Below are 56,381 nucleotides of genomic sequence, written 5' to 3'. Positions count from 1 at the left end.
GCGACCGGCGTCATCGGCTTCAACAGCCACGTCAGCGAGCGCCGCGCGCTGCGCGACGCGCCCACGTGCGCGGGCCGCCAGATGGTGGAGTGGTACGGGAGAGACACGCTGACGGCTTCCCAGGAGCGGCTCGGCGCCGCGATCCCGGTGGCCCTGCACGGTCTGGACGGGCGGGACGAGCCGCGGTTCACTGAGCTGGCCGCGTCGTTCCGCCATCACAAGGCGCCGCCGGTGTCGAGCGGCGCCGCATGCGGCTCCCACGTCGACTCCGGCGGCGGGGACGGCGGCGGGTCGGGCTGCGGAGGAGGTGGCTGCGGTGGCGGCGGCTGAGCTGCCCAGGCTCGGACTGGGGATCGGCTGGCGGGCCGAGATCGACCTGACCGTCGAGCGGCTGTCCGGGGTGGAGTTCGTCGAGGTGGTCGCCGAGCACATCCGGCCGGCCCGGCTGCCCGAGTCGCTGCGGGTGCTGCGCGGGCGCGGCGTGCCCGTGGTGCCCCACGGCGTCGGACTCGGCGTCGGAGGCGCCGAACCGCCTTCCCCCGCCCGGCTGGCCCACCTGGCGGAGTGCGCCCTGGCGCTGGACTCGCCGCTGGTCAGCGAGCATCTGGCGTTCGTCAGGGCGGGCGGTGTCGAGGCCGGCCACCTGCTGCCGGTGCCGCGCACCCGGGAGGCGCTCGACGTCGTCACAGAGAACGTGCGCCGCGCCCAGGACGCCCTTCCGGTGCCGCTCGCCCTGGAGAACGTGGCGGCCCTGTTCGGCTGGCCCGACGACGAGCTGACCGACGCCGAGTTCCTGGCCGAGCTGGTCGAGCGCACCGGCGTGCTGCTGCTCGTCGACGTGGCCAACCTCTACACCAACCAGGTCAACCTCGGCCTGTCCGCCGTCGAGGCGCTGGACCGGCTGCCGCTCTCGCGGCTCGCCTACGTCCACGTCGCGGGCGGCGAGGAGCACGGCGGGCTCTGGCACGACACCCACACCGCCACGGTGCCCGAGGCGATCCTGGACGTCCTGGCCGAACTCTGCGCCCGCGCCGCCCCGCCGGGCGTCCTGCTGGAATGGGACGACGCCTACCCGAGCGACGCCGCGCTCGCGGCCGAGCTGTCCCGCGTCGCCGCCGCCATGACGAGGATCCCCTCGTGAACGAGGAGCCGCGGCGGAGGCTGGCGGAGCGGCAGGGGCGGGTGGTGGCCGCCCTGGTGGCCGGGGGCGAGGTGCCGGAAGGGTTCGACGCCGAACGGATGCGGGTGCAGGCCTGGAGCCTGGTCGCCAAGCGGAGGAGCGTGGTGGCGAGGCTGCGTCCGGACGCCGCGGCGGCGGCCGGGGAGGACCTGGTGGCGCTGTTCGCCGCCTACGCGGCGGAGCGGGCCGAGCCGCCGTCCGGCTACCGGGCGGACGCCGACGACTTCGCCGCCTGGCTCCGGCGGCGGGCGAGGACACGGCCCGCCGGTAGCAGACTCTGGTGGTCACGGCTGCTGTGTCGCTGACTTCCCGGCGCGACCATGGCATCGGGGGATTTTCTCGGTGGAGGCCGTCATGGCGTTCATGATCGCGTTGACTCTCGCCGTGGTCGTCGGCGCCCTGCTCGGCATGTCCGTCTCGGGCATCGCGTCGGAGGCGGAGGCGGCGTACCGGAGCATGCGCGGCGGCGCGCGGGACAGGCGGGGGGACGCACTCGGCACGTACGAGCTGGCCTATCTGGCGGGCGGGCCGTTGCGGGTGGTGAACACTGGGCTGGCCGCGCTGCTCGGCACCGGGCGGCTGCGCCTGTCCAGGGGCGGGGTGCTGCACCGGGTGGCCGGGGCTGATCCGGGGGAGTACGACGTCGAACGGGCCCTGCTCGACGCCGTCGACCGGCACGGCGGGCGGCTCGGGGTGCCCGAGGCGCGGCGCGAGGTCTCCGCGGGCCGGGAGGTGGAGGCGGTGCGGCACCGGCTCCAGGGGATGGCGCTGCTGGCCGGGGACGACCAGTTGGCCCAGGTACGCACGCTGCTCCGTCGGCTGCGCCGCTGGTCGTGGGTGACGATGGGGGTGGCGGTCGCCTCGGCGCTCGCGGGCGTGCCGGTCGCCCAGCTGTCGGGCGAGGTGGCCTTCGTGCTGTTCGGCGCGGCGGGTGTCTTCGTCGTGATGGGGGCGCGGGGGGTGCGGCTGCACCGGCGCAAGCGGGCGGTGATGGACAATCTGCTCACCTACGCGGGACGTGAGCGGCTCCTGGAGGCGCGGGACGCCTACGCGGTACGTGAAGGGCGGCTGGAGGCGCGGGACGCCTACGCGGAGGGCGGTGGCCGGATCCTCGCCTTCGCGCCCGTCGCGGTGTTCGGGCTGGAGCACCTGGACGACGCGCGCGTCGTGGCGGAGCTCAAGCGGGTGCAGGACGGGTCCGCGGGTTGCGGGGCGGGCGCCTGCGGCGGTGGCACCGGCGAGGACAGGACCGTGTTCGGCCTCGGCACCGACCCGGCGGGCGACGGCGGCGGCGACTTCGGGTCGGGAGGCGACGGCGGAGGCTCCGGTTGCGGAGGCGGCGGGTGCGGGGGATGCGGCGGGTGACTCTTGCCGGGGGCGGTGCAGACATCCTAGGTTTTCCCTGTGATCGTGGACGCGCACCAGCACTTCTGGAACCTGGAGACCGTCGAGTACCCCTGGCTGACCCCCGCCTCCGGCGTGCTCTACCGCACCTACGCTCCCGAGGACCTGATCCCTGAGCTGCGTGCCACCGGGGTGGATCGGACGGTGCTCGTGCAGGCCGCCGACTCCTTCGCCGAGACGGACGCGATGCTCGCGCACGCCGACGCGCACCCGTTCATCGCCGGAGTCGTCGGATGGATCGACCTGACCGACCCGGGCGAGGCGGCGAAGGCCCTCGACCGCTACCGGCCGCACCCCAAGTTCGTCGGCGTCCGCCACCTGATCCACGACGAGCCCGACCCCGACTGGCTGGTGCGCGACGGGGTGCTGGAGTCGCTGGGGCTGCTGGCCGCGGCCGGGCTCGCGTTCGACGTGGTGTCGCTGCTGCCCAGGCACCTGGATCACGTGGTCACGGTGGCCGGGCGCCATCCTGGGCTGAAGCTGGTCGTCGACCACCTGTCGAAGCCGCGGATCAGGGACCGCGCGTGGGAGCCGTGGGCCACGAAGATCGCCGCCGCGGCCGCGTACCCGAATGTCTTCGCCAAGGTGTCGGGCCTGGTCACCGAGGCCGACCACGAGCGGTGGTCGGTGGAGGACCTGCGGCCGTACGTGGAGCACGCGGTCGCGTGTTTCGGGCCTGAGCGGCTGATGTTCGGCAGCGACTGGCCGGTCGCCCTGCTGGCGGCCGACTACCGGACGGTCCTGGAGGCGGCCCGCGCGCTGCTCGGCGGCGCCGGCGCCGAGCAGGTCTTCGGCGCGACCGCCGCCCGCGTCTATGGCCTTGACCAGGAGATTCACCCGCCTTCGTGAGGGAAGGGAACCGGCGTGGTGGGACTACGCTGCGCCGACGGCTCCTTTCTCTCCGTGACACCGGTGCTCTGCAACGACAGCGCGGGCATGCCGTACGAGGTCACGCTGGAGCTGTGTCACGACGGCGTCCCGTACGGGACCGTCGGCGAGCGGTGCGCGTGGCGGCTCGCGCGCCTGGCGCGCGGCGTGGAGGCGGCCCGGCGCGACCACGGGCAGGCCGGTCGGTGGCCGGATCCCGACGACCGCTTCCCGCCGGAAGAGGGCGGGGCCGAACTCTTCTCGTTCCGGTACCGCAGCAGGTGGGGCGGCGTCGCCGGCGGCGAGCTGCGCTGTCAGCTGCGCACGATCCCCCTCTGGACACCCCGGCCTGAGCAGCGCGGCGAGTGGCGGCTGACCCGCAGGGCCTTCGTGGAGGCGTGGGGCGTGGGCGGCCTGGGCACGCGGGCGATCCTCACCTCCGGTGAGCTGGCGGGGTTCGTGCGTGCTCTGGTGGACGAGGCCGAGGGCTGCCTGGGCAATACGGACCCGGGCAAGGTCCGCGTTCAGGGCACGGGCACGGGCGAAACACGGTGATAATGGCCTGTCGGGTCTTCCGACCTGTACATGGCAGCGCTGGGGAGGGACTCCGTGAGCCTGCGCGACCTGGTCTACCGGCTGTACGAGCGCCGGCTGGAGGCCAAGCTGTCCAAGGACAGCATCCCCCGGCACGTCGGGGTGATCATCGATGGCAACCGCCGCTGGGCGCGTGCCATGGGCATGACCGATGTCGCCAAAGGGCATCGCAAGGGCGCCGACAAGATCTCCGAGCTGCTCACGTGGTGCCGCGAGACCGGGGTCGAGGTCGTCACCGTCTGGATGCTGTCCAACGACAATCTCAACCGGCCGCCCAACGAGCTGGAGCCGCTGCTGCGCATCATCGAGGACGTCGTCCAGGAGCTGGTCGGCCAGGGCTGGCGGATCAGCCCTGTGGGGGCGCTGGACCTGCTGCCGGACCGCACGGCCAATGTCCTGAAGAACGCAAAAGAAGTGACATCGCACCGTCCCGGCCTGATTGTGAACGTTGCAGTTGGGTATGGAGGAAGGCGTGAGATTGCCGATGCGGTGCGCTCACTCCTGCAGGAGCAAGCGAGCAGGGGCGCGAGCATCGAGGACCTCGTGGAGGGTCTCGATGTCGAACACATCGCTGAGCATCTCTACACTCGCGGCCAGCCCGACCCGGACCTCCTCATCCGGACCTCGGGCGAGCAGCGCCTGTCGGGCTTCATGTTGTGGCAGAGCGCTCACTCTGAGTTCTACTTCCACGAGGCCTACTGGCCGGATTTCCGCAGGGTGGACTTCCTGCGAGCCCTGCGGGATTACGCCGCGAGACACCGGCGTTACGGTTCATAACGGGACATCCCGGCACTTGGGACGTAACGTTGGAAGTGTCCGGTCAAAGGCCGGACATTCCGGAAAGGGCCCGCCTTTGCGCCGATTCGAGCCGAGGGGGCCGGAATCCGGCGCCGGCGGCACGTCGCGGTCGGGGGCACGGGTCCGGTCCGAATCCCGCCTCGTCTGCAGGGTGCCCGTCCGCACGGGCGCCCGGGGGAGAACGTGTGGCAGTGTCCTCGAGCAACCCTACGACCAGTCCCGCCAAGCGCACCTACGTGCTGGACACCTCGGTCCTGCTGGCCGACCCGGCGGCGATGACCCGCTTCGCGGAGCACGATGTCGTCCTGCCGATCGTCGTCATCACGGAGCTTGAGGGGAAGCGGCATCACCCGGAGCTGGGCTACTTCGCGAGAAAGGCCCTGCGTTACCTGGATGAGCTGCGGGTCGAGCACGGCCGGCTGGACGAGCCGATGCCCACAGGGGAAGGCACGATCAGGGTCGAGCTCAACCACAGCGATCCGTCCATCCTGCCCGTCGGCTTCCGCCTGGGCGACAACGACACCCGCATCCTCACCGTGGCCCGCTCGCTGGCCGCCGAGGGCCAGGACGTCGTGCTCGTCTCCAAGGACCTGCCGATGCGGGTCAAGGCGGCCTCGATCGGCCTGGCGGCCGAGGAGTACCGCGCCGGGCTGGTCATCGAGTCCGGCTGGACGGGGATGGCCGAGATGCAGGTGACGGCGGAGGACGTCGAGTCGCTCTTCGACTCCGGCACCGCCGACCTTGAGGAGGCCAGAGAACTGCCGACCCACACCGGCCTGCGGCTGCTGTCGGCCAACGGCTCGGCGCTCGGCAGGGTCCAGCCCGACAAGTCGGTGCGGCTGGTGCGCGGCGACCGCGAGGTGTTCGGCCTGCACGGCCGCTCCGCCGAGCAGCGCATCGCGCTGGAGCTGCTGATGGACCCGGAGATCGGCATCGTGTCGCTCGGCGGCCGGGCCGGCACCGGCAAGTCGGCGCTCGCCCTCTGCGCTGGCCTGGAGGCCGTCCTGGAGCGCCGCCAGCACCGCAAGGTGGTCGTCTTCCGCCCGCTGTACGCGGTCGGCGGCCAGGAGCTGGGCTACCTGCCGGGCACCGAGGGCGAGAAGATGGGCCCCTGGGCGCAGGCGGTCTTCGACACGCTGAGCGCCGTCACCTCGCCCGAGGTGATCGAGGAGGTGCTCGACCGCGGCATGCTGGAGGTGCTGCCGCTCACGCACATCCGCGGGCGTTCGCTGCACGACGCGTTCGTGATCGTGGACGAGGCCCAGTCGCTGGAGCGCGGGGTGCTGCTGACCGTGCTCAGCCGCATCGGCGCCAACTCCCGTGTGGTGCTCACGCACGACATCGCCCAGCGCGACAACCTGCGCGTCGGGCGGCACGACGGCGTGGTGGCGGTGGTGGAGAAGCTCAAGGGCCACCCGCTGTTCGCGCACGTCACGCTGACCAGGTCGGAGCGCTCGCCGATCGCGGCGCTGGTGACGGAGATGCTGGAGGACATCACCATCTAGTCGTCCGGCGGGCTCACCGGAGCTCGCCGCACGTGAGACCGCTCTCCGTCACCGGAGGGCGGTCTCCGAACTTCTGCACGATCTTCACGCCCTCGATGGCCGTGTCCTGCTGGGCCGTGCAGACGATCTGGGCCATCGCCGTCTTGCTCAGCGTGCCGTCGCCCCTCACGTACACGGTCAGGGTGGAGGTCCTGGGCAGCTTGACCTCGTCGCGCTGGATGGGGTTGAGGGAGTCCTCGATGCCGTCGAAGACGAACCCGTGCAGGGCGGTGTCCAGCTTGCCCAGCGGCTGCGTGGAGGCGGCGAACAGCGCGCGCAGGAGGCTCTCCACCGAGGCCGAGCTCACGTCGGCGGGCTCCATGGTCAGCTCGCCGTCCTTGAGCAGGTAGATGGTCTTGGACGGGGGCGGGACCTCTATGACGGGCGCCGCGGCCCGCTCGATCACGTCGGTGGGCGGGATGCCGCAGGCGGCGACGCCGACCACCAGCGCCGCCGCGCCCAGGAGCTCGCGTGCCGCCCTCATGCGTGCGGGAGCCAGACCGTGAACAGGGTGCCGGGGTTCTGCGCGCGTACGGAGATCGTGCCGCCGTGCAGGTGCACGTTGGCGCGCGCGATGGACAGGCCCAGGCCGCTGCCCTGGCTGCGGCTGCGGCCCGCGCCCGCCTTGAAGAAGCGGTCGAAGACGTGCGGCATCGCCTCGGGAGGGATGCCCTTGCCGTGGTCGCGCACCTTCACCTCCAGGCCGTTCTCCGTGCCCCTGGCGTTGACCAGCACCGGCGGGGCGCCGTGCTTGAGCGCGTTGCCGACCAGGTTGGCCACGATGACGTCGAACCTGCTCGGATCCAGGTTGACGACGAGGCTGCGGGAGGCGTTGACCCGCACCTGCTCGGTCCAGCCGCGCACCTCCAGGCAGTCCTGGATCGTGTCGGCCACGTTCACCGGCTCCAGGCTGAGCGTCGCGGTGCCGGCGTCGAAGCGGCTCACCTCGATGAGGTGCTCGACCAGCTCGCGCAGCCGCTCGATCTCGTGCAGCACCAGCCGTACGGCCTCCGCCGGGGCGTCGGGCAGCCGGTTCGCCTCCTCGTACAGCATGTCGGCCACGGCGGTCATCGCGGTGAGCGGGGTGCGCAGCTCGTGCGAGACGTCGGCGACGAACCGGCGCGACATGGCCTCCAGCGAGCGCAGCTCCGACACGCTGAGCTCCAGCGCGGCGGCGGCGTCGTTGAACCGGGCGGTCAGCTCGGCCAGCTCGTCCTGGCCGTGCACGGGCAGGCGGGTGTCCAGGCGGCCCTGGCCGAGCGCCTGCGCGGCCGCGCTGAGCCGCCCGACGGGCCGCAGCACCTGCCGCGCCGACGCCAGCGCCACCACCAGGGCGATGAGCACGATGGCCCCGCCGCCCTGGGCCATCGTGGTGCGCAGGGTGACGAGCTGGCTCTGCTCGTCGCGCATCGGGAAGAAGACGAACGCGCGCAGGCCGGTGGCCTCGGGCTCCTGGCCGTTGTCGCGGTAGACGGCGGAGCCGACGATGAGCCACAGCTCGTTGCGCACCACCTTGCGCTGGGTGACGACGAACCGCTTGGCCCGGCCGTGCAGCTCGTTGGGCACGTCGTTCAGCGTCATCGGGCCGTCGGAGTGGAGCAGGTCGCCGTACTCGATGACGACGCTGCGCCCCGGCCCGTCGAGCGCGTCCGCGAGGTCGGCCAGCTCGCTCATGCCGGGCGCGGCCTCGCCCTGCCTGAGCCTGCCGATGGGGAACGTTATCCGGTTGAGCTCCCTGGTGACGAGGTCGATGGCGGTGTCCTCGGCGCGCTTCACCAGCGCGGACTTGGCCAGCTCGAACCCGATGGTGGCCACCAGGACGGAGGCGGTGATGGCGACCAGGGTGAAGGTGAAGACGAGCCGGGCGCGGAACCCGGTGGGGAACCTGATCACGAGCCGGTCACGGAGGGCTGAACCGGTAGCCGAAGCCGCGCACGGTGTGGATGAACACCGGCTCGGCGGGCCTCGGCTCGATCTTGGCCCGGACCCGCTGCACGCACGCGTCGACCAGCCGGGAGTCGGCGACGTGCGTGTGGTCCCAGACCGAGCGCAGCAGGTAGCGCCGGTTGAGCACCTGCCCGGGGTGGCGCACCAGCTCCAGCAGCAGGCGCAGCTCGGTGGGCGTCAGGTGGATCTCCTTGCCGGCCAGCGTCACCTTGAGCGCGCCCCGGTCGATGACCAGGTCGCCGAAGGTGATGCGGTCGGAGGCGGCGGACTCGGCCCTGCGCAGGATGGCCCTGATGCGGGCGTCCAGGACGCGCGGCTCGACCGGCTTGACCACGTAGTCGTCGGCGCCCGCCTCCAGGCCGACCACGATGTCCAGGTCGTCGCCGCGCGCGGTGAGCAGGATCACGGGGAGCTGGTCGAGTTTGCGGATGCGCCGGCACACCTCGACGCCGTCGATCCCGGGCAGCATGACGTCCAGGATGGCGATCTCGGGACGGCGCGCCCTGATGTGGTCGAGAGCCTCCTCGCCCGTGGTGTACGAGGTGACGGAGTGCCCTTGGCGGGACAGCGCGAGTTCGAGCGCCGTGCGCACCGAGGGATCGTCTTCGACGAGGAGAATGCCAGCCACGGCCACATTATTGTGCTATGTCGGGTATGCCCGCGTTCTGTAACTAAACTGTGACGTGCCGCGCATGCCATGAACAACTGGCTGACCGACCCTGAATACCGGCCTTCCCTCCGGAATCGGGTGCCCGGAGGGCAGGCCGCCCTGTGTGACCAAAATCACACAGGGGAGAAAGTCGGGCCTACCTGCTGGTTGGCCAAGGGAGTGCCAAGCGAATTGACCGATTCGGTTGCGGAGCACCCCCCAAGTCAGGGCAAGCTCATGGACCGTGAGTCCAGGTCCGACTTTGAGCGAACGTCCCACGCGCCAGGCCGCCCGGGCGGCGCGCAAGCGTTCGCGGCTGAGCCCCAAGCGGGTGATGATCATCGGCCTGTCCGCCGTGGTCGTGTTCGGCGGCGGCGGTTTCGTCGTCCACCGCGCCATCGAGAACGCCAACAGGCCACCGGTCGAGGGGCCCACGCTGGAGGAGTTCGCCCGCATCGCCAGCGGCGACCTGTCGGGCGCCGACCCCAAGACCGACCAGCTCAAGGCCGCCGCCGTGCAGGCGCACAAGGCCGACAGGCTGAAGCAGTCGCGCCAGGGCAACGACCCGCTCGACACCGTCATCATCAAGAAGAAGGCGCCCGGCGGCGACGGCTTCCCGCCCGCCAACTTCCCGCCCGGCAGCACCCCCTCGCCCGGCTCCAACAAGGCCGTCGCCAAGGAGATGCTCGGCTCGTTCGGCTTCGGCACCGACCAGTGGGGCTGCCTGGAGAGCCTCTGGCAGAAGGAGAGCGGCTGGAACGAGCGGGCGATGAACCGCTACTCCGGCGCCTACGGCATCCCGCAGTCGCTGCCCGGCACCAAGATGGCCAGCGCCGGCGCCGACTGGCAGACCAACCCCGCCACCCAGATCAAGTGGGGTCTCGGTTACATCAAGGGCCGCTACGGCACTCCCTGTGGAGCCTGGGGGCACTCCCAGGCCAGGGGATGGTATTAACAAGGCATCTTTCCCCCTGTAATCGGCAAGCCGTCACGCCCGTCCGGGAAGGACCCCGCACGCTGGCCGCATGGGTGTGAAGGTCAGTGTGATCGTCAATGTCCACAATCCGGGTGACTCAGCCGATCCGTGCATCCGGTCGACGCTGGAACAGACCCTCCCAGCGGACGCGTACGAAGTGATCTTCGTGGACGACGGGTCCACGGACGGGATAGCCGAGCGGCTCGACACCATCGCCGCGGTCCGCAGGAACGTGCGCGTGCTGCACCTGCCGCACACGGGCTCCCCCATGCGCGGCCGGAACGTCGGCGTGGCCGCCGCCAAGGGCGACTACGTCTTCATGCTCGGCCAGCAGGACCGGCTGGCGCGCGACGGCCTGGAACGCATGCACGAGCGGGCCGTGGAGGCCGACGCCGACGTGCTCGTGGGGCGTCTGGTGCGCGACGGCGGGCCGCCCATGACCGCCTTCGACCGCAACAAGCCCCGCGCCGACATCCTCCGCGACCGCCTGCTCACCCTGCTCACCCCGCACAAGCTCTACCGCCGCGCCTTCCTGGAGGAGCACGAACTCGGCTTCGCCGTGCCCGGCGGGGTCATCGCCGAGCAGGCGTTCGTGGTCCGCGCCTACCTGCGCGCCAAGATCATCGCGGTGCTCGCCGACCAGGTCTGCTGCCACCTGGGCGCGCGCGAGGTCGCCGCCGAGGAGCCGCGCACCGCCGTGCGCGAGCTCCGGTCCCTGCTCGGCGACATCGACGGGTACGTGGGCGAGGGCCGCCAGCGTGACCGGATGTACGCGTACTGGTTCCGCTCGGCGGTGCTGCGGCCGTTCCTGACGACCGCGTTCGCCGGTTCCTCGATCGACCGGGGCGCCTACTTCCGCATGGTCCAGGAGCTCGTCGAAGAGCGCTTCCCCGAGCGGCTCGACCGCTACCTGCCCGTCCAGCTCAGGGCCGTGGCCGCGCTCATCAGGGCCGGACGGCTGGACCAGCTCGTCCTGCTGGCCAACTCCGGGCGGCGGGCCGGGCTGCGCGCCGACCTGACCGAGGTCCGCTGGGACGCGCACGTGCTGGCGCTCGGGCTGAGCGTGGAGGTGCTGAGCGGCGAGGGCAGGCCCGAGCGGTTCCTGACGGACGGCGACCGGCTGTTCTGGAAGCCGCCGCGCGCCGTCGACGCGAGGCTGCTGCCGGAGAGCGTCACCGACGTCACCGGCGCCGTCGAGCGCGCCCGCATCGAGGTGTACGTGCGCCACGCCGAGACCGGTGACGTGCACTTCCTGCCCGTCGCGTACCAGGTGGACAAGGTCCAGGACGGGCGCAGGCACGCCCGCGTGCGCATCCTCGGCGAGGCCAGGGTGGACGTGACGACGGCCGCGCACGGCGAACCGCTCAGGCCCGGCCAGTGGGAGGTGCACGTGCGCATGTTCGGCGGCGCCCACCAGGCCAGGAGCCGGGTGCGGCGGCCGGACGGGCCGCTCAACTGCCTCGGCGTGCTCGCCCAGCGGCCCAGGACGCGGCTGGTGGTGCCGTGCTGGACGGACACGGGGGAGCTGGGGCTGGCCGTCGAGCCGCGCTCGTTCACCGAGTCGATCGCGCTGGTCTCGCCCGGCGTGAACGTCAAGCTGCTCGGCGAGCACCTGTGGGTGGTGCTGCCCGTGCCGTACGTGCCGCCGAGCGGCGGGCCGCCGCTGGAGCTGGTGCTGCGCACGGGCGGGCGGCGCGAGCGGGAGCTGTCGGCTCCCGCGCTGGTGGAGGCGGGCGTGCCCGGCAGGCTGGCCGGCCAGCTCGTGGCCAAGGTGCCGATCAAGCGGCGGATGCCCGGCAGGGACAACCTGGGGCCCGGCGTCTGGCTGGCGTCGCTGCGCGGCGCCGAGGAGGAGCTCGGGCTGCGGTTCGCGGTGGAGCTGCGGCACGGCAGGGCGGTGGTGCGGCCGGCCACGGCCGTCACCCCGGAACGGCGCTTCCCGCTGGCCCGCGACACCGCCTGGCTGCGGCTGGCCCGCCGCCTGCCCGGCGCGCGCCGGCTCATCCGGCTGGCGCGCGCGGGCAAGCACCGTTACCTCAGGGACTGAGAGCGGTCAGGATCGGGCCTCCCTCAGGTGTCCGGCCAGCAGGCGGACGAACGCCTCCGGGTGCTCCAGATGCGGGCTGTGGCCGCAGTCGGCCAGCACCTCCTCCCGGTAACGGCCGTAGCGGTCCAGGACGGCCCTGGTCTGCGTGACCATCGGCTGGGCCGGGGTGCCGGTCGAGCCGGGCACCAGGCCCAGCGCGCCCAGGTGGGCGAGGTCGTACATCGAGGTGTCGGAGACGATCTGGTCGTCGGCGCCCCTGATCCACAGGATCGGCGGCTTCGGGTCGATCTCGTGCAGGTCGTCCAGCCGGAAGCGGGTCGGGGCCATCGCGTTGAGCACGCCCGTCTTGCCGGGCGCGACGTGCGGCCAGGCTTCCGAGGTGGCCGCGTCGCCGGGGTAGTTGCCCTCGCCGGTGCGGGTGGTGAGCATGGCGCGGACGTAGAAGTCCTCATCGGGGACCGGGTTCTTGACGTACGTGGCGCGGAAGACCGAGCGCGGCGAGGTCATCGCCTCGTCCGACAGGTCACCCGCCGCCAGCCTGGCCACGAAGTCGGGGTTCACGCCGCCCGCCCCCGAGCCGGCGCCGTCGGGGTGGGTGAGCCGGCCGCCGGCGCCCTCGGTGCCGCCGAACCCGTACGGCGAGACCGGGTTGACCAGGGTGACGCTCCGGACGGCGGCCGGGCGGTCGCGCAGCAGGCTGAGCACCACGCCGCCGCCCATGCTCCAGCCCACCAGGTGCACCGGGGCCAGGTCCAGCGCCTCGACCAGCTCGGCCAGGTCGTCGGAGAAGTCGCGCGCGCCGCGGGTGGCGTCGACCGGGAGGGAGTCGGTCTCGCCGAACCCGCGCAGATCCACCGCGAGCGGCCGGAAGCCGCCGGGCAGCGCGGCCATGGTGTCGCGCCAGAACGCGCCGGAGGAGACGTTGCCGTGCACGAACAGCACCGGCTCGCCGGTCCTGCCGTCGACGGTCCTGACGTGCTGGGTGAGCCTCGGCGTGGTGACCTTCACGCGCGTATCCTCTCGGCCAGGTCGCGTCCCTGCGTCTCCTTGGCGGCGTAGACCGCGACCAGCGTGATGACCGCCGCGGCCGCCAGATAGATGGAGATCGGCAGGCTGCTGCCGAAGTCGCGGAGCAGCGCCACCGCGATCACCGGCGCCAGCGCACCGGCCACGATCGCCGACAGCTGGGCGCCGATCGAGACTCCTGTGTACCTCATCCTGGTCCCGAACAGCTCGGAGAAGAAGGCCGCCTGCGGGCCGTACATCATGCCGTGGAACAGCAGCCCCACCGTGACCGCGAGCGTGATCGCCAGGAAGTTGCCGGTGTCGATCAGCGGGAAGAACGCGAAGATCCACACCCCGACGCCGGCCGCCCCGGCGAGGTAGGTCGGGCGGCGGCCGATCCGGTCCGACAGCGCGCCCCACATCGGGATCGTGACGAAGTGGATGGCCGAGGCGAGCAGCACCGCGTTGAGCACGGTCGAGTTCGACACCCCGGTGCTCTTCGCGTAGGTGATGACGAAGACGGTGAGCAGGTAGAAGGAGATGTTCTCCGCCATCCGCGCGCCGATCGCGATGACGACGTCCTTGGAGTGGTGCCGCAGCACGCCGACGATCGGCGGCGCCTTCTCCGGCTCGGCCTGCTGGAAGACCGGCGACTCGGTGATCGTCAGCCGGATCCAGAGCCCGACCAGCACCAGCACGCCCGACAGCAGGAACGGGATCCGCCAGCCCCAGGCGAGGAACTGCTCCTCCGGCTGCCAGGCGGCGAGCGCGGCCAGCACGCCGGTCGCCAGCAGGTTTCCGCCGGGCGCGCCCGCCTGGGGCCAGGACGCCCAGAAGCCGCGGCGCCTGGCGTCCCCGTGCTCGGAGACGATCAGCACCGCGCCGCCCCACTCGCCGCCCAGCGCGAAGCCCTGCACCAGGCGGAGCGTCGTGAGCAGCAGCGGCGCCGCCGCGCCGATCGCGGCGTGCGTGGGCAGGAGGCCCATGAGGAACGTCGCGCCGCCCATCATCAGCAGGCTGACGACGAGCAGCGTCTTGCGGCCGAACCGGTCGCCGTAGTGGCCGAACACCAGCCCGCCGAGCGGGCGGGCGACGAAGCCGACGGCGTAGGTGAGGAACGCCAGCAGCGTCCCGGTGAGCGGATCGGACTCGGGGAAGAACAGCTTGTTGAACACGAGTGCGGCTGCCGAGCCGTACAGGAAGAAGTCGTACCACTCGATGGTGGTGCCGATCAGACTCGCGCCGACGATCTTCTTGATGGATGTGGTGGCCATGCCGTCACGCTAGGGAGTGACCGGCGTCACTCATATGGGCTGAGAACCCACACTGTCGCCGGTGCCTGTGTGGCCGAGCCGGTGCAGGCGGAGGGCGAGCTGGATCTCCAGCGCCCGGTCCGGCTCCTGCCAGCCGTCGCCGAGCAGCTTGCCGATGCGGTCCAGCCGCTGGGTGACGGTGTTCACGTGGATGTGCATGGTCTCGGCCGTGCGCGAGGGGGAGCCTCCGGCGGCGAAGTACGCCGCGAGCGTGGCGGCCAGCGCGGTGCCGCGGCGCGTGTCGTACTCGATCACCGGGCCGAGCGCGGACATGACGAAGCCGGGCACGTCGCGGCCCTCGCCGATGAGCAGCCCGACGAACCCCAGCTCGGCAGTGCTCGCGCCGTCGCCCGCCCGGCCGAGCGCGACCAGCGCGTCCGCGCAGCGCCGCGCCTCGCGGTAGGCGCCCGCGACGTCTCCGGCCCGGGCGGCGCCGGCCGTCGCGGGGGCGTGCAGCGAGACGCTCAGCTCCGCGGCCACGCGCCGGGCGAGCGGGCCCGCGTCCGTGCCGGGCAGCAGCAGCACCACCTCGTCGCCGCGCCCCGCGGCCAGCCCGTGCCGGAGCGCCGCCTCCGCCGACGCCCAGAACGCGGCCCGCTCCCGCTGCCCGTCGTGCCGGGCCACGACCACGACGTGCGGCGCCGACAGGTCGACGCCCAGCCGCAGGGCGCGGTCGCGCAGGCCGGGCGAGCCGGGCCGGGAGATCAAATCGTCCAGCAGCTCGCCCCGTACGCGCCCCTCGGCCTCCGCCACGCTCCTGCGGAACAGCAGCAGCAGCGCGCACACCAGCGCGGCCCGCTCCAGGATGCGCTCGTCGGCGTCGTCGCTGCGCAGCACCAGCGTGCAGAGCGGCGCGCCGCCGACGTCCACCGACGCGATGCGCAGGTCGCCCCTGCGCACGGTACGGCCGAGCGCGCGCGAGGCCTGGGCCGCCTCGAACACGCCGGCGTCGAGCCCGGCCGCGTCGCCCGCGAGCGGCCTGCCCAGGTCGTCCAGCACGGCCAGCTCGCCGCCGAGCACGTCCGTCACCACGGCGGCCACGTCCTCGATGCCGCCGCCGCGCAGCACCAGCGAGGTCATCCGGTCGTGCGCCGTCGCCGCCCGCTCCACCGCCTCGGCGTGCTCCCTGGCGACGCGGTGCGCCTGCGACAGCTCCTCCAGCGCGTTCCTGGTCTCCTGCAGCAGCCGGGCGTTGTCGATCGCCACCGCGGCGTGCGCCGCCAGGCTGCCCAGCAGCGAGACCTCCTCCTGGTGGAACGGCCGGGCGCTGCGGTTGGCCGCGAACAGCACGCCGATCACCCGCTGGCCCAGCCGCAGCGGCACCCCCAGGATCGCGACCAGGCCCTCCTCGGTGACGGCCTCGTCGATGTCGTGCTTGTGGCGGAATCTGGCGTCGGCGAAGTAGTCGGCGGTCGCGTACGGGACCGCGGTCTGCGCCACCAGCCCGCCCAGCCCCGACCCCATGGCCAGCCGCAGCGATCGGAACTTGGCCGAGATCGAGCCGTCGGTAACCCGCATGTAGGTGTCGCCGCGGGCCGGGTCGTGCAGCGTCAGGTAGGCGGTGTCGGTCGCCAGGAGCTGCCTGGCGCGGTGCACGATCGCCTCCAGCACCGCGTCCAGGTCGCGCAGCGCCGACAGGTCGCCCGCCGTGTCGTACAGCGCCGACAGCTCGGCCTCGCGCCTGGCCCTGCGCCGCAGCAGCGCCCGCACCTTGAGCGCCTCGACCTTGGCCCGCTCCAGCTCCTCGACGGCGGCCGGGTCGGCGCCCGCGGCCCTGGCCTCGATCACCGGCCCCTCGAACTCGACCGCCGACGCCTCCCTGGCCAGGAGCTCCAGGAAACGCTTGGTCATCGCCGCCGCCCCGGCCGTCGTGAGGGCACTACCGCGCCGTCCAGCCGCCGTCGACCGGCAGGGACACGCCGGTGATGAACGAACCGGCCGGCCCGCAGAGGTAGGCGGCCAGCTCGGCCACCTCCTCGGGCTCGATCAGCCGCTTGATCGCGGCGGGCCGCAGCATGATCTCCTCCACCACCTGGTCGGGGCCGACGCCGTGGACCCTGGCCTGGCCGGCGATCTGGCCCTCGACCAGCGGGGTGCGCACGTAAGCGGGGCAGACGCAGGTGGAGGTCACGCCGTGCGGCGCCCCTTCGAGCGCCAGCGTCTTGGAGAACCCCTCCAGCGCGTGCTTCGCCGTCGTGTAAGCCGACTTGTACGGTGAGGCGCGCAGTCCGTGCACCGAGGAGATGTTGACGAAACGTCCCCACCCTCTCTCGTACATGCCCGGCAGCACCCGCCGCGCGATCAGGAACGGCGCCTCGACCATCACCTTGAGTATCGCCGAGAACACCTCGGGAGGGAACTCCTCGATCGCGGCCACGTGCTGGAAGCCGGCGTTGTTCACCACGATGTCGACCGGCTCGTCCGGCAGCGCGGCGACGAACCCCGGGTCTGTCAGGTCGGCCACCACCGCCACGCCGCCGACCTCCGCGGCGACCTCGGCGGCCGGCTCGGCCAGCCGGTCCACGACCAGCACCCGCGCCCCGTCGATGGCCAGCCGCCTGGCGCACGCCGCGCCGATCCCGCTCCCGGCTCCCGTCACCAGCGCAGTCCGCCCAGTCAGCTCCTTCGCCATGGATCCGACCCTAAGCGTCGCCCCTCGGGCCACGGCATGGGTGCTCACGACATAGATCGGTGCAGCCCTATGTGTGGGCGCTCTCCTGATACTCTTGCGCTCATGACCGCGTACCCGATGCTGTGGTGGCCCGCCCTCTAGGCGGTCCTGCAGCGCGCGTACGCACCCCGGCCGCCTCGACGAGGCGGCCACCCGGCAAGGGGCGCCCCCCGTCGAGCATTCGAGACGAGAAAGGGCGTCATCCATGACCGGCACCACCACCTGGCCCGCACTGCTCACCACGCTCCTCGACGGTGAGCCGCTCAGCTCGGCCCAGACCTCCTGGGCCATGTCGGAGATCATGTCGGGCGGGGCCACGGACGCCCAGATCGCCGCCTTCGCCGTCGCGCTGCGCGCCAAGGGCGAGACCGTCGCGGAGCTCTCCGGCCTGGCCGACGGCCTGCTCGCCGGGACGTCCGCGATCAGGATCCCCGGTGAGACCGTCGACCTGGTCGGCACGGGCGGCGACCGGGCCAACACGGTCAACGTCTCCACCATGGCCGCCGTGGTCGCCGCCGCCGCGGGGGCCAAGGTGGTCAAGCACGGCGGCCGGGCCGCCTCCTCCAGCACCGGCGCCGCCGACGTCCTGGAGGAGCTGGGCGTCGTCGTCGACCTGCCGCCTGCCGCCGTCGTGGAGGTGGCCGAGGAGGTGGGCATCACGTTCTGCTTCGCCCCCGTCTTCCACCCCGCGCTCAAGCACGCCTCACGCCCGCGCCGCGAGCTGGGGGTCCCCACGGTCTTCAACTTCCTCGCCCCGCTCACCAACCCGGCCCTGCCCACCGCCTCCGCCATCGGCGTCTACCACCCCACGATGGCCGAGACCATCGCTGGCGTGCTGGCCGAGCGCGGCGCCTCCAGCCTGGTCTTCCGCGGCGACGACGGCCTGGACGAGCTCACCACCTCAGGCCCCTCCACCATCTACGTGGTACGCAAGGGCACCGTCAGCCGCACCCGCTTCGACCCCGCCGACCTCGGCATCCCGCGCTGCGATCCCGGCGACCTGCGCGGCGGCCCGCCGGCCCGCAACGCCGAGGTGGCCCGCGACACGCTGTCGGGCGTGCGCGGGCCCGTCCGCGACATCGTGCTGCTGAACGCCGCCGCCGCCCTGGTCGCCGCCGAGGGCACGCCGGGCGCCGACGACCTCACGCCCGCGCTGGAGAAGGCGTACGAGCGAGCCAGGACCGCGGTCGACAGCGGAGCCGCCACCGACCTCCTCGAACGGTGGGCCGCCGCCACCCAGCGGCAGACCGCCCGTTAGGACGGGCGGGTCATCGACAGCACGTCGAGGGCGGCGTCCAGCTGGGCTTCCGTCAAGGTGCCGTCAGCGACGTGACCGCGCTCGATGACCACCTCGCGGATCGTCCTGCGCTCCGCGAGGGCCTGCTTGGCGATCTTGGCGGCTTCCTCGTAACCCACGTACCGGTTGAGCGGGGTGACGATCGACGGGGAGGACTCGGCGTACTCGCGCATGCGGTCGACGTTGGCCGTGATGCCGGCCACGCAGCGGTCGGCCAGCAGGCGGGAGATGCCGGCCAGCAGGCGCACGGACTCCAGGATGTTGCGGGCGATGACCGGGAGCTGGACGTTCAGCTCGAAGGAACCGGAGGCGCCCGCGAAGGTGATGGCGGCGTCGTTGCCGATGACCTGGGCGGCGACCATGGCCGTGGCCTCGGGGATGACGGGGTTGACCTTGCCCGGCATGATGGACGAGCCCGGCTGCAGGTCGGGCAGGTTGATCTCGCCGAGGCCCGCGCGGGGGCCGGAGCCCATCCACCGCAGGTCGTTGGCGATCTTGTTGAGCGAGACGGCCACGACCTTGAGCTGGCCCGACAGCTCCACGATGGAGTCCTGCGTGCTCTGGGCCTCGAAGCGGTCGGCCGCCTCGCGGAAGTCGATGCCCGTGGCCTCGCGGAGCTTGGCGATCGCCTTCTCTGCGAAGCCCGGCGGGGTGTTGATGCCGGTGCCGACCGCGGTGCCGCCCAGCGGGAGCTCCAGCACGTGGCCGAGAGCCCGCCGCACCCGGACCACGCCGTGCTCGATCTGGGTGGCGTAGCCGCCGAACTCCTGGCCCAGCGTCACCGGCGTGGCGTCCATCAGGTGGGTCCGCCCGGCCTTCACCACGTCGCCGAACTGCAGCTCCTTGGTCCGCAGCGCGACCGCCAGATGCTCCAGCGAGGGCAGCAGGTGGAACGAGACCTCCGTCGCCGCCGCCACGTGGATCGACGTCGGGAACACGTCGTTGGACGACTGCGAGGCGTTGACGTGGTCGTTCGGGTGGACCGGACGGCCCAGCCGCTCCTCGGCCAGCGTCGCGACGACCTCGTTGACGTTCATGTTGGAGGAGGTGCCGGAGCCGGTCTGGAAGACGTCGACGGGGAAGTGGGCGTCATGCTCGTTCTCCGCCACGTCGGCGGCCGCCTGGGCGATCGCCTCGGCCAGATCCTTGTCGATCACCCCGAGCTCGCCGTTGACCTCGGCGGCCACCGCCTTGATCAGGCCGAGGGCGGCGATGTGGGACGGCTCCAGGGCACGACCGGAAACGGGGAAGTTCTCCACCGCCCGCTGGGTCTGCGCGCGCCACTTGGCGCTGACGGGGACGTGCACCTCGCCCATCGAGTCGTGTTCAACGCGATACTCGGTCATGCCTCCCAGTCTTACCCACAGCGGGCGAATCAGTTCGTCAGCAGTGCCACGACGAGGATGGCGATCACCACGGCGGCCGCGGCGGCCACCCCCATGAGCACCAGCATGCCGGTGCGGTTGCTGGGGCGTTGCTCGGGGCCGACGATCGAGAACAGGTCGGTGCCGAGACCGGGCGCGTCGTCCGGCTCCGGCGGCAGGGCCGGCGGGAACTGCTGCTGCTGCCGACGCGGCGGCATCTGCTGAGCGCCCGACGGGTGCGGCATCTGCTGCGGGCCCTGGCCGGGCGGCTGCTGCGGGGCGGGCGGGTAGACCTGGAGGCCGGGGGAGTTCGGCTGGGGGCGGGGGAGACGGGTCGTGGTGAAGGCGCCCTCGTCGGAGTGCGGCCCGCGCTGCGGGGGCGGGCCCTGCGGGCTCGGCGTCTGGGGGAGCGGGGTCTTCGGGCGCATCATGCTCACGGTGCGCTCCGAGTCCTGCGGACGCTCCTGCGCGGGCGGGCGGCTGAACGCGTCACGTCCGGCGCCGTACGGGTTCCCCCCACCCGATCCCGCGCCGTACGGGTCGGAACCGCTGGGTCCCGTGCCGTACGGGTCGGAACCGCTGGGTCCCGCGCCGTGGGGGTCGGAACCGCTGGGTCCCGCGCCGTGGGGGTCGGACCTGCTCGGTCCTGGGCGGCCGTGCGGGTCGGTACCGGCGTAGGGGTTGGCTCCGGCGGAGCGGGGGGCGCCCGCACTGGGGGAAGGGGGCGTCTGCGCGGCCGGAGCCTGCGGGTACGGGCGGTCGCCAGGAGCGGGACCGGGGCCGAAGTGGCTGGGCCCACCCGCCGGGCCGGGGAAACCGGCGGGTACGGGGCCGGCGCCCGGAGGGACCGGGCCGGCCTGCGGCGAGGCGCCGGGACGGGGGGCTTGGGGCAAGGAGGGCTCCTGGTCGGCGAGTGACTCGGCCGTGATCACCGGCATCTCGCTGGTCGGCGTGTCTGCGACCATCCGCAGCATGGTCTCCGCCTGGGCGGCGTTCAGCCGGCGCTGGTGGTCCTTGTTGAGCAGACCGTCGAGCACGGGCCGCAGCGGGCCCGCCTGGGTGGGCGGGTCGGCGCTCTCACTGAGCAGCGCCGCCAGCGTCTCGGCGATCGTCGCCCGCTCGTACGCGGGACGGCCCTCGACGGCGAAGTAGAGCGTCGCCCCGAGCGACCAGAGGTCGGACTCGGGGCCGGTGTAGTCGCCTCTGGCACGTTCCGGCGCGGTGTAGCCGGGCGAGCCGATGACCATGCCGGTCCTGGTCAGCTTGGAGTCGCCCTCGGCCTTGGCGATGCCGAAGTCGGTGAGCACCACGCGCCCGGTCTCGGTGATGAGCACGTTGCCGGGCTTGACGTCGCGGTGGGTGATGCCCTGGGCGTGCGCGGCGCGCAGCGCGCCCAGCAGGTCGACGCCGATCTCCGCCACCAGCCGGGGCGGCAGCGGCCCCTCCTCGTCGATCACCTGTTCCATGGAGCGGCCCTCGACGAGCTCCATGATGATCCACGGCCGGTTGGCGTGCACGATGACGTCGTGGATGGCCGCGACCGCCGGATGGCTGATGCGGGCGGCGAGGCGCCCTTCGCGGACCATGCGTTCGCGCAGCTCGGCGCGCTGCTCCTCGGTCAGCCCCGAGTCCTGGCGGATCTCCTTGACCGCGACCTCGCGGCCGAGCGCGCGGTCACGGGCCCGCCACACGGTGCCCATGGTGCCGCGGCCGAGCGGCGCGAGGAGCTCGTAGCGCTCCGCGAGCAGGTGCGTCTGCTGTTCCGGCATGAGAAGAAGATATCGATTCTCGCTTGGGAAGTGCTTTACCCTCGCTTGCGAAGTTCTCTAGGCCAGAACCGCCGAGGAAGGAACAACTTTATCACCGTAGCCATGAAACGGGCATAAGTGGATGGCATTGGACGGGATTCGACCCGCCTGCGGTGGACACCCTCACCCGGCCGGCGTTCCTGACGCTGCGGGGGAACACTCAACGGGGGTGTGGTGACGTCGGCCCGGTGGAGGCCGCGGTGGGTGGGCCGGCGTGCGAAAGCGGGCGCGCTCGGCACCATTGCGGGACGCGGGAGCCTGCGCGGGGTCAGCGGCTCCTCGGCCGAGCCGCCCCCCGCGACGCGGGTCAGCATCAGCGAGGCGCGCACGGAGTCGAGGCGGGTGTGGGGGTCGATGCGGAGCAGCGCGTCCAGGACCGGCGCGAGCGGCCCCGCCTTGCTCATCGGGATCGGCTCGCCACTGGTCAGCGCCGCGAGCGCGGCGGCCGCCGTACGCCGTCCGTGGAGGCCGCGGCCCTCGACGGCGGTGTAGAGGGTCGCGCCGAGCGACCACAGGTCGGCGGCGGGGCTGGCCTTGGAGCCGAGCACGCGCTCCGGCGCGATGTAGCCGGCCGAGCCGAGGACGATGCCCGCCTGGGTGATGGAGACGTCGCCTTCGAGCGCGGCCAGGCCGAAGTCGGTGAGCACCGCGCGGTCCTCGGTCACCAGCACGTTGCTGGGCTTCACGTCGCGGTGGAGGATGCCCTTGGCGTGGACGGCCCGGAGCGCGCCGAGGATCTGGCGGCCGATCTCGGCCACCCGGCGCGGCTCCAGCGGCCCCCGCTCCTGGATGAGCTGCTCAAGGGACCTGGCGCGGAGCAGCTCCATGACGATCCACGGCCGGTCGTCCTCGGTGACCACGTCGAAGACCGTGATCACGGACGGGTGCGCCACCATCGCGGTCGCCCGGCCCTCGCGCTCGGTGCGCGCGCACAACTCGGCACGCAACTCCTCGTCGAGGACTTTGGGCAGGCGGACCTCCTTGACCGCCACTTCACGATTGAGCAGCTCGTCATGTGCCCGCCACACGGTGCCCATGCCGCCGCGTCCGACCGGCTCCACGAGCCGGTAGCGCGCGGCGAGGAGGTAACCGGAGGGCGCACGCATGCCTGGCAGCTTACCTATTCGTGTAAACCGACCAGTAGAGGCCGGGCCGATTATTTGTTGCGAATCCAAGTCAACTCGCCTGACTGGTCGGGTCAGTGACATGTCATGGCGCTTTCCCCCGCGAGTGGTCCGCAGCCCTTCTGAAAGGCGCGCACACGACACCGTCAGCAGGTTGTAAGGCTGTGGTAAGGGCGCGGGGGCATCGTGGGCGCAACGGGCAGGGATCCTCAGAGGAGGCCGGAAACTGTCGGTGCCGGTCGTCAGAATGAAGGCATCCGCCCGAAGGTCGACCGACGAAGACCAGAGGACGTGAGGAAGATGCGCCAGATCCGGGTTCGGCGCCGGCCCCGCAGGCCGAGCGCGACCTCGCTGGACCTCCGCACGCCGTCGGGGCGCAAGCTGCCCTACTGAGACCAGGACAACCAGGAGCGCCACCTGAGAGGTGCGAGATGTGCAGTCACTTCCCCGAATGTCCCAGCGCCGGCTCATTGAACCGTGAGGCCGCTCACGTGCTCAAGGCCCACCCCGACCAGGGCTGGAGCCTGCTCTGCAACGGTGTGGTGCTGTTCGAGGACACCGGCCTGCTGCTCCCCGACGGCTCGGTCGTCGCCCCCCACCGCACGCTGCTCGCCGCCTGAGCGGCCGGTGCCGGGCGTCACCCGGCACCGGCCACGGGTCAGCGCCGCCGGCCGATCGACAGCACCGGCCCGGTGGTGTCGGTGAAGAAGTCGTTGCCCTTGTCGTCGACCACGACGAAGGCCGGGAAGTCGACCACCTCGATCTTCCAGATCGCCTCCATCCCCAGCTCCGGATACTCCAGCACCTCGACCTTCTTGATGCAGTCCTGCGCCAGCCGGGCGGCGGGGCCGCCGATGGAGCCCAGGTAGAAGCCGCCGTACTGCCCGCAGGCCTCGGTCACCTGCCGTGACCTGTTGCCCTTGGCCAGCATCACCATCGAGCCGCCGGCCGCCTGGAAGCGCTCCACGTACGAGTCCATCCGGCCCGCGGTGGTCGGCCCGAACGAGCCGGACGCGTACCCTTCCGGGGTCTTGGCCGGGCCCGCGTAGTAGACCGCGTGGTCCTTCAGGTACTGCGGCATCTCGCCGCCCCCGTCGAGCAGCTCCGCGATCTTGGCGTGCGCGATGTCGCGGGCCACGACGAGCGGCCCGGTGAGCGACAGCCGGGTCTTGACCGGATACTTCGACAGCTCGGCCAGGATCTCCGGCATCGGCCGGTTGAGGTCGATCGAGACGACGTCGCCGGACAGGTGTTCGTCGGTGGTGTCGGGCAGGAACCGCGCCGGGTCCGTCTCCAGCCGCTCCAGGAACACGCCCTCGGGAGTGATCTTGGCGAGCGCCTGCCGGTCGGCCGAGCAGGAGACGGCGATGGCCACCGGGCAGGAGGCGCCGTGGCGCGGCAGCCGGATCACCCGCACGTCGTGGCAGAAGTACTTGCCGCCGAACTGCGCGCCGATGCCGAGCTTCTGCGTCAGCTCGAAGACCTTGGCCTCCATCTCCAGGTCGCGGAAGCCGTGGCCGGACTCGGAGCCCTCGGTGGGGATCGAGTCGAGGTAGCGGGCGCTGGCGTACTTGGCGGTCTTGAGCGCGTACTCGGCGGACGTGCCGCCCACCACCACGGCCAGGTGGTAGGGCGGGCAGGCGGCGGTGCCGAGGGAGCGGATCTTCTCCTCCAGGAAGGCCATCATCCGCTTCTCGTTGAGCACGGCCTTGGTCTCCTGGTAGAGGAACGACTTGTTGGCCGATCCGCCGCCCTTGGCCATGAACAGCAGTTTGTACTCGTCGGGGTGGCCGTGCGGGTCCTCGGCGTAGAGCTCGATCTGGGCGGGCAGGTTGCTGCCGGTGTTCTTCTCGTCCCACATGGACAGCGGGGTCATCTGGGAGTAGCGGAGGTTGAGCTTGGTGTACGCGTCGTACACGCCGCGGGAGATGGCCTCGGCGTCGCGGCCGTCGGTGAGGACGTGGCGGCCGCGCTTGCCCATGACGATCGCGGTGCCGGTGTCCTGGCACATGGGGAGCACGCCGCCGGCCGAGATGGAGGCGTTCTTCAGCAGGTCGAGCGCCACGAACCGGTCGTTGCCGCTGGACTCGGGGTCATCGACGATCTTGCGGAGCTGGGCCAGGTGGGACGGGCGCAGGAAGTGGGAGATGTCGTGGATGGCGGCCTCGGTGAGCTGCCGCAGCGCCTCGGGGTCCACTTCGAGGAACGTGCGCCCCGCCGCCTCGACCGTCCGCACCCCTTCCGATGTGATCAGCCGGTATTCGGTGTCGTCGGCACCCAGCGGGAGAAGGTCGGTGTAGTCGAAGTCGGCCATGTCCATCCTTTCGATCCGCTAGAAGGGTACGCCTTTGCCGGTCACCGTCCGTCCCTTGGGTGGCGCGGGGGTCGCCTCGGAGGTGCGGGAGCGCGCCCCGCTCAGCCCGACCAGGATGCCCGCGATCACCAGCCCCGCCCCGGCCAGGTCGTAGGCGGACGGCGTGGCGACGCCGAGCACCAGCCCGGTGACGATCGCGCCGACCGGGATGAGCCCGGCGAACAGCCCCGCCCTGCCCGGCCCCAGCCTGGGCAGCGAGCTGTACCAGAGCAGGAACGCCACCACGGTCACCACCACGGCCAGGTAGCCGAAGCCCAGCGCCTCGGCCGTGGTCGGCACCCGGAGCATGCCCGGCCCCTCGCGCACCACCCCGATCGCCGCCAGCATCGGCACGGCCAGCACCGTGGAGTACGTCGACACCCGGATCGCGCCGAGCTTCGGCAGCAGCGGCAGCGCCAGCACGGAGAAGCACACCTCGCCCGCCAGCGCGCCCAGCGCCCACAGCAGGCCGGGCAGGTTGCCGCTGCCGAGCCCGGTGGCGAGCGTCGCGCCCGCCACGACCACGGTGGCCCCGGCGAGCAGGCGCGGCGCCGGTCGGCCGCCGGCGAACGCCAGCCAGAGCGGCACGGTGCCGAGGACGGTGCCGACGAGCGCGGGCCCGGCGGCGCGGGCGGACTCGACCACGAACACGTTGAACAGCGCGAGCCCGGTCAGGGCCAGCGCGCCGAGCAGCAGCCACTCCCGGGGCGTCAGGCGGACGAACCGCAGCCCCATCACCCGGGTGATCGCCACCAGGATGACGGCCGCGACCAGGTAGCGCACGGCCTGCCCGCCGTACACGGGATAGTCCCCGACCAGGTCGGACACTCCGGCCAGGGTGCCAACACAGAACATGGCCGCGGTGGCACCGGCGACTCCGCTTCTCATGGCTGCCAGGCTAGGGACACAATGGTCCGCGTAAACAGTCCAATCCAGCGCTGCGACAGAGGACCAATATGGCCGACCTCCATGTGCCGATAAATCGGGAAAAAGGGGGGATCGCCGGGCAGATCGCCTCCCATCTGCGCGACTCCGTCCGTCATGGCCGCCTCGCCCCCGGCACCCGCCTGCCCGCCACCCGCGACCTCGCCGCCGACCTGAGCGTCTCCCGCGGCGTCGTGGTCGAGGCGTACGAGCAGCTCGTCGCCGAGGGGTTCCTCGTCTCCCGGGTCGGCGCCGGCACCCAGGTCGCCGCGACCGCCGCGCACCGCGCCGAGCCCTCGCCGGTCCAGGAGGGCGCCCCCTACTACGGGCACCGCCCGACCTCGCCCGACCTCGGCTTCTTCCCGAGGGAACGCTGGCTGGCCGCGATCCGCCACGTCCTCGCCACCATGCCCGGCGACGCGCTCGACTACGGCGACCCCGGCGGCGTCCCCGAGCTGCGCGAGGAGCTGGCCGGCTATCTGAGGCGGGTGCGGGCCGCCGACGTGCGCCCGGACAACCTGGTCGTGGTCGGCGGCGTGGCCCAGGGGCTGAGCCTGATCCTGCGCGTCCTCGCGGGGGCCGGCCGGCTCCGGCTCGCGGTGGAGGACCCGGGCAGCCACCGCCAGCTCCCGCTGCTGCGCCGCGCGGGCGCGGACCCGGTGCCGGTCCCGGTCGACGGTGAGGGGCTGGACGTGACGGCGCTGCGGGACCGGGCGGACGCGGCGCTGGTCACGCCGGCGCACCAGTTCCCCACGGGCGTGGTGCTCTCGCCCGCGCGCCGGGCCGCGCTCATGGAGTGGGCCCGCGACGGCGACCGGGTCATCCTGGAGGACGACTACGACGCCGAGTTCCGCTTCGACCGCGACCCGGTCGGCTGCCTCCAAGGGCTCGCGCCCGACCGGGTGATCCTGTCCGGCAGCGTGAGCAAGGCGCTGGCGCCCGGCCTGCGGCTGGGCTGGGTCGTCGCCCCGGCCCGCCTGGCCGAGGCGGTCCGCCGCGCCCGGGGCGAGCTGGACCTGGGCTCCCCGGTGATCGAGCAGTACGCGCTGGCCCACTTCCTGCGCACCGGCGGCTACGACAGGCACCTGCGGCGGATGCGCAGGGAGTACCGCCGCCGCCGGGACGCCCTGGTCGAGTCGCTGGCCCGCGAGCTGCCCGAGGTCCGGGTGCTGGGCATCGAGGCGGGCCTGCACGTCTACCTGGAGCTGCCGCGGGGCTGGGACGAGGACCGGATGGCCGCGGCGGCCCGGAAGCTGGGCCTGGTCGCCGAGCCGGTCGGCGGGATGCGCTTCGGCGCCGGCCCGCCGGCGGTGGTGGCCGGGTTCGCCCGGTTGCCCGCGCGCCGCGCCGCGGAGACGATACAAGGGCTTAAAGTCCTTATGTCTGGACAAATAGAGATCTGAGGGTTACAAAGAAGGCCGATCCCAACGGGAGGTGCCATGCGCGTGGGTTTGCTGGGGCTGGGACGGATCGGCGCGTTCCACGCCGCGACGCTGGCCGCGCACCCGCTGGTCGACGACCTGATCGTGGCCGACCCCGTACGGACGTCGCCGCACGGCAGGCCCGGAGACCCGTTCGAGGCCGACGCGGTGGTCATCGCCACCCCCACGAGCACCCACGCCGAGCTGCTGCTGGAGGCGTGCCGCCGGGGCGTCCCGGCCTTCTGCGAGAAGCCGGTGGCCGGCGACGTCAAGGGCACGCTGGAGGTGCTGGAGGCGGCCGGGGGCAACCGGGTGGTGATCGGGTTCCAGCGCCGGTTCGACGCCGGGTACGCGGCCGCGGCGGCCGCGCTGCGCCGGGGCGACCTCGGCGACCTGCACCGGGTGCACCTGATCACCGCGGACCCCGCGCCGCCGCCCGCCGGGTACATCCCGCTGTCCGGCGGCATCTACCGCGACTGCCACATCCACGACTTCGACATCCTGCGCTGGGTGACCGGCCGCGAGGTCGTCTCGGTGTACGCGACGGGGGCGAACCGGGGGGCCGCCTTCTTCGCCGAGGCGGGTGACGTCGACACCAGCGCCGCGCTCCTCACCCTGGACGACGGCACGCTCGCCACCGTCCAGGGCTCGCGTTACAACGGCGCGGGGTACGACGTCCGCATGGAACTGGCCGGCACCAGGGGCACGAGGGCCGTCGGCCTGAGCCCGCGCGCCCCGCTCACCTCGACCGAGGGGCTGACGCCGGAGGGTGAGCCGTGGCCCGACTTCGTCGCCCGGTTCGCCGACGCCTACCGGGCCGAGCTCGACGGGTTCCTGCGCGGCGCGGACGGCCTGTGCACGGTCGAGGACGCGGTGGCGGCGCTCTTCGTGGCGGAGGCGGCCGAGCTGTCCCGGCGCGAGCGCAGGCCGGTCGAGGTGGCCGAGGTCAGGCCGAGCTCACCGCGGTGAGGTGACCGCCTTCGGCTCGAACCCCCTGGCCAGGACCACGATCGCGGCGGCCAGCACCAGCGGCGCGGCGAAGCCTGCGCGCATGCCGGCCGCGTCCGCGAGCCCGCCCACCAGGGCCGAGCCCACGATGAAGCCGACGTAGTTGAACAGGTTGACCCGGGCGATCGCCACCCCGGTGCCCGACGGGTCCAGCCGTCCGGCGGCCGAGAACGACTGCGGCGCCACCACCGAGAGCCCCACCCCGGTCAGCCCGAAGGCCACGATCGCCAGCGGCTGGCCGGGCGCGAACACGATCCCCAGGAAGCCCAGCGTGGCGATCGCCCCGCCCAGCCTGACGACGGCTGCGGGACCGTACCTCCTGACCACCACGTCCCCGGCCAGCCGCACCAGCAGCGTGGTCGCCTGGTAGGCGGCGTAGGCCAGCGGGATCACCCGGGCGTCGGCGGACAACTCGTCCTGCATGAAGACCGTGCTGAAGTTCGAGACCGCCGCGTCGCCCACGTACAGGAAGCCCATGGCCAGGCAGAGCGGGATGATCGGCCCCCACGGGAACCGGGTCCCGGCGGCGCGCTCCACGGTGCCGGCCCGCTCCTCGTCCGGCGCGTACAGCCGGGGGCCGGCGTAGAGCGACCCCGCGACGGCGAGCACCATGGGGATCGCCATGACGGCCTCCAGCGGCAGCCCGTCGCCCGCCGCCGACACCCACAGCGCGCCCGCCAGGCTGAACACGCTCCACAGGCAGTGGAAGCCGTTCAGCACCGCCCGCCCGTACCTGCGCTCGACCGCGACGCCCTGCATGTTCATGCCCGCGTCCACCGCGCCGACCGCCACGCCGAACAGCAGCAGCACCGGCACGAGCAGCGTCACGCTGGGAGCCAGGCCGGCGAGCACGACGGCCACCGCGACCGCGGGCTGGGCCAGGCGCAGCAGGAGCCGGCTGCCCAGGCGGGCGGCGAACGCGCCCGCCGCCACGCTGCCCACCCCCGCGAACACCGGCACGATGAGCAGCAGCGCGGTCAGCGCCCCGGTGCTCAGCCCGTGTTTGTCCTGGAGGTGCGCGACCTGGGTGAGCAGGGTGGCGAAGGACAGGCCCTGCACCGCGTACACGGCGAAGGTGGCGAAGCGGGCCTGGCGATCACGCGGAGACGGCACGGCGGCCTCCTGAGTGGGGGGAAATCAAACGTGAGGCTGGGTCAGGTTAATCGCTGGGAACGCCGCTCCACCAGCACTCAGGCAAGGTTCTTCGGCCGGCTTTCCACCGCGCCCGCCACGGCGTGCTCCGCCGACAGCTTCCTCCCCGCCGCCCAGAAGCCGAGCGCCGCCACCGCCGCCACCTCCACGGCCGCCAGCCCGCGCTCCACCAGGCCGAGCGGCACGACCTGCCACCACCGCAGCCCGTCCTGCGCACCGAGCAGCACCAGCACACCAAGCCCCGACACGTACAGCAGCGAGCACACCCCGAGCCCGAACGCCACCAGCGACGCGGGGCGCCGCACGCCGCGCCGCCACGGCCTGGCGATGATCAGCGCGGCCAGGGGCAGGCACAGGAAGGCCACCAGGCTGCCCGCCCGGTGGATGCTGCCGCTCAGGCTCGGCCCCACCGACCAGTCGTGCTTGGGGAAGTAGGCCGCCACCAGCAGCCCGGCGCTCCACGCCAGCAGCGCGAGGGTGCCGACCGCCCCCGCCAGCCTGGCCCGCGCCAGCGACACCCCGATGGCCGCCGACCCCACGGCCAGCAGCGTCACGCCGAGCCCGAACAGCCAGCCCAGCTCGGTCAGGCCGTGCTCGCTGATCGTGCGCCGCAGCGGGTCGATCTCGCCGAGGGCGGCCACGTCGAGCCCGAGGACGACCACGACCCCGGCGCCCACCGCGCCCAGTCCCCAGCGTGCCGGCCGTCGCACGGCGCCCTCCCATGTCGATCTCTCCGGGTCCAACGGCTCGCGGACGCCGGGGATTCCGATCGGGCAAAGCTCGTGTTCGCCGGATATCGTGTTAGGCGTGAACGAACGCCCCGGATCCTGGCTCCCCCGCCTGCAGGAGGCCGGTGAACGGCTGGCCGAGGAGTGGGTGTCGGCCCGCCGCCCACCCAAGGACAAGCTCCCGCAGCCCGCCGAGCTGCGCGCGTCCGACGCCGACCGCGAGCGCATCGCCCAGGTGCTGCAGGACGCGCACGCCGACGGGCGGATCACGCTGGAGGAGCTGGAGGAGCGGCTCGGCGTCCTCTACTCGGCCCGCACGCTCGGCGAGCTGGCCAAGCTGACCGAGGACCTGCTGCCCGCCGACGAGCAGCCGCTCAACCTCGACGGCAGGCCGGTCTCCGCGTTCTTCCGCCAGCAGCAGCGGGGCGGGCGCTGGGTGGTGCCGGCGGAGCTGGACGTCACCGCCATGTTCGGCACCACCAAGCTCGACTTCCGCGACGCGATCCTGCAGAACAGCCGCGTCGTCATCAACGCCACCCTGGTCTTCGGCGGGCTGGAGATCCAGGTGCCGGAAGGGCTGGAGGTCATCCGGGTCACCAAGGACAAGACCGCACGGCTCACCAAGGGCCCCGAGGAGCCGGGCGCGCCCGTCGTCGAGGTGCGCACCACCAACTTCGTGGGTGACGTCTCGGTCAAGCAGCCCAAGCGCAGGCGCCGCCGCTGATCAGCCCGCGGTGTCGAAGTTGATCGCGCTGTAGGCGCGCAGCTTCCACAGTTGGTGCTCGCTCTCGATCTTGCGGATCGTGCCGGAACGCCCGCGCATCACCAGCGACTGGGTCATCGCCACGCCGCCGCGGTAGCGTACGCCGTCCATCAGCTCGCCCTGGGTGATGCCCGACGCCGCGAAGAACACGTCGTCGGACTTGACCAGGTCGTTCGTGGTCAGCACCTGGCCGAGGTCGAGCCCGGCGTCCAGCGCCTTGCGGCGCTCCGCCTCGTCGCGCGGCCACAGCTTGCCCTGGATGACGCCGCCCAGGCACTTGAGCGCGCACGCGGCCACGATGCCCTCCGGCGTGCCGCCGATGCCCAGCATCAGGTCGATGGCGGAGCCGCCGCGGGCCGCCATGATCGCGCCCGCCACGTCGCCGTCGGTGATGAACTTGATCCGCGCCCCGGTCTCCCTGATCTCCTTGACGAGCTGCTCGTGCCGGGGCCGGTCGAGCACCACCACGGTGACGTCGGCGGGCGAGCAGTGCTTGGCCCTGGCCACCGCCCTGATGTTGTCGCCCACCGGCCGTTCGATGTCGACCACGTCGGCCGCCTCCGGGCCGGTCACCAGCTTCTCCATGTAGAACACGGCCGACGGGTCGTACATCGAGCCGCGCTCGCTCACCGCGATCACCGAGACCGCGTCCGGCATGCCCAGGGCGGTCAGCCGGGTGCCGTCGATCGGGTCGACGGCCACGTCGCACTCTGGACCGCTGCCGTCACCCACCTGTTCGCCGTTGAACAGCATCGGGGCATGATCCTTCTCGCCCTCGCCGATGACCACCACACCGTTCATCGACACCGTGTTGATCAACTGGCGCATGGCGTTCACCGCGGCGCCGTCGGCGCCGTTCTTGTCACCCCTGCCCACCCAGCGGGCCGCGGCCATCGCCGCCGCCTCTGTAACGCGGACGAGCTCCAGAGCGAGGTTACGATCGGGGGCATGCTCGCCCGTGGCCAACGGCTCGGGCACCGAGGTCTGATCCGACATGATGTGTGAGGCCTCCTCGTGACGACTATCCCGATGGTAGTTGTCCCTGTATCCCCGGTCAGCGGAGGATAATGTGCCAACCATGAGCAGCGAAGCGCAACCGCCTGTGACAGGCCGCACATCCGAGCGTGGTGCGGCCACGCGCTCCGCGCTGCTGCGCGCCGCCAGAGACGTCTTCGTCTCCAAGGGCTTCGCCGAGGCGGGCGTGACCGACGTGGTGGCCAAGGCCGAGGCCAGCGTCGGCAGCCTCTACCACCACTTCGCCGGCAAGGCCGACCTCTACCTCACGCTGTTCGAGGAGTTCCAGACCCGGCAGGCGCAGCGCACCAAGCAGGCCGCGCGCGCCGCCCGCGAGGCCGGCGAGACCGACCCGATGCGGGTGTTCGTCAGCGCCGCCCGCGCCTATCTCGACGGCTGCCTGGCCGAGCGCGAGCTGGCCGCGCTGTTCCTGCGCGGCGACGGGCCGCCCGGCTTCGAGGTCGTCATGCGCGACCGGCTCCGCACGTGGGCCCGCCGCAACGCCGCGCTCTTCGACGACGACGAGAACGCGCTGGTGGTGGTCCTGACCGGCGCGCTGGCCGGCGCCGTCAGCGAGATCGTCCAGTCGGGCGACAGGAAGCTGGCCGAGAACGTCCTGGAGATCATCGGCCGGCTCCGACCCGCCGGGTCCGCGACCGGCCCCGCCCGCGGGTAACCTCGCTAACTGTGCGACGGTTCACCGAAGGTCTCCACGGCTACGTCGTGGCCGTGCTCGTCTGCCTGGCGGCGGTCGGGCTGTTCCTGCTGGTCACACCGAGAGGCCAGGCGGAGCACATCCCCAAGCGCGACTACTCCATCACGGTCGCCAACTTCTCCCGTACGGTCCCGTACACGGTGTGGGAGCCCGCCTCGGATCCCGAGGGGTGGATCTCCAACAGCAACCGGATCGCCGAGGGCGAGAACGGCGCCCAGGTCCTCCACATCGGCTACGCCACGGCCGCGCGCGAGCACGCGATGTTCATCCAGAGCGACGAGAAGCCCGCGGCGGAGTTCGCCAACCGCATGGCCAACTCCGACAAGGCCGTCGGCACCCAGCAGGTCGGCGGCGAGACGTGGGAGCGGCGCTTCCGCGAGGACAAGAAACAGCGCTCCCTGATCCGCGTGCTGCCCGACGTGACGCTGGTCGTGACTGGCACCGCCGACTGGCCGGAGCTGGGCCAGCTCGCGTCCGCGCTGCGAGAACGTCCCAAATCGGCCACCTGACCCGCCCCGGACGCTGCTAGCATCAGCGTCCGCGTGGAAGGACGCGCCTTGACGGGTGCCGGTTCTGCTGTCAACCACGTGCGAAGGCCCCCGCCCGAGGCGGGGGCCTTCCCTTTGGCGCGGCATTAAGGTGGGGAGCGTGGCTGACGAGAAGACGCCCTCGTACGAGCAGGCGCGCGAGGAGCTGACCGACGTGGTGCGCCGCCTGGAGGCCGGCGGGCTCACGCTGGAGCAGTCGATCGAGCTCTGGGAGCGCGGCGAGAAGCTGGCCGCCGTCTGCGAGGAGTGGCTGCAGGGCGCCCGGGTCAAGCTGGCCGCCGCCATGGCCCGCCGGGCCGAGCCGGGCACCCAGGACGACACCCCCTTCTAACGCGGGCCCCGTCGGGGATGACCGGCCCGCCGCACTCCCCTTCCCGGCCCGCGGTCAGCTGAGCCGGGCGCGTAGGATGACCCGCCCAGCCGAGCCGGTCTGACAGGGCTGGCCCGCTCCCCGCACCTTCCAGACCGGCCCGCGGTCAGCTGAGCCGGTCTGACGGGGGTGGTTCGCTCCCCGCACTCTCCTTTTCGGCCCGTGGTCAGCTGAGCCGGTCTGACGGGGGTGGTTCGCTCCCCGCACCCTTCTTTTTTCGGCTTGTGGTCAGCTGAGCCGGTTGAGGGTGATGACGGGGATGACGCGGGTGGTCTTGGTCTCGTAGTCGGCGAAGCCGGGCGCCTTCTCCACCATGCGGGCGTAGAGCCGGTCGCGCTCCTGGCGGTCCACGACGGAGGCCTCGGCCTGGAACTCCTCGGTGCCGATCTCGACCTTCACCTCGGGGTTGGCGCGCAGGTTGTGGAACCACGCCGGGTTGTCGTCGGCCCCGGCCTTGGAGGCGATCACGACGAGCCGTCCGCCGTCCTCCAGGTACATCACCGGGCTGGTCACCTGCCTGCCCGACCTGGCACCCGTGGTGGTCAGCAGGAGCAGGTCGGCGCCCTCGAAGTAGCCGCCCACCTTTCCGCCGTTCGCCCGGAACTCCTCGATGACCTGCTGGTTGAAGTCGCTCATGGTTCCTCCTGTCAAGCGGAGAGCTCTCCGTATTGTGTCAACCGCGGAGCCTAACCGGAGATTCCTCCGGTTGCAACGCGCGTATGCTCGAAGCCGTGTGCGGACGTCGCCAGCTGCCGGTGGTGGGGCAGCCCCAGCCGGAGCGCGCCGACGCGGCGCGCAACCGGCAGAAGATCATCGATGTCGCGGCCCGCATGATCGAGAGCCGGGGCGCCGACCAGCTCTCCCTGGACGAGGTCGCCAAAGAGGCCTGCGTCGGCGTCGGCACGGTCTACCGGCGCTTCGGCGACCGGGCCGGGCTGGTGTGGGCGCTCATCGACGAGCGGGAGCGCCGCTTCCAGGAGGCGTTCATGAGCGGCCCGCCGCCGCTGGGGCCGGGAGCGGCGCCGGCCGAGCGGGTCGGAGCCTTCCTCGCCGGTCTCGTGGACCGCGTCGTGTCGCAGCTCGATCTGTTTCTGCTGGTGGAGCTGGGCTCACCCAAGTCCAGGTTCGGCGGGCCCTACCGAGTCCACCATACCCACCTGGCCACGCTGCTGGCCGAGGCCAGGCCCGACGCCGACCCGCACTTCCTGGCCGACGCCCTGCTGGCCCCGCTCAACGCCCACCTGATCTCCTACCAGCGCGACGAGCGCGGCCTGACGGTCGAGGAGATCAAGGCGGGGGTCGCCTCCATCGCCGCAGCGGTCACGGCTCGGCCCGCACCGTGAGGCGGTCGTCGGGCAGTCGCACGGTGAGCTCGTCGCCCGGCGCGACCTCCCCGGCCCGGCGCACCACCTCGCCCGTCGGGCGCTGCACGATCGCGTAGCCGCGCTCCAGCGTGGCCGCCGGCGACAGCGCCACCAGACGGGCACGCACGTGGCCGAGGTCGTCTCCTGCCCGGTCCAGCGAGCCCGACAGCGCGCGCCTGGCGCGCTCGCGCAGCGCGTCGGCCTGCTCGGCGTGCCGCTCCAGCTCGCGCACCGGATCCGCGAGCGAGGGACGCGAGCGCACGGCCGCCAGCCAGGACATCTCCCGGTCGAGCCAGCCGCTCACCACCCTGCGGCCGCGGTCGCGCAGCTGGCGCACCAGCGAGAGCTGCTCGCCCACGTCGGGGACGACCTTCTTGGCGGCGTCGGTGGGGGTGGAGGCGCGTACGTCGGCCACCAGGTCGAGCAGCGGGCTGTCCTGCTCGTGGCCGATCGCGCTGACGACCGGGGTGCGGCACGCGGCCACCGCGCGCACCAGCGTCTCGTCGGAGAACGGCAGCAGGTCCTCCAGCGACCCGCCGCCCCTGGCGATGACGATCACGTCGACGCCGGAGTCGGCGTCGAGCCGGCCCAGCGCCTCGGTCACCTCGCCCACCGCGTACGGGCCCTGGACCGCGACCTCCTCCACCTTGAACCGCACGGCGGGCCAGCGGCGCCGCGCGTTCTCCAGCACGTCGCGCTCGGCCGCGGAGTCGCGGCCGCAGATCAGCCCGACCGTGCCGGGCAGGAAGGGCAGCCGCCGCTTGCGCTCCGCGCCGAACAGCCCTTCGGCCGCCAGCAACTGGCGCAGCCGCTCCAGACGGGCCAGCAGCTCGCCCACGCCGACCGGGCGGATCTCCAGCGCGGTGAAGGCGAACGAGCCGCGGTTGACCCAGAAGTCCGGCTTGACGTGGACCACGACCCTGGCGCCGTCGGCGGGCCTGGGCATCGCGGCCTCGTACACCCCTCGCGGGGCCGTGACCCGGGCGGACACGTTGGCCACCGGGTCGCGCAGCGTCAGGAAGACCGTGCCGCCGCGCGCGCTCAGATCGGTGATCTGACCCTCGACCCAGACCGTGCCCAGCTTGCCGATCCAGCCGCCCACCATCTGCAGGACCGTGCGGACCGGCAACGGCGCCTCGGGCGTGGTCTTGGACGTCATTCGCCCGCGCGCAGCTTGGCCAGGCGGTTCTCGTACATGCGGATCACCTCGGGCCGACCCGAGGTGGCCTGCTCGTACGCGAGGTACTCGGCGATCTGCTCGCCGGTCTTGCCGCGCATGCGGGCGCGCAGCGAGGCCACCGACAGCGAGGCGAAGCCGGGCAGCGGCTCGGTCAGCTCGCCCGCGCCCAGGACCGGCTCGTGCTCGGCGACGGCGGCGGGGACGGTCTCGGCGGCCTCGGCCAGCTTCGCGGTCTCCGGCGCCTTGGCGGGCGCGGCCTTGGCCTTCTTGGCCTTCGGCTTCTCCTCGGCCTGCTCGGGCTCCGGCTCGGTGACGGTCACCGGCTGGGCGACGGCCGGCTCATGGGCGAGCGTCGGCTCGGAAGCGGGCTCCGGCGCGGCGGCGGGCTTGGCCTCCGGCTTGGGCCGCGCCTCGGTCTTCGCCTCGGTCTTGGCTTCGGGCTTGGTCTCGGTCTTGAGCTTGGCCTCGGGCTCGGGCTTCGGCTTGGTCTCCGGCTCGGGCTTGGTCTCGGCCTCCGGCTTGGTGTCCGTCTTGGCGGCCGGGCTGAAGATGACAGGGTCCGGCTTGGTCTTGGCAGTGCCGTTGGGCTCGGCCGCCTCCGGCCTGGGGGCGAAGATGACCGGCTCCTTGCGGGCCGGCTTCGCCTCCTCCTCGGCGGCGGCCGGCTTCTCGGCCGTCGCGGGACGGGATTCGAGGTCGTCCTTCTTCTCCTCGTCCTTGCCGCCCCTGAGCGAGTTCTTCACCCGGTCGACCAGCATGAGCGTCTGACCGGCGGCGCTGAGCGTGGTCTGGACGACGAAGAGCGGCAGCTCGCGGGCCTTCTCCTTGAGCCTGTCCTTGTCGGTTACGGTCTTGGCGATGTTGCGTATCACGTCGCTGAGGGACATGTACGTCTCCCTGGGAGGTCAGTGTGGAACGGCCAGTCTGGCAAAACGCGGGCACACGCGCACGCGCGGGCCGGTCGGCCGCTCCACGTAGCATATGGACTATGGAGCTCCACACCCCTACTTCCCGCCGCGTGCTCGTGGCCAGGCCGCGCGGTTACTGCGCCGGAGTCGATCGTGCCGTCGTGGCGGTCGAGAAGGCGCTGGAGCAGTACGGCGCGCCCATCTACGTGCGTAAGCAGATCGTCCACAACACCCACGTGGTCAAGACGCTCGAAGCCAAGGGCGCGATCTTCGTCGAGGAGACCGAGGAAGTGCCCGAGGGGGAGATCGTGGTGTTCTCCGCCCACGGCGTCTCTCCCGCCGTGCACGCCGAGGCCGAGCAGCGCGCGTTGCGCACCATCGACGCCACCTGCCCGCTGGTCACGAAGGTCCACAACGAAGCCAAGAGATTCGCCGGTCAGGACTATGACATCCTGCTCATCGGTCACGAAGGGCACGAGGAGGTCGAGGGCACCAGCGGCGAGGCGCCCGACCACATCAAGCTCGTCGACGGCCTCGACGCGGTCGACCAGGTCGAGGTGCGCGACCCCGGCAAGCTGGTGTGGCTGTCGCAGACCACGCTGTCGGTCGACGAGACCAACGAGACCGTCGCCCGGCTCAAGCAGCGCTTCCCGGCCCTGATCGACCCGCCCAGCGACGACATCTGCTACGCCACCCAGAACCGGCAGGTCGCGGTCAAGGAGATCGCCGCGGAGTCCGAGCTGGTGATCGTGGTCGGCTCCGACAACTCCTCCAACTCCAAGCGCCTGGTCGAGGTGGCCAAGGAACACGGCGCCGCGGCCGCCTACCTCGTCGACAACGCCACGTTCATCCATGACGAGTGGCTCGACGGCGTCACCACGGTCGGCGTCACCAGTGGGGCGTCGGTGCCCGAGGAGCTGGTGGAGGAGGTGCTGGCGCGGCTGGCGGGCCACGGCTTCGACGACGTGACCGAGGTCGAGTCGGTGCAGGAGAAGGTGCGCTTCGCGCTGCCCCACGAGCTGCGCAAGGATCTGCGCGTCTCCTAGTCCTCGCCCCTGGGCGTGCCGTAGACCCGGGGCTCGAAGTAACCTTCGGGCTCCGGCACGTACGGCTGCGGCTGGCGCGGGCGCGGCACCTCCGCGCCCGCCCGGAGCTCGTCGCGGAGCTCCCGCACGTTGTCGCGCAGCCCGCGCGCCCACGCCACGCCGAGCACGATCGCCGAGCCGGCGAACAGCCAGGGCGCGCCGCGCGACAGCGAGCCGTAGAGGCCGAGCGCGAGCGACTGCAGGATGCCCACGGAGACGAGCGCCCGTCCCAGCTCGACGAAGAGGGTCGCGACGAAGAACACCAGCGGCGGCGTCACCACCAGCGACAGCAGCTCGCGCGGGTTGACCAGCACCACGCCGAGCACGCACGCGGCCACGAACGCCAGGCCGACCAGCAGCTGCATGTCGAGCAGGGCGGCCAGCACGTAACCGCCGAGCGTGGAGACGAGCGTGAGCGCGATGGCGCCGCGGGCGGTCAGCCTGACGGCGGAACGCTTGCCTGTGCCGGTCACCGGCCCCACCCCCCTTATTGCGACCCGTTGGCCAACTTACCGTTCGTGTGTGTGATGAGAGACGTGGTTTCGAGCAGTTCGGGGGATGCCAGGGGTCGCGGCACGCCCTCGACCATCTCGGGGGAGTCGAGCTCGCCGTCGACGACGCCCAGATCGTGCAGTTTGCGTGCCGTGACCAGGACCCGGCTCTCCAGCGACCCGACGGTCTTGTTGTACATCTCCACGGTACGGGCCAGCGACCTGCCGAGCGACTCCACGTTCCGGCCCATCGAGGACAGTCTTTCGTACAGCTCCTTGCCCAGCTCGAACACCGCGCGCGCGTTCTCGCTCAGCGCGGCCTGCTGCCAGGCGTAGTGAGCGGTGCGGAGCATCGTGATCAGCGTGGTCGGGGTGGCGATGTGCACCCGGCGGGCCATCGCGTAATCCAGCAGGGCGGGGTCGCGCTCCAGCGCGGGCGCCAGGAACGCCTCGCCGGGGATGAACAGCACCACGAACTCCGGCGTGGGAGCGAACGCCTGCCAGTAGGACTTGGCGGCCAGCCGGTCGACGTGCTCGCGCACGTGCCGGGCGTGCGCGTCGAGCCGGACCGTGGCCAGCGACTCGTCGCCCGCCTCCGCGGCCTCCAGGTAGGCGGCCAGCGACACCTTGGCGTCTACCACGATGTTCTTGCCGCCTGCCAGCCGGACCACCATGTCGGGACGTACCGGGCCCTCGGCGACCTGCTCGTCGAAGTCGCAGTGGCGCTGCATGCCGGCGATCTCGGCGACCCGGCGCAGCTGCATCTCGCCCCATCGGCCGCGCGCCTCCGGTCGCTGCAGCGCCCGCACCAGCGCCATGGTCTGGGAGCGGAGCTGCTCGTGGCTGTGGCGGACGAACTCCATCTCCTTGGCCAGCTCCGCCCGGGCCGCGCGCTGGCCGGACTCGGTGTCGCGCAACTGCGTCTCGACCCGCGCCAGCGCGTCGCGCAGCGGCTCGACCAGGTGCTCGACGGCCTGCCTGCGCTGCTCCAGATCGCCGGCCGCCTCCGCCCTGGTGGCGGCGAGACGGGTCTCGGCCAGCTCCAGGAAACGCACGTTGTTGACGTCGAGCGCACGGGTGGACAGGGCCTGGAAGCGCTCGGCGAGCTGCTCCTCGACGTAGACGAGCTTCTCGCCGGCGGACTTGGCGCGCGCGTCGGCCTCGGCCACCCGCACCGCCGCCCTCGTCCTGGCCACGAGGAACCCGACGGCGGCGCCGATGAGCAGGCCGAGGAGAAGCGAGACGACATCCATCTGATCGATGATTGCAGCCCGTCCCGTCCGCATCGGCCCCCGACACGCCTGGCCGCCTTCGGGGAGCAAGTAAACTCGCTGGGCGTGAGCCTCTCCATCGGCATCGTCGGCCTGCCCAACGTCGGTAAGTCCACGCTGTTCAACGCGCTGACCAAGACCGGCAACGCCCTCGCCGCCAACTACCCGTTCGCCACCATCGAGCCCAACGTGGGCATCGTGGGCGTGCCGGACGAGCGCCTGCCCAAGCTGGCCGAGATCTTCGGCTCCGCCCGCATCCTGCCCGCCAAGGTGGAGTTCGTCGACATCGCGGGCCTGGTCAAGGGCGCGTCGGAGGGGCAGGGGAGGGGCAACCAGTTCCTCGCCAACATCCGCGACACCGACGCCATCTGCCAGGTGATCCGGGTCTTCGACGACCCCGACGTCACCCACGTCGACGGCGACATCTCCCCCAAGCGCGACATCGAGACGATCAACACCGAGTTGATCATGGCCGACCTGCAGACGGTCGAGAAGGCCATCCCGCGCCTGGAGAAGGAGTCTCGCCACAACAAGGACAAGAAGCCCGCGCTGGAGGCGGCCCAGGCCGCGCTCGCCGTCCTGGAGACCGGCAAGACCATCTTCGAGAGCGGGCTCGGCGGCCCCGACCTGCGCGAGCTCCACCTGCTGACGGCCAAGCCGTTCCTCTACGTGTTCAACGTCGACTCCGACGAGCTGGTCGACGACGCGCTGAAGGCCCAGATGTCGGCCCTGGTCGCGCCCGCCGAGGCGGTGTTCCTCGACGCCAAGCTGGAGTCCGAGCTGGCCGAGCTCGACGAGGAGGAGGCCATGGAGCTGCTGGAGTCCGTCGGCCAGCACGAGTCCGGGCTGAGCAAGCTCGCCCGGGTCGGCTTCGAGACCCTCGGCCTGCAGACCTACCTGACGGCCGGGCCCAAGGAGTCGCGCGCCTGGACCATCCCCAAGGGCGCCACCGCGCCGGAGGCGGCCGGGGTCATCCACACCGACTTCCAGCGCGGCTTCATCAAGGCCGAGGTGGTCTCGTTCGACGACCTCGTGGAGGTCGGCTCGATCGCGGCCGCCCGCGCGGCCGGCAAGGCCCGCGTCGAAGGCAAGGACTACGTCATGCAGGACGGCGACGTGGTGGAGTTCCGCTTCAACGTGTAGCCGGTCTCCGAAAACGGGTTGTACGGGTCGATAGCGTCATTTCATGCCTGATCCGCACTACGCCGAGCCTCGGCTCGCCCGGATCTACGACGCGCTCGACGCCGACCGGAGCGATCTCGTCGCGTACGCCGCGATGGTGACGGAGTTCGGCGCGCGGCGGGTGCTCGACGTGGGCTGCGGCACCGGCGTGTTCGCCTGCCTGCTAGCGGAGCGCGGCGTCGAGGTGGTCGGCGTGGACCCCGCCGAGGCGTCGCTGGCGGTCGCCCGCGCCAAGCCGGGCGCCGGCCGGGTGCGCTGGATCCTCGGCGACGCCACCGTGCTGCTGCCGCCGCTGCCGCCGATCCGGGCCGACCTCGCCACCATGACGGGCAACGTGGCCCAGGTCTTCCTCACCGACGACGACTGGCTCGCCACCCTGCGCGGCGTGCGCGCGGCGCTGCGGCCGGGCGGCGTGCTCGCCTTCGAGACCCGCGACCCCGCCCGCCGCGCCTGGGAGGAGTGGAACCCGGCGCGCACGCACACCGTCACCGAGATCCCGGAGGTGGGCCGGGTCGAGTCGTGGTGCGACGTCCTGGACGTGTCTGGTCCGCTGGTGACCTTCCGCCAGACGTACGTGTTCGCGGCCGACGGCGCGGTGCTCACCTCGGACTCGACGCTGCGCTTCCGGGAGAGGGGGGAGGTCGGGCGCTCGCTGCGGGAGGCCGGCTTCCGCGTCGAGGACGTCAGGGACGCTCCGGATCGGCCGGGTCGCGAGTTCGTGTTCGTGGCCCGTGCCGCTGATGTGTGATCTGTCACAATTACCCGGAAGCTAAACATCTGATTGCGGGATCTCTTCCGCGTCAACCACTTGGGCCTCCCGCGCGTCGAACGGTCACGGCGGCCACGCTGACTCGGGAGGGCCCATGCTCCGTCGCATCATCAGGAACCGGCGTCCGGCGCCCAGACTCACCGGCATCAGCCTGGAGGAGGAGCTCGCGCTCCTGCGGGTCGAGCTGATGTACGGCCTGCGCGTCGACCGCGACGACTACCTCCGCATGAAGGCGGGCGAGCGCGAAGAAGTGGTGGCCCGGCTGCGCGGCCGCGACGCCGCCACGAGCGTGCTGGCGGAGCTGCGCGGCTCGCTGGAGCGCGCCGTCCACCCGGCAGGGCTCCGCGACCACCGCCCCGGCGAACCGGCCTGACGCCCCCGCGGCCGGGCAGTCCGGGGGTGGGAGCCCCGGCGTCCCGCGTCGCCTCACAGCCGGATCTCCGCCGGCCGTGCCCCGATGGCAGACCGAGCGGGTATCGGAGTCCGAGGAAATCGCAGGTCAAAGCCATTGCTCCGCCATGAGGACAGGTATTCGTGGCGGTCGGGTTATGCGTTCTTAGGTCTCTGGCCTGGTCGAATGCCCTTTCGGCAGGGAACACACACAAATCGGCGCGCCGGGTGCGTCCTATGCGGACTCGGTTTGCCCCTGGACGGCGATGCTTGCAGCATGGGCGTGGCTTTCCTGGAACAATGGCGGAGACCGGATAAGGTGACTGCTTCACCGCGGATGATGGGGATCGGCAACGGACGACACCGCGCCAGCCGGGGCGATTGGCGCGAGCGGAGGCGTGATGGCTCGTAGGTCAACCGTCCAGCACGGTCCTCGGACCACTGGCGGGCCCGAGCTTTCAGCACACCCCGACACCGGATATGACGCGCCACCGCCGCGCAGGCCGCGGCGCGGCGGTTGGTCGGGTGGCGGCGGGCGGTGGCTCGTCTGGACGGGCCGCATAGTCCTGTGGGCGCTTATCGTAGTAATCGTGGTAAATGGGATCCGTGCCCCATTCGAGCGGTTTACCGGGCAAAACGCCGCCGCTCCGAATGAGTCTGCGCAAGTGGGCAGCGGTTTTCCCGACGACCAGGCCATGGCGTTCGCCGCCCAGTTCGCCGGCGTCTACCTGAATTTCAGCCCGGAAGACGCCGTGAGCAGGTCCAGCAAGCTGGCCGCCTTCGTCGCCGAGGGCATGGACCAGCAACTCGGCTGGGACGGCAACGGCAAGCTGGGCGCCGTCGCCATCCAGCCGTACGACATCGAGGTCGCCGACGACGCCAACGCCGTCGTCACGGTGGCCTTCCAGTCCGGCCCGCGCAGGCTCCACCTGTCGGTGCCGGTCTACTACTCGGGTGGCGACGACGGCCGGCGGTTCGTCGTCTCGGGCTGGCCCGCGATCCTGCCCGCGCCCGCCCCCGCCCAGCTGCCCCAGGTGGCCGGGCCGGAGACCGACGACGCGGCGACCGCCGAGCTCAAGCCGCAGCTGGAGGGCTTCTTCCGCAACTACGCCTCTGGCAACACCGCCGAACTTCAGCGTTACGTCACCGCAGGCACGAGCCTGCCGAGCTTCGCCGGCGCCTTCAGCTTCGCCGAGCTCAAAAGCGTCGTGGTGCCTGTGGGGGGTGCCACAAGAGAGATCGAGGCGGTCGTGGTCTGGGTCGTGCCCGGCAGCGCGCCCGCGTCCACCGACCCCGACGTCACCGCCGAACCCGGCGTGACGGACGGCCGCCTCCAGCAGGCATACCGCCTCACAGTCGAGAAACAGGGCGACAAATGGTACGTCGACGACATCCGTGGCGCCGGTCGTGTCGTCGGATAACAGCGTCCTGCTGATCGGCACCCCCCGGGAGGACAAGAAGTGATCGTGAAAACCCTATTGCTCAACCTGATCGAGATGACGCCGACACCCGCACCCACCGGCGTCAACACAGAAGGGCTCGCCGAGTTCCTGCGCGCGTTCTTCGCCCCGCTCTTCCTCGTCGTCGTGTCCGTGGTCGCGCTGTTCTTCCTCTTTACGCGCGAGATCACGCGGTTCGTGCAGTTCCTCATCCTGGCCGTGGCCATCGGAGTGATCTTCTACGTACCCAACATCATCGAGGTGACGGCCAAGGCGATCGCGGGTGCCCTCGGCATCCAGTAAGGGTTGAGACCACTCTCCTGTGGTCATGAACGAGCGGGTGGAGAGGAGGACCGCGTGGACCTGCCCACGTACACGAACATCTGGCGTATCGAGAAGCGGCTCTACAAGCTGTACGACCTACGGCTGCCCATGCCGCTCCCGATCGTCTGGATCGGCGTGTTCGTCGGCGTCTTCGTCCCGTGGTCGCTCCTGCTCTGGGTCATCGGCGTGCCGGTGGCGATGCCCTGGCACGTGCTCTTCCTGGTGCCGCCGGGCATCGTGACATGGCTGTCCACCCGGCCGGTCATCGAGGGCAAGCGGCTCACCGAGCTGCTGGAGTCCCAGCTGCGCTACCTGGGCGAGCCGAAGGCGTGGTACCGCCTGGCCTCCCTGTCGGAGCCCGACACCGTCACCTTCTCGGCCCGCGTCTGGCGTGCCTACCCCGTACGGGTCAAGGCCGCTCGCAAGTCCCGCAAGCCCGCGCGCAAGCGCGCGTCGGCGACGGGTCCGCGGCAGGTCCGGCCCGCGGTGGCCGCCGCCGCTGCCGCCGCGGCCCAGGCCCCCGTGGCGGCCGCCCAGCTCACGGTCACGGTCGCGGAGTCGGCCCGGCTCCCCGCCACCGCGGTGGAGCCCGCCCGCACGGGCTGGGGCTCCCGGACCCGGCCCGGCGCTCCGCCCGCCCTCCCGTCCCAGGAGCCCGCGGCTCCGCCCGCCGACGATTCCGCTCCCGTACGTGAGCGGGCCCACTCGGGTGAACCTGCCGCTTCCCGCATGCCGGTACGGGAGCTTCGCCTGGTTCGCGACACCGAGACGCCGGAGCGCGAGGCCGGAGAAGTGGAGCGTCAGCCGGTTTCCGGGGGCGGGACCGTACCGGCGGTTCCGCCTTCCGACGTGCCGCCCGCGGCTTCGCAAGAGGAGGACTCTCGCGCGGACACCGGCGGACGCAGGTCGCGTCAGGAGACCGGGGCCAAGCCGATCGACACCGAAGCGCTGCGGCGGCTCCGCAAGCTGGCCGCCAGCGCCGACGGGCCCCCGGCCGGCGCCGCGCGCCCCGCGCCCGAGCAGGGGCGGGAGGACGAGGCGGCCAGGAGCCAGCACCGCAAGGGGCAGCCGCCGAAGCTCAACCCCGCCCTGCTCGCCGAAGCACAGCGGAGCTGGGCGCCGCTGACCCCCGACTCCCGGCCGGTCACCTTGTCCCGGCCTCTGCGCGGCTCCGACCAGGCGTTCCCCACCAGACGAGACGAGACCCCGAGGACAGCCGACACCTCCTCCGACCGAGTTCGTCCTCGTGAAGACAGCGCCCCCTCCGGGGCCCATGAAGGCACCGGCACGCCGGGAGCATCCTCCCCGCCGGTCGTACGGGAGTCCCCGCCCGAGGCGGCTGCCTCGCCGGACGTGCGGGACGGCACGCCGGGTCCGGAGTCCCCGTCCGGGGAGGCCTCGTCGGTCGGGCGCGGTGGTGTTGCGGGTGCGGAGGGCCTGCCCGCGCGAGCTGGTGCGCCGGGTGCGGAGGCACTCTCCGGGGAGCATGGCAGGACGGATGCTGAGGGCTCCCCCGAGATCGGGGAGGGCGAGGGTGCGGAGAGCGCTCCCGGGCCTGCCGAGCACGAGGAGGACGGCGCGACGGCGCGGTCCGAGCGTGGGCACGAAGAGACCGGGGCCGTCGAAGAGCAGGACTTGTCCGTAAACCAGGAGGGTGCGGGCGAGGTACGCCTCGTGGTGGACACGTCGGTGCGGCGCCGCGGGCTTCGGGCGGTGTCCACCGACCCCCAACCTGCCGATCGCCCAGAGGCTCAGGCCGCCGGCGAGCATCCCGTCCCTGACCCGGAGACGCGGTCCGAAGCAGGGCAGGACACGGACACCGCTCGCGGGCAAGAGACGCACGCCGACGACTCGCACGACGCGCAGCGCGGGACGCGCGCTGGGAGCGGGCAGGAAGCAGCTCCAGGGACGCGGGCTGGCGACCAAGGGGATGCACCCGTGGGGACGGGCGCTGGCGACTCGCGTGACGCGGAGCGCGGGACGCGCGGTGGGGATAGGCGGGAGGCACATCTCGGGACGCGGGCTGGCGATGGATGGGACGCACGCGCGGGGGCGGGTATGCCCGACTCGCGTGACGCGGAGCGTGGGACACGCGGTGGGGATGGGCGGGAGGCACGCCTCGGGACGCGGGCTGGCGACCAACGGGATGCACCCGTGGGGACGGGTGTTGGCGACTCGGGGGACGCGGAGCGCGGGACGCGCGCTGGGAGCGGGCAGGAGGCAGCTCCCGGGACGCGGGCTGGCGATCGGCGGGATGCACGCGCGGGGACGGGTGTTGGCGACTCGGGGGACGCGGAGCGCGGGACGCGCGGCGGGGATGGGCAGGCGGCGCATCTCGGGACGCGGGCTGGTGACCGGCGGGATGCACGCCCGGGGGCGGGTGCGCCCGATTCGCGGGACGCGGAGCGTGGGACGCGTGGTGGGGACGCCCGGGAGGGACGCCTCGGGACGCGGGCCGGCGATCGGCGGGATGCACGCGCGGGGGCGGGTGCCGAAGACTTGCGGGACGCGCCCTCCGGGGAGCGTGACGGTGACTTGCGGGATGTGGAGCGCGGGGTCCGGGCTGAGGACGGGCGGGATGTGCGTGGGACGCGCGAGGGAGACTCGCGCGACGCGGAGCGTGGGTCGCGGGCTGGCGACCGGCGGGATGCGCAGCTTGGGACCGGGGATGAGCGGGACGCGTCTTCTGGGAAGCGCGCTGATGAAGCTGAAGGTGGGCGGGAGCTGCGCGATGGTGGGGTGCGGGACGTTCGGGGTGATGGGGGTAGGCAGGATGTCGAGGGTGCTGATGGGGTGATCGTGCCGGGGCCTCGGGCGGGGGAGGCCAGGGTGCGGCGGGTCGAGTCCGTCGTGGGGCGGGACTCCGGCGGGTGGCGGCGGGTCGCGCGGGTCGTGGTCGGCGGGAACGGGGTGCGCGGCGACGGGTCCGAGATCGACGAGGCGCGGGCCAGGAGCGTGTTCAGCGGCAGCCGCCGGATCGTGGTGCTCGGCTGCACGGGCGGCGCGGGTCAGAGCACCACGGCGCTGATGCTGGGTCACACGCTGGCCCACTACCGCGACGACCGCGTGGTGGCCGTCGACGCCAGCAGCGGCGCGAGCACGCTGAGCAGCAGGATCGAGCCGGAGACGCCCGAGACGCTGACGTCGCTGCTGGCCGGGCTGCCCCAGGTCGGCGGCTACCTGAGGATGCGCGGCTACACCACCCGCACCTCCTCGGGCCTGGAGGTGGTGGGCGCCGACGGCGACGCGGAGGCCGAGCAGCGGTTGGCCGACCGCAGTCTCTTCTCGGACGACCGGCTGGGCGACGCCCTGGCCCTGCTCGACCGGCACTACAAGCTGACCGTGATCGACCCGGCCGCCGCGCTGGCCGCACGCGTGCTCCCGTACGCGGACCAGCTCGTGCTCGTGGTGCCCGCCAGCGAGGAGGCGCCCGAGGCGGTCGGGATGACGTACGAGTGGCTCGACGGCCATGGCTGCGCCGACCTGAGGCGGCGCGCGGTCATGGTGGTCAACGGGGTGAGCAGGCGTTCGATGCCGGACGTCGAGCAGGCGGAGGCGGTGGCCAGCGGCAGGTGCCGGGCCATCGTCAGGGTGCCCTGGGAGGACGACCTGGCCCCCGGCGGGGTGGAGGTCGTGGATCCCGGGCGGTTGCGCACGGCCGGCAGGAGGGCGTACCTGGCGCTCGCGGGGGTCGTGGTCGCAGGCTTCGCGGCACAGAGGATCCGACCTAGCGAAGAGGAGTTGGCGAGTGACCCCCCGGGCACGAGAATCGGTGAGCGTTAAGTGAACATCCGAGCAGGTCTGGCCCGTTCATGCGCTGAGGGGGCGGCATGAGCAGGGCGTCCCGTGCGCAGCAGCGCCTGGCCGTCCGCTTCTTCGACGACCGCATCCTGCTCACGGACACGTGCGCGTGGGCGTACTTCCGCCTTCCGACGGTCAGCTACGAGTTCGTCACGCCGGAGGAGCGCGAGGCGCTGGCCACCAACATCACGATCGCGCTGGCCGCGATCAGGATGCCCGACGCCGAGGTGCACCTGCGGGTGGCGCATCGGGCCTACCCGGCGGCCGAGTGGGCGATGGCGCTCAACGGCACCTCCGACGAGGGGCCTGGGTGGCGCGACTACCTGGAGGAGATGTACCGCCACGTCTGGGCCAAGGACTTCTGGACCAAGGAGGTCTATCTCGGGGTCCGGCTAGGGGCGCGGGGCAAGCAACTCGGCGCGGGCGCGCTGGCCCAGCTTCTCGGGTTCTACCAGCGTACGGAGAAGGTGCTGGGCCTGGATGACGACCACGTGCCGGACGGCGAGATCACGCGCTGGACCGAACAGGCCGAACGGCTCGGGCGGGCACTCGCCTCCAGCGCCCTCTACGCCAGGCACGCCACCTCCACGGAGGTGGCGTGGTTGTTCCAGCACGCGGCGGCGGGCGGGCTCGCCGACGGGCCGCCGTCGGCCAGCCCGAAGCGGCGCTGGGGCAAGGGCGAGATCGAGGCGCTGGTCGAGGGGGAGATCCACAACGGCCGGTCGCTGCTGCGCGTCGTGCAGCCGCAGGGCGACTCGTACGTGGCCCACCTGTCGTTCGCGCGGTTCCCCGACCTGATGCCGTTCCCCGACGGCGAGCCGTGGATGCACTTCGCCGACCAGTTGCCGTTCCCGGTGGAGATCTCGTCCAGGATGCGGCTGATCCCGCCGGTGAAGGCGTCCCGCGACGTGGCGCGCAAGCTGGCGCACGCCCGCGACATGGACATCCACATCCGCGAGGCGGGCGCGGAGGCGCCGCTGGCGCTGGCGGAGCAGATCGACGCGGCCCGGATGCTGGAGCACGGCATCACCAAGGAGCGGCTGCCGTTCGTGTACGGGTGGCACCGGCTGATCGTTTCGGCCCCGACCGAGGACATCTGCGTGCAGCGGGTGGAGGCGGTCGTCGAGCACTACCGCGACATGGGCATCGACGTGGTGAACTCGACGGGCGACCAGTTCTCCCTGTTCTGCGAGTCGCTGCCGGGCGAGCGGGTCAAGATCAACGCCTATGCCCAGCGGCAGCCGCTGCGGACGATCGCGGGCGGCATGGCCACGGCGACCGTCGATCTCGGTGACCGGCTCGAACACGACGGCGAGGGCTGGCTGGGCCCCTACATCGGCGAGACCGTCGGCCGGGCCCGCAGCATCGTCCACTTCGACCCGCTGCTGGCCGCGAGCCGCAACCGGCCCACGGCGATCGCGATCACCGGCGAGCCGGGCGGCGGCAAGACCACGCTCGCGCTGCTGATGATCTACCAGATGGCGCTGCGCGGCGTCACGGTGGCGGTGATCGACCCGAAGGGCGACGCCGAGTCGCTGGTGCGGCTGCTCGACAAGCGGGGCCGCAAGGCGCGGATCATCCCGCTCGGGGCGGCCGCGCCCGGCCTGCTCGACCCGTTCTCGTTCGGCGACGACATCGCGGCCAAGAAGACGATGGCCACCGAGACGCTCCGGCTGCTGCTGCCGCGCATGTCGGAGGAGCGCGAGTCGGCCATGATCCAGGCGGTGGCGGCGGTGTCCAACCAACCGGACCCGTCGCTCGGCAAGGTTGTCGACCACCTGGAGCGGGCCGAGGACGCCGCGTCGAAGAACCTCGGCGCGGTGCTGCGCTCGATGTCCGAGATGCACCTGGCCAGGCTCTGCTTCGACCCGTCAGGCGGCGACCAGATCGACAGCGAGGGCTGGACCACCGTGTTCACGCTCGGCGGGCTGACCCTGCCGGACGTGGCCACGACCAGGGACGACTACTCCTACGAGCAGCGGCTCTCGGTGGCGCTGCTCTACCTGGTGTCCCAGTTCGCCCGGCGGCTGATGAACGGGCTCGACCGGCGCGCGCCCAAGGCCATCTTCCTGGACGAGGCGTGGGCCATCACCTCCACGCCCGAGGGCGCGAAGCTGGTGCCCGAGGTCAGCCGGATGGGCCGCTCCCGCAACACCGCGCTGGTGCTCGTCAGCCAGAACGCGGGCGACCTGCTCAACGAGCAGGTGACGAACTGCCTGTCGTCCGTGTTCGCCTTCCGGTCGACCGAACGGGTGGAGGTCGACCACGTGATGTCACTGCTCGGGGTGGAGCCCCTGGAGGAGCACAAGGCCGTGCTCCGCTCGCTGGGCAACGGGGAGTGCGTGTTCCGCGATCTGGACGGCAGGGCGGGCCGCATCGGGGTGGACCTCATCTCGGAGGAACTTCTCCGTTGGCTCGACACGAACCCGACGCACGACAAACCCGACGGCGACGGGCATGATGATCTTCAGGGGGGCATCGGCAGGGCGCAGGAGGTGCGGTCATGAAGATCCGGCTACCCAGGCGGTGGGCGCTCGCCGTGGTGACGGTGCTGCTCGGCTTCGTCGTGGTGCCCGTCGTGATCGGCGCCACGTCGCCGGCCGCGGCCGCGCCCTGCGACCTGTCGGGCGAGCTCGCGCCCGAGGTGATCGGCAGCGGCGTCGACGGCATGATCCAGCCACCGGTCCCCGAGGGCGGCGCGGCGCAGCCCGTCACCAACTACGGCCAGTTCGGCATGTCCGGGCAGTTCTGGCACACGCACGAGCTGGGCTGCTCCGACATCGCCGCCGTGCTCGGCAACTCCTGGGCCAACACGATCTTCCTGTGGGCCAAGGCCATCGACCGGCTGACCATCACGACGTACCAGGCCGCGGCCACCGAGGGACCGCTCCAGGCGATCAAGGACGTGGTCGACGACATCGTCACGAACCTGTCGCAGGCCATGTACTGGCCGTATCTCCAGCCGGTCGTCATCCTCGGCGCGATCTGGCTCGCCTGGTACGGGCTGATCCGCAAGCGGGCCACCACCACCGCCGAGGGCGTGATCTGGATGGTGCTCGCGGTCACGGTCGCGACCTGGTTCCTCAGCCGGCCGCAGGACTTCACCGGGCTGGGCAAGGTCGTCACGGACAAGACCGGCGAAGTGGTCAACTCCGCCTTCTCCGGCCTGCCCGGCGCGGGCGGTGCGTCCTGCCTCCCGCCGCCCGGCGAGACCAACCCCCAGGTGCGGGCCGGCGGCTTCGGGCAGAACGGCACGCCCGGCGTCGACCAGAACGCCGACGCGCTCTGGTCCACGCTGGTGTGCAAGCCGTGGCTGATGGGCATGTTCGGCACCGCCGACCCCAACCAGCCGATCGTGCGCGACTTCGGCCGGGTCATGCTGGAGACCCAGTCCATCCCGGCCGCGACGGCCGAGAATCCTGCTCCCGACGTGGGCGCCCACCAGGCGAAGTACGCCGAGGTCGCCGACAAGCTGAGAAACGACTCGCGCTACTTCATCTTCTCCGGCCGTGACTGGACGAGCCGGCTCGGCGTGGCCATCGGGGCGCTGATCGCCGCCATGGTGGCCGGGGTGCTCATCTTCCTGGTGGCGGTGTCGCTGCTGGTGCTGAAGGTGGGCTTCCTGCTGTTGCTGATACTCGGGCCGGTGTTCCTGCTCATCGGCGTGCATCCGGGCAGCGGGCGGATCATCGCCATGCGCTGGGTGGAGATGCTCGTCGGCACGCTGCTCCGGCAGGCCGTGCTGGCGCTCGTGCTCGGGGTGCTCGTGTACGGGTACGCGCTGATCATCTCGACGGCGATGCCGTGGGGGCTGCAGATCCTGTTCATGGCGTTGCTGACGATCGCGGTGTTCTTCTACCGCAGACCGTTCCAGCACCTGTTCGCCTCGATCAACGGGCACACGCTCGCCACCCGGATGCTCGGCGACGCGGCCAGCTCGCGGACCTTGGAGCGCTCGGCGAACGTGCTGCCGCCGGTGGCGTCGGCGCGGATCGGGCGCTGGGGAGTGCGCAAGGCCGAGCCGCTCATCACGGCCGCGGCGTCCGGAGGGGTGGCCGGCGCGGCCGCCGCCGGGGTCGCCCAGGGGCGGGCCAGGGGCGAGGAGGGCGAGGGCGCCTCGGGCGTGCGCGTGCCCGCGCCGCTGGACAAGGAGCAGCAGGGCGCCAAGGGCGTCGGCAGGGGCGTGCCCGAGGCGCGCAAGGGCGACGCGCCGCCGCTCAACCTGAACGGGGCGAACGGGCGGGGCGGCGCTGCCGGGCGCGGTCCCGTGCGGTCGGGCGCCGGTGCGGGCGGAGCCCGGGCGGCCGGTGGTCCCCGGGGCTCGGGCGGCTCCGGCTCGGGCGGCCCCCGGGTTTCCGGCGGGTCCGGAGGCGGTGGCGCCGGTGGGTCCGCCGGCTCGGGTGCGTCCGGCGGGGGCGGTTGGTTCGGCGGTGCCGGTGGTGGCTGGGCGCCGCGCGGCGGGGCCTCGTCGAGCGGTTCGCGCTCGCGCTTCGGCGGGTCGGGTGGCTCTGGCGGGTCCGGTGGCTCACGGTCCGGGGGTTCCGGATCGGGCCGGTCGCGGTCCGGCGGCGGGTCGTTGTTCGGCGGATCAGGCGGATCAGGCGGATCGGGCGGTTCCGGGTCGGGTCGGTCGCGGTTCGGCGGGTCCGGTGGCGGTTCCGGTTCTGGTGGGTCGTTGTTCGGCGGCGGGTCGCGGTCCGGCGGGTCGCGGTCCGGGCGCTCCCGGTGGAGCGACAACGGCTCCTCCGGCGGCGTCTTCGGCCGCAATCCCGACGGCCGCGTCTTCGGGGGCGGCTCGGGAGGCGGGTTCTTCGACCGCTCCGACTCCGACCGGCGCGGCTCCGAGCCGCCGCCGCTGTGGGGCAGCAGCTCGCGCAGGAGCGAGCCCGAGGTGCCCTTCTGGCTCAACCCCACCAACCCCGACAAGGACTAGACCGTGGCGCAGCCGGGTGACAGGCGAGGGCTGGTCTTCGCCGCCATCGTGGTGGTGGTCGCCGCCGTCGGCCTCTACCTGACCATGTGGCCGGACTCCCGCGAGCCCGCCGCCGAGGAGCGGGCCGCGCCCCGTATCACCACCTCGCCCGTCATCCCGGCCACGCCGCTGGCGACCGCCAGCGGCGCGCCGTTCGACGTCTACGCCTACCTGCCCATGTCGAAGGAGCAACTGGCCGCCGCCGCCGATCTGGCCGAGCGGTTCACGGCCGAGTACGCGACGTTCCGCCATGACGAGGATCCGGCCGCGTACGCGGCCCGGGTGCGCCGCTACACCACGGCCGACCTGGGCAACGTGCTCGCCCGTACCCTCACCTCGCCCGGCACCGTGGAGCAGAACCGCGCCGACCAGGTGGTCTCCACGGCCACGGCGAAACTCCGGGAAATCAGGCAGATCGAGAAGGCGTCCATCGTGTTCGTGGTCTCCGGAACGCAGCAGATCACCGCGAAGAGCGGCACCCGGCAACTGTCAGGGGACTACGCGGTCACGGTCAGCCAGCTCGGCTCCGACTGGCGCGTGTTCGACCTCCAGCCGGCCAGCGAGGGCCAGGAGGGGGACACCCAGGGGTGAACCGGACCCGGGCCGTCGTCGCGGCCGTCGTCGCCGGGGTGCTCGTGCTGCTCCTGGCCATCATCTCGCCGATGCTGATGACCTCGATCCCCTCGATCATCGGCTCCGGCGGCGAACTGCCCGACTGCACCGACGACGGCGCCGGCGTGCAGGAGGCGTCCGACTCGGCCGCGGCCGACATCCCGTCCGAATACCTGAAGCTGTACAAGGAGCACGGGGAGAAGTTAGGGGTCCAGTGGACGATCCTGGCCGCCGTGGGCAAGCGTGAGACCGATCATGGCCGGTCCACCCTGCCGGGGGTGAAGAGCGGCACCAACTACGCCGGGGCGGCCGGGCCGATGCAGTTCCTGATCAGCACGTGGGGCGGCAAGGCCAGGATCCCGGTGTCGTCGCGGTTCAACGGTTACGCCTCCGACGGCGACGGTGACGGCGTCGGCGACGTCTACAACCCGGCCGACGCGATCCTCGGGGCGGCCAAGATGCTCAAGCGCAACGGCGCCCCGGAGAACGTGCGGCGGGCGCTGTTCGTCTACAACCGCGCCTGGTGGTACGTCGACCAGGTCGAGGAGATCGCCCGCAAGTACGCCGAGTCCGGGGAGGTCGAGGTGCCGCCGGAGGCTGACGACGCGTGTGACGAGCCGCTGGTCGAGGCCGCGCCCAGCGACGTGGTGGCCAAGATTCTCGGCTTCGCGCTGGACCAGCGCGGCAAGCCGTACCTCTGGGGCGGCACCGGGCCGGACGCGTTCGACTGCTCGGGCATCATCTACGCCGCGTACCGGCACGCGGGGCTGTCGATCCCGCGCACCACGTTCGGGCAGTGGCCGTTCGGGGTGAAGATCCAGCAGGGCGACGAGCAGCCGGGCGACCTGGTGTTCTTCGACTCGGGGCCGGGCACGGGACCGGATCGGCCGGGGCACGTCGGGCTGGTCGTGTCGAAGGGCAAGATGGTGGAGGCGCGCTGCCGCCTGTGCGGGCCGATCAAGGTGACCAGTTACGAGGGCCGCGACAAGATCGTGGGCTTCACCCGGCCGCTGCAGAACCCCGACGTGCAGGGCCAGCTCGCCAAGCTGGGGGATCCCGCGCTATGACGGTGATCGTGGTGGCCGCGGTGATCGTCGGGCCGGGCGGTCGGGTGCTGGCCGCGCAGCGGGCCGAGCCGCCGGCGCTGATGGGCGGGTGGGAGTTCCCCGGCGGGAAGGTGGATCCCGGGGAGGGCGAGATCGAGGCCCTCGTACGGGAGTGCCGCGAGGAGCTCGGCGTGGAGATCGAGGTGGGCGAGCGGGTGGGCGGCGACTGGCCGCTGTCCACCGGCGGCTACGTGATGCGCGCCTGGCTGGCCCGCGTCGCCTCGGGCACGCCGCAGGCCCGTGAGCATCTGGCGTTGCGGTGGCTGGAACCCGGGGAGTACTACGACGTGGCCTGGCTGGCAGCGGACCTGCCTCTGATGGAGGCGGTGGAGAAACTCCTCGCACAGGATTGAGACGTCGCTCTCAGTGACATAACGATTACTAAGCGTTATTTCGTCGCGTCTGGGGGAGGCGTCACGATGAACCGTGGCTGGATGGTGGCCGGGGTCCTGGCCCTGGTGGCGGCCCCGGTCGTGCCCGCGGCAGCGGCGGGCGTGGCCATGGTGCTGGAACGGGTGGATGATCCCGCCGGCATGGTCAGGTGGATCAGGACAGGCGACGTGCTCCGGTACGAGGTGCGGCTGAGCGGCATGGCCGAGGACGCCAGCCTGGCGGTGGCGGCGACGCCCGTGCACTCGCTCACCGGGCTGTCCTGTGCTCGTCATGTCCCTCCATCCGACACGCCCGACCCCGGGGGCGCGGAGATCACCGCCCGGGCGCTGGCCGCCCGCGCGCTGACCGCGCCCGTCGGGGTGGCGGTGCCCGGGGCGCAGGCGTGCCACTTGGGGGACGTCTCGTCGGAGAAGGCCGTACAGGTGGTGCTGTCCGTGCCGTCGGGCGCCGAGGAGGTGGAGGTGGCGGCGGTGGCCCGGCTGCGTGAGGGGGACGGCGGCCTGACGACCATCCTGCGCACCGCCACCACTTCCGTCGCCGATGAATCCTCCACCATGAACGGCCCCGCGGCCCCCGTCCCGGACCCGTGGGATGAGTCGCGGGACCCGCGCGCCGTCGAAGAGCGGGAGTTCGGCCACTGGGAGGCGGGCGAGCGCGCGCGGCGCGAGACGTGGCAGGAGTGGCCCGGCGACCGGCGGCGGATGCGCGCCGCCGAGCCGGCGCGCCGGCCCGAGTACGGGGAGGACAGGGCGGCCTGGCGACCTGAGCGGGGGACTGGCTGGGAGAGGTCGGCGCGTGACCGCGAGGGTCACGTGGCCGAGCCTGGTCACGTGCGTGACCGCGAGGGTCACGTGGCCGAGCCTCGTCGCGTGCGTGACCGTGAAGGTTTCGGTCGCGCGGCCGAGTTCGGTGGAGCGCGTGACGCCGGGTCGGCGCGTGAGCCCAGGGGCGGGGAAGATGGCGCGGCCGGGCGAGGTGCGTGGGAGATCGGCTGGGAGGTGCCTGACGACGAGTCGGCGGGTGCTCCCGAGGGCTTGGGCCGCGCGGCGGAGCCGGATCGAGCGCATATGGCCGGGCCGGCGCGTCAGCCTGGGGCTCGGGAGGATCGCGCGGCCGGGCGAGGTGAGCAAGGGTCTGGCCGGGGGGCGCCTGGCGCGGAGTCGGCGCCTGAACTCGGGGACCTGGGCCGTCCGGTCGAGCCTGGTCGGGTGAACGACGCCGAGTCGGCGCGTCAGCCTGGGGACCAGCGGGGCGGTGCGAAGGCGGTGGAGTCGCGTGACCGGTCCGGACGGCCTGAGGCCGGTAAGGGCCGGGAGGAGCACGGGCGGGCCGGTAAGGGCTGGGGAGAGCGCGGGCGTGAGGCCGGTAAGGGCGCGGAGGAGCGCGGGCGTGAGATCGGTAAGGGCGCGGAGGAGCGCGGGCGTGAGGCCGGTAAGGGCGCGGAGGAGCGCGGGCGTGAGATCGGTAAGGGCGCGGAGGAGCGCGGGCGTGAGGCCGGTAAGGGCGCGGA

The 56,381-nt window shown here is 72.3% G+C and carries 51 protein-coding genes and 2 pseudogenes (1 of these 53 only partly in view); 33 read left to right on the top strand and 20 right to left on the bottom strand.

Annotated features, from left to right (window positions below; translation table 11 throughout):
* The 8 genes from ACIBF7_RS36700 to ACIBF7_RS36665 form a co-directional block, all read left to right on the top strand.
* On the top strand, positions 1–330 hold the 3' portion of the coding sequence (locus tag ACIBF7_RS36700) for a hypothetical protein (protein WP_397199263.1). 48 nt of this gene lie to the left of the window's left edge; only the last 330 of its 378 coding nucleotides appear in the window; the start codon falls outside the window, past its left edge; it ends in the stop codon at positions 328–330.
* The gene (locus ACIBF7_RS36695) at positions 317–1,141 is read left to right on the top strand and encodes a DUF692 family multinuclear iron-containing protein (protein WP_397199196.1); all 825 of its coding nucleotides are present in this window, start codon (positions 317–319) and stop codon (positions 1,139–1,141) included. The genes ACIBF7_RS36700 and ACIBF7_RS36695 overlap by 14 nt, the downstream gene beginning before the upstream one ends.
* A complete protein-coding gene (locus tag ACIBF7_RS36690) occupies positions 1,138–1,485 on the top strand; it encodes a hypothetical protein (RefSeq protein WP_397199195.1) in 348 nt (115 codons plus the stop codon). Before ACIBF7_RS36695 ends, ACIBF7_RS36690 begins: the two co-directional genes overlap by 4 nt.
* Before the next feature lie 49 nt (positions 1,486–1,534).
* Positions 1,535–2,545 carry a TIGR04222 domain-containing membrane protein gene (locus tag ACIBF7_RS36685; RefSeq protein WP_397199194.1) on the top strand — a complete coding sequence of 337 codons (1,011 nt, stop codon included), beginning with the start codon at positions 1,535–1,537 and terminating at the stop codon, positions 2,543–2,545.
* A 39-nt stretch (positions 2,546–2,584) separates the two neighbouring features.
* Positions 2,585–3,433 carry an amidohydrolase family protein gene (locus ACIBF7_RS36680; RefSeq protein WP_397199193.1) on the top strand — a complete coding sequence of 283 codons (849 nt, stop codon included), beginning with the start codon at positions 2,585–2,587 and terminating at the stop codon, positions 3,431–3,433.
* Between the two features lie 15 nt (positions 3,434–3,448).
* Positions 3,449–4,006 (top strand): hypothetical protein, encoded by a 558-nt coding sequence (locus tag ACIBF7_RS36675; RefSeq protein ID WP_271275809.1) that lies wholly within the window; start codon positions 3,449–3,451, stop codon positions 4,004–4,006.
* A gap of 54 nt (positions 4,007–4,060) precedes the next feature.
* A complete protein-coding gene (locus tag ACIBF7_RS36670) occupies positions 4,061–4,822 on the top strand; it encodes an isoprenyl transferase (protein ID WP_271275810.1) in 762 nt (253 codons plus the stop codon).
* A gap of 206 nt (positions 4,823–5,028) precedes the next feature.
* Positions 5,029–6,348: a PhoH family protein gene (locus ACIBF7_RS36665; RefSeq protein ID WP_261808298.1), complete on the top strand. Its 1,320-nt coding sequence runs from the start codon at positions 5,029–5,031 to the stop codon at positions 6,346–6,348.
* Between the two features lie 13 nt (positions 6,349–6,361).
* Here the strand turns inward: ACIBF7_RS36665 and ACIBF7_RS36660 are convergent, their stop codons facing one another.
* Genes ACIBF7_RS36660 through ACIBF7_RS36650 form a run of 3 tightly spaced genes read right to left on the bottom strand, consistent with a single transcriptional unit; the run spans position 6,362 to position 8,962 of the window.
* Complete coding sequence (locus ACIBF7_RS36660) at positions 6,362–6,871, bottom strand: hypothetical protein (protein ID WP_148029172.1); 510 nt, start codon at positions 6,869–6,871, stop codon at positions 6,362–6,364.
* Complete coding sequence (locus ACIBF7_RS36655) at positions 6,868–8,280, bottom strand: HAMP domain-containing sensor histidine kinase (RefSeq protein ID WP_148029173.1); 1,413 nt, start codon at positions 8,278–8,280, stop codon at positions 6,868–6,870. Before ACIBF7_RS36655 ends, ACIBF7_RS36660 begins: the two co-directional genes overlap by 4 nt.
* 7 nt (positions 8,281–8,287) lie before the next feature.
* The gene (locus tag ACIBF7_RS36650; RefSeq protein WP_148029174.1) at positions 8,288–8,962 is read right to left on the bottom strand and encodes a response regulator transcription factor; all 675 of its coding nucleotides are present in this window, start codon (positions 8,960–8,962) and stop codon (positions 8,288–8,290) included.
* Positions 8,963–9,245: 283 nt separating this feature from the next.
* Between ACIBF7_RS36650 and ACIBF7_RS36645 the strand changes: the two genes are divergently transcribed.
* The gene (locus tag ACIBF7_RS36645) at positions 9,246–9,938 is read left to right on the top strand and encodes a transglycosylase SLT domain-containing protein (RefSeq protein ID WP_397199192.1); all 693 of its coding nucleotides are present in this window, start codon (positions 9,246–9,248) and stop codon (positions 9,936–9,938) included.
* 70 nt (positions 9,939–10,008) lie between these two features.
* The gene (locus ACIBF7_RS36640; RefSeq protein WP_148029175.1) at positions 10,009–12,006 is read left to right on the top strand and encodes a glycosyltransferase; all 1,998 of its coding nucleotides are present in this window, start codon (positions 10,009–10,011) and stop codon (positions 12,004–12,006) included.
* A 6-nt stretch (positions 12,007–12,012) separates the two neighbouring features.
* Here the strand turns inward: ACIBF7_RS36640 and ACIBF7_RS36635 are convergent, their stop codons facing one another.
* Genes ACIBF7_RS36635 through ACIBF7_RS36620 form a run of 4 tightly spaced genes read right to left on the bottom strand, consistent with a single transcriptional unit; the run spans position 12,013 to position 16,956 of the window.
* Positions 12,013–13,014 carry an alpha/beta fold hydrolase gene (locus ACIBF7_RS36635; RefSeq protein WP_397199191.1) on the bottom strand — a complete coding sequence of 334 codons (1,002 nt, stop codon included), beginning with the start codon at positions 13,012–13,014 and terminating at the stop codon, positions 12,013–12,015.
* Positions 13,011–14,285 carry an MFS transporter gene (locus ACIBF7_RS36630; RefSeq protein WP_397199190.1) on the bottom strand — a complete coding sequence of 425 codons (1,275 nt, stop codon included), beginning with the start codon at positions 14,283–14,285 and terminating at the stop codon, positions 13,011–13,013. The genes ACIBF7_RS36635 and ACIBF7_RS36630 overlap by 4 nt, the downstream gene beginning before the upstream one ends.
* 30 nt (positions 14,286–14,315) lie before the next feature.
* Positions 14,316–16,175 carry a helix-turn-helix domain-containing protein gene (locus tag ACIBF7_RS36625; protein ID WP_397199189.1) on the bottom strand — a complete coding sequence of 620 codons (1,860 nt, stop codon included), beginning with the start codon at positions 16,173–16,175 and terminating at the stop codon, positions 14,316–14,318.
* Between the two features lie 28 nt (positions 16,176–16,203).
* On the bottom strand, positions 16,204–16,956 hold the full coding sequence (locus tag ACIBF7_RS36620; RefSeq protein ID WP_219544040.1) for a 3-hydroxybutyrate dehydrogenase: 753 nt from the start codon (positions 16,954–16,956) through the stop codon (positions 16,204–16,206).
* 244 nt (positions 16,957–17,200) lie between these two features.
* Between ACIBF7_RS36620 and trpD the strand changes: the two genes are divergently transcribed.
* On the top strand, positions 17,201–18,253 hold the full coding sequence (gene trpD, locus ACIBF7_RS36615) for an anthranilate phosphoribosyltransferase (protein ID WP_397199188.1): 1,053 nt from the start codon (positions 17,201–17,203) through the stop codon (positions 18,251–18,253).
* On the opposite strand, the gene ACIBF7_RS36610 is transcribed toward trpD, so the two are convergent.
* Genes ACIBF7_RS36610 through ACIBF7_RS36600 form a run of 3 tightly spaced genes read right to left on the bottom strand, consistent with a single transcriptional unit; the run spans position 18,250 to position 22,570 of the window.
* Positions 18,250–19,638, bottom strand: a complete 1,389-nt coding sequence (locus ACIBF7_RS36610; RefSeq protein WP_148029181.1) for an aspartate ammonia-lyase — start codon at positions 19,636–19,638, stop codon at positions 18,250–18,252. The genes trpD and ACIBF7_RS36610 overlap by 4 nt on opposite strands.
* Positions 19,639–19,667: 29 nt before the next feature.
* Positions 19,668–21,425: a protein kinase gene (locus tag ACIBF7_RS36605; RefSeq protein ID WP_397199187.1), complete on the bottom strand. Its 1,758-nt coding sequence runs from the start codon at positions 21,423–21,425 to the stop codon at positions 19,668–19,670.
* Between the two features lie 35 nt (positions 21,426–21,460).
* Positions 21,461–22,570, bottom strand: coding sequence for a serine/threonine-protein kinase (locus ACIBF7_RS36600; protein WP_219544036.1), 1,110 nt, complete (start codon positions 22,568–22,570; stop codon positions 21,461–21,463).
* 449 nt (positions 22,571–23,019) lie between these two features.
* Here ACIBF7_RS36600 and ACIBF7_RS36595 point away from each other — a divergent pair, with 449 nt between their 5' ends.
* Entirely contained in the window at positions 23,020–23,208 is a 189-nt protein-coding gene (locus tag ACIBF7_RS36595) for a DUF5999 family protein (RefSeq protein ID WP_148029184.1), read from the top strand.
* Positions 23,209–23,246: 38 nt separating this feature from the next.
* Here the strand turns inward: ACIBF7_RS36595 and ACIBF7_RS36590 are convergent, their stop codons facing one another.
* Together ACIBF7_RS36590 and ACIBF7_RS36585 are read right to left on the bottom strand one after the other, a co-directional pair.
* Positions 23,247–24,902 carry a fumarate hydratase gene (locus tag ACIBF7_RS36590; protein WP_397199186.1) on the bottom strand — a complete coding sequence of 552 codons (1,656 nt, stop codon included), beginning with the start codon at positions 24,900–24,902 and terminating at the stop codon, positions 23,247–23,249.
* Between the two features lie 18 nt (positions 24,903–24,920).
* Positions 24,921–25,829 (bottom strand): DMT family transporter, encoded by a 909-nt coding sequence (locus ACIBF7_RS36585; RefSeq protein ID WP_219544033.1) that lies wholly within the window; start codon positions 25,827–25,829, stop codon positions 24,921–24,923.
* 68 nt (positions 25,830–25,897) lie between these two features.
* On the opposite strand from ACIBF7_RS36585, the gene ACIBF7_RS36580 reads away from it, so the two are divergent.
* Positions 25,898–27,268 (top strand): PLP-dependent aminotransferase family protein, encoded by a 1,371-nt coding sequence (locus tag ACIBF7_RS36580; RefSeq protein ID WP_397199185.1) that lies wholly within the window; start codon positions 25,898–25,900, stop codon positions 27,266–27,268.
* 36 nt (positions 27,269–27,304) lie between these two features.
* Positions 27,305–28,255 carry a Gfo/Idh/MocA family oxidoreductase gene (locus tag ACIBF7_RS36575; protein WP_397199184.1) on the top strand — a complete coding sequence of 317 codons (951 nt, stop codon included), beginning with the start codon at positions 27,305–27,307 and terminating at the stop codon, positions 28,253–28,255.
* On the opposite strand, the gene ACIBF7_RS36570 is transcribed toward ACIBF7_RS36575, so the two are convergent.
* Together ACIBF7_RS36570 and ACIBF7_RS36565 are read right to left on the bottom strand one after the other, a co-directional pair.
* Positions 28,244–29,407, bottom strand: coding sequence for an MFS transporter (locus ACIBF7_RS36570; RefSeq protein ID WP_271279167.1), 1,164 nt, complete (start codon positions 29,405–29,407; stop codon positions 28,244–28,246). The genes ACIBF7_RS36575 and ACIBF7_RS36570 overlap by 12 nt on opposite strands.
* A gap of 77 nt (positions 29,408–29,484) precedes the next feature.
* Entirely contained in the window at positions 29,485–30,156 is a 672-nt protein-coding gene (locus ACIBF7_RS36565; protein ID WP_271279166.1) for a DUF998 domain-containing protein, read from the bottom strand.
* Positions 30,157–30,253: 97 nt separating this feature from the next.
* Here ACIBF7_RS36565 and ACIBF7_RS36560 point away from each other — a divergent pair, with 97 nt between their 5' ends.
* Complete coding sequence (locus tag ACIBF7_RS36560; protein WP_187280940.1) at positions 30,254–30,898, top strand: DUF1707 domain-containing protein; 645 nt, start codon at positions 30,254–30,256, stop codon at positions 30,896–30,898.
* Here ACIBF7_RS36560 and glpX read toward each other — a convergent pair whose 3' ends face one another.
* A complete protein-coding gene (gene glpX / locus ACIBF7_RS36555; protein WP_148029191.1) occupies positions 30,899–31,933 on the bottom strand; it encodes a class II fructose-bisphosphatase in 1,035 nt (344 codons plus the stop codon).
* Positions 31,934–32,015: 82 nt separating this feature from the next.
* Here glpX and ACIBF7_RS36550 point away from each other — a divergent pair, with 82 nt between their 5' ends.
* The 3 genes from ACIBF7_RS36550 (at position 32,016) to ACIBF7_RS36540 (ending at position 33,545) form a co-directional block, all read left to right on the top strand.
* The gene (locus ACIBF7_RS36550; RefSeq protein WP_148029192.1) at positions 32,016–32,627 is read left to right on the top strand and encodes a TetR/AcrR family transcriptional regulator; all 612 of its coding nucleotides are present in this window, start codon (positions 32,016–32,018) and stop codon (positions 32,625–32,627) included.
* 11 nt (positions 32,628–32,638) lie between these two features.
* Positions 32,639–33,175, top strand: coding sequence for a DUF4245 domain-containing protein (locus ACIBF7_RS36545; RefSeq protein WP_364234653.1), 537 nt, complete (start codon positions 32,639–32,641; stop codon positions 33,173–33,175).
* Positions 33,176–33,314: 139 nt separating this feature from the next.
* Positions 33,315–33,545 carry an exodeoxyribonuclease VII small subunit gene (locus tag ACIBF7_RS36540; RefSeq protein WP_148029194.1) on the top strand — a complete coding sequence of 77 codons (231 nt, stop codon included), beginning with the start codon at positions 33,315–33,317 and terminating at the stop codon, positions 33,543–33,545.
* A gap of 267 nt (positions 33,546–33,812) precedes the next feature.
* Here the strand turns inward: ACIBF7_RS36540 and ACIBF7_RS36535 are convergent, their stop codons facing one another.
* The gene (locus ACIBF7_RS36535; protein ID WP_219544026.1) at positions 33,813–34,220 is read right to left on the bottom strand and encodes a nitroreductase family deazaflavin-dependent oxidoreductase; all 408 of its coding nucleotides are present in this window, start codon (positions 34,218–34,220) and stop codon (positions 33,813–33,815) included.
* 95 nt (positions 34,221–34,315) lie between these two features.
* On the opposite strand from ACIBF7_RS36535, the gene ACIBF7_RS36530 reads away from it, so the two are divergent.
* Entirely contained in the window at positions 34,316–34,927 is a 612-nt protein-coding gene (locus tag ACIBF7_RS36530; RefSeq protein ID WP_219544025.1) for a TetR/AcrR family transcriptional regulator, read from the top strand.
* Here ACIBF7_RS36530 and xseA read toward each other — a convergent pair.
* Positions 34,905–36,107, bottom strand: a complete 1,203-nt coding sequence (xseA, locus tag ACIBF7_RS36525; protein ID WP_397199183.1) for an exodeoxyribonuclease VII large subunit — start codon at positions 36,105–36,107, stop codon at positions 34,905–34,907. The two genes, ACIBF7_RS36530 and xseA, sit on opposite strands and share 23 nt — an antisense overlap.
* Positions 36,104–37,015, bottom strand: a complete 912-nt coding sequence (locus tag ACIBF7_RS36520) for a hypothetical protein (protein WP_397199182.1) — start codon at positions 37,013–37,015, stop codon at positions 36,104–36,106. The genes xseA and ACIBF7_RS36520 overlap by 4 nt, the downstream gene beginning before the upstream one ends.
* A 101-nt stretch (positions 37,016–37,116) precedes the next feature.
* Here ACIBF7_RS36520 and ACIBF7_RS36515 point away from each other — a divergent pair, with 101 nt between their 5' ends.
* Positions 37,117–38,082, top strand: coding sequence for a 4-hydroxy-3-methylbut-2-enyl diphosphate reductase (locus ACIBF7_RS36515; RefSeq protein ID WP_148029198.1), 966 nt, complete (start codon positions 37,117–37,119; stop codon positions 38,080–38,082).
* Here ACIBF7_RS36515 and ACIBF7_RS36510 read toward each other — a convergent pair.
* Positions 38,079–38,594, bottom strand: a complete 516-nt coding sequence (locus tag ACIBF7_RS36510; RefSeq protein WP_148029199.1) for a DUF6542 domain-containing protein — start codon at positions 38,592–38,594, stop codon at positions 38,079–38,081. The two genes, ACIBF7_RS36515 and ACIBF7_RS36510, sit on opposite strands and share 4 nt — an antisense overlap.
* 14 nt (positions 38,595–38,608) lie before the next feature.
* Positions 38,609–39,865 (bottom strand): DNA recombination protein RmuC, encoded by a 1,257-nt coding sequence (locus ACIBF7_RS36505; RefSeq protein WP_148029200.1) that lies wholly within the window; start codon positions 39,863–39,865, stop codon positions 38,609–38,611.
* A gap of 84 nt (positions 39,866–39,949) precedes the next feature.
* Between ACIBF7_RS36505 and ychF the strand changes: the two genes are divergently transcribed.
* The 13 genes and pseudogenes from ychF to ACIBF7_RS36440 all read left to right on the top strand — a co-directional run.
* A complete protein-coding gene (gene ychF / locus ACIBF7_RS36500; RefSeq protein ID WP_187280942.1) occupies positions 39,950–41,026 on the top strand; it encodes a redox-regulated ATPase YchF in 1,077 nt (358 codons plus the stop codon).
* A gap of 43 nt (positions 41,027–41,069) precedes the next feature.
* Positions 41,070–41,813: a class I SAM-dependent methyltransferase gene (locus ACIBF7_RS36495; RefSeq protein ID WP_397199181.1), complete on the top strand. Its 744-nt coding sequence runs from the start codon at positions 41,070–41,072 to the stop codon at positions 41,811–41,813.
* A gap of 115 nt (positions 41,814–41,928) precedes the next feature.
* Complete coding sequence (locus ACIBF7_RS36490) at positions 41,929–42,207, top strand: hypothetical protein (protein ID WP_148029202.1); 279 nt, start codon at positions 41,929–41,931, stop codon at positions 42,205–42,207.
* A 682-nt stretch (positions 42,208–42,889) separates the two neighbouring features.
* Entirely contained in the window at positions 42,890–43,645 is a 756-nt protein-coding gene (locus ACIBF7_RS36485; RefSeq protein ID WP_261808299.1) for a conjugal transfer protein, read from the top strand.
* 75 nt (positions 43,646–43,720) lie between these two features.
* Positions 43,721–43,966 (top strand): hypothetical protein, encoded by a 246-nt coding sequence (locus tag ACIBF7_RS36480; protein WP_231619207.1) that lies wholly within the window; start codon positions 43,721–43,723, stop codon positions 43,964–43,966.
* Between the two features lie 54 nt (positions 43,967–44,020).
* Positions 44,021–44,269: pseudogene (locus ACIBF7_RS36475) on the top strand (conjugal transfer protein); the annotation flags it as partial.
* Between the two features lie 2,517 nt (positions 44,270–46,786).
* A complete protein-coding gene (locus ACIBF7_RS36470; RefSeq protein ID WP_397199262.1) occupies positions 46,787–47,770 on the top strand; it encodes a MinD/ParA family protein in 984 nt (327 codons plus the stop codon).
* 47 nt (positions 47,771–47,817) lie between these two features.
* Positions 47,818–50,295: an ATP-binding protein gene (locus ACIBF7_RS36465; protein ID WP_148029206.1), complete on the top strand. Its 2,478-nt coding sequence runs from the start codon at positions 47,818–47,820 to the stop codon at positions 50,293–50,295.
* Positions 50,292–52,721, top strand: a complete 2,430-nt coding sequence (locus tag ACIBF7_RS36460; protein ID WP_397199180.1) for a type IV secretion system protein — start codon at positions 50,292–50,294, stop codon at positions 52,719–52,721. The genes ACIBF7_RS36465 and ACIBF7_RS36460 overlap by 4 nt, the downstream gene beginning before the upstream one ends.
* A gap of 3 nt (positions 52,722–52,724) precedes the next feature.
* Positions 52,725–53,351 carry a hypothetical protein gene (locus ACIBF7_RS36455; protein ID WP_148029208.1) on the top strand — a complete coding sequence of 209 codons (627 nt, stop codon included), beginning with the start codon at positions 52,725–52,727 and terminating at the stop codon, positions 53,349–53,351.
* Positions 53,348–54,439, top strand: coding sequence for an NlpC/P60 family protein (locus ACIBF7_RS36450; protein ID WP_261808300.1), 1,092 nt, complete (start codon positions 53,348–53,350; stop codon positions 54,437–54,439). Before ACIBF7_RS36455 ends, ACIBF7_RS36450 begins: the two co-directional genes overlap by 4 nt.
* The gene (locus tag ACIBF7_RS36445) at positions 54,436–54,831 is read left to right on the top strand and encodes a (deoxy)nucleoside triphosphate pyrophosphohydrolase (RefSeq protein WP_148029209.1); all 396 of its coding nucleotides are present in this window, start codon (positions 54,436–54,438) and stop codon (positions 54,829–54,831) included. The genes ACIBF7_RS36450 and ACIBF7_RS36445 overlap by 4 nt, the downstream gene beginning before the upstream one ends.
* Positions 54,832–54,897: 66 nt before the next feature.
* A pseudogene (locus ACIBF7_RS36440) lies at positions 54,898–56,381 on the top strand (hypothetical protein); the annotation flags it as partial.

The organism is Nonomuraea sp. NPDC050478, from assembly GCF_044458265.1.
Classification (GTDB): Bacteria; Actinomycetota; Actinomycetes; order Streptosporangiales; family Streptosporangiaceae; genus Nonomuraea; species Nonomuraea ferruginea.
This window is presented reverse-complemented; position numbering and strand designations above follow the sequence as displayed.

What these genes read in the sequence shown, in the direction of transcription:
- xseA (WP_397199183.1), bottom strand. Translation starts at nt 36,107, where the DNA reads ATGACGTCCAAGACCACGCCCGAGGCGCCGTTGCCGGTCCGCACGGTC.
- ACIBF7_RS36660 (WP_148029172.1), bottom strand. Translation starts at nt 6,871, where the DNA reads ATGAGGGCGGCACGCGAGCTCCTGGGCGCGGCGGCGCTGGTGGTCGGC.
- ACIBF7_RS36460 (WP_397199180.1), top strand. Translation starts at nt 50,292, where the DNA reads ATGAAGATCCGGCTACCCAGGCGGTGGGCGCTCGCCGTGGTGACGGTG.
- ACIBF7_RS36465 (WP_148029206.1), top strand. Translation starts at nt 47,818, where the DNA reads ATGAGCAGGGCGTCCCGTGCGCAGCAGCGCCTGGCCGTCCGCTTCTTC.
- ACIBF7_RS36520 (WP_397199182.1), bottom strand. Translation starts at nt 37,015, where the DNA reads ATGTCCCTCAGCGACGTGATACGCAACATCGCCAAGACCGTAACCGAC.
- ACIBF7_RS36590 (WP_397199186.1), bottom strand. Translation starts at nt 24,902, where the DNA reads ATGGCCGACTTCGACTACACCGACCTTCTCCCGCTGGGTGCCGACGAC.
- ACIBF7_RS36490 (WP_148029202.1), top strand. Translation starts at nt 41,929, where the DNA reads ATGCTCCGTCGCATCATCAGGAACCGGCGTCCGGCGCCCAGACTCACC.
- ACIBF7_RS36480 (WP_231619207.1), top strand. Translation starts at nt 43,721, where the DNA reads ATGACGCCGACACCCGCACCCACCGGCGTCAACACAGAAGGGCTCGCC.
- ACIBF7_RS36550 (WP_148029192.1), top strand. Translation starts at nt 32,016, where the DNA reads ATGAGCAGCGAAGCGCAACCGCCTGTGACAGGCCGCACATCCGAGCGT.
- ACIBF7_RS36505 (WP_148029200.1), bottom strand. Translation starts at nt 39,865, where the DNA reads ATGGATGTCGTCTCGCTTCTCCTCGGCCTGCTCATCGGCGCCGCCGTC.
- ACIBF7_RS36595 (WP_148029184.1), top strand. Translation starts at nt 23,020, where the DNA reads ATGTGCAGTCACTTCCCCGAATGTCCCAGCGCCGGCTCATTGAACCGT.
- ACIBF7_RS36625 (WP_397199189.1), bottom strand. Translation starts at nt 16,175, where the DNA reads ATGACCAAGCGTTTCCTGGAGCTCCTGGCCAGGGAGGCGTCGGCGGTC.
- ACIBF7_RS36585 (WP_219544033.1), bottom strand. Translation starts at nt 25,829, where the DNA reads ATGAGAAGCGGAGTCGCCGGTGCCACCGCGGCCATGTTCTGTGTTGGC.
- ACIBF7_RS36610 (WP_148029181.1), bottom strand. Translation starts at nt 19,638, where the DNA reads ATGACCGAGTATCGCGTTGAACACGACTCGATGGGCGAGGTGCACGTC.
- ACIBF7_RS36515 (WP_148029198.1), top strand. Translation starts at nt 37,117, where the DNA reads ATGGAGCTCCACACCCCTACTTCCCGCCGCGTGCTCGTGGCCAGGCCG.
- ACIBF7_RS36580 (WP_397199185.1), top strand. Translation starts at nt 25,898, where the DNA reads ATGGCCGACCTCCATGTGCCGATAAATCGGGAAAAAGGGGGGATCGCC.
- ACIBF7_RS36685 (WP_397199194.1), top strand. Translation starts at nt 1,535, where the DNA reads ATGGCGTTCATGATCGCGTTGACTCTCGCCGTGGTCGTCGGCGCCCTG.
- ACIBF7_RS36640 (WP_148029175.1), top strand. Translation starts at nt 10,009, where the DNA reads ATGGGTGTGAAGGTCAGTGTGATCGTCAATGTCCACAATCCGGGTGAC.
- ACIBF7_RS36495 (WP_397199181.1), top strand. Translation starts at nt 41,070, where the DNA reads ATGCCTGATCCGCACTACGCCGAGCCTCGGCTCGCCCGGATCTACGAC.
- ACIBF7_RS36620 (WP_219544040.1), bottom strand. Translation starts at nt 16,956, where the DNA reads ATGGCGAAGGAGCTGACTGGGCGGACTGCGCTGGTGACGGGAGCCGGG.
- ACIBF7_RS36600 (WP_219544036.1), bottom strand. Translation starts at nt 22,570, where the DNA reads ATGCGTGCGCCCTCCGGTTACCTCCTCGCCGCGCGCTACCGGCTCGTG.
- ACIBF7_RS36445 (WP_148029209.1), top strand. Translation starts at nt 54,436, where the DNA reads ATGACGGTGATCGTGGTGGCCGCGGTGATCGTCGGGCCGGGCGGTCGG.
- ACIBF7_RS36605 (WP_397199187.1), bottom strand. Translation starts at nt 21,425, where the DNA reads ATGCCGGAACAGCAGACGCACCTGCTCGCGGAGCGCTACGAGCTCCTC.
- ACIBF7_RS36575 (WP_397199184.1), top strand. Translation starts at nt 27,305, where the DNA reads ATGCGCGTGGGTTTGCTGGGGCTGGGACGGATCGGCGCGTTCCACGCC.
- ACIBF7_RS36535 (WP_219544026.1), bottom strand. Translation starts at nt 34,220, where the DNA reads ATGAGCGACTTCAACCAGCAGGTCATCGAGGAGTTCCGGGCGAACGGC.
- glpX (WP_148029191.1), bottom strand. Translation starts at nt 31,933, where the DNA reads ATGTCGGATCAGACCTCGGTGCCCGAGCCGTTGGCCACGGGCGAGCAT.
- trpD (WP_397199188.1), top strand. Translation starts at nt 17,201, where the DNA reads ATGACCGGCACCACCACCTGGCCCGCACTGCTCACCACGCTCCTCGAC.
- ACIBF7_RS36630 (WP_397199190.1), bottom strand. Translation starts at nt 14,285, where the DNA reads ATGGCCACCACATCCATCAAGAAGATCGTCGGCGCGAGTCTGATCGGC.